A 50233-nucleotide genomic window follows, 5' to 3' on the forward strand; every position below is an offset into this window, starting at 1 on the left:
TTGAAAAATAAGCTTTCGGGATGCCCCGAAGCCTAAAAATCTTGAAAAATAAGCTTTCGGGGAGTCCCGAAGCTTCGAAATCTTGAAAAACAAACTTTCGGGATGCCCCGAAGCCTCAAAATCTTGAAAAACAAGCTTTCGGGGAGTCCCGAAATACGTTTATCACTTATGGAAATCAGAACAATCCCAAAAGATAGGAGGGTGCACCAAAATTTTACCTTCTGACACATACACTCCCCGACTTTTATACGCGGAAAAAGGGTTAACCGAACAGCAATAGTCGCGTAACTGCTCATAGGGTTGAGTAATAAGAGCTGTGTTTCAGCCAATCCGCATCCCAATAATAAGCCATAGCCATACCGAGAATAAGGGATATTACAGCTTGATATAAATCTTCTTTTTCCACAAAGGATAGCCTATTGCAGCATGCATCATCATGAATAGTGCAGCATATTCAAGGGAAGCTAAATAGGGATCAGGTGTCAAAGAAGACAAAAGGTTATAGATTTTGTCCTTTATTTCCCAATAACCAAATAGGATTGCGATCAGCTCACTTGCTACATAAAGAAACAAAGGGTTGGTGCCGAAGACAAGAAAAAATGTCAGACGGGTAGTCTTTATACCTTTAATGTCAATGCAATACATGAGCAATCCTTGGGTAACAGCAGCCAGACCACAAGTCATGCAGACGTAGCTGGGACTCCAAATGCGCTTGTTAAGTGGCAGTCCGAAGCTGACGATATAGCCGATGATGACGAGAAATCCGCCTGTTATCAGGAAGCGTAGAACCTTTTCTTCCGTGCTTTTGGCATCACTCATTCGTTTACCGCAGTAAAAACCTATCAGTGTATGGGCAATTGCCGATAATGAACTACCTGTTCCTTCTGGGTCAACGGGACTGTTATGATAGAGATGTTCTATGCCGAAAAGACGGATATCAATTTGTGCAAGAATGTTTTGCTGGCTGTCATATGCGTAGCCATTGCCCCAGATAAGCAACAGGCTGTAGGCTGCAAGCAATATAACAATGACGGGAATCGTATGGCGATGATTGCAGCAAAGCGCGAAAATGCTGACTGTAAAGTAGCATATAGCGATGCGTTGCATTACGGCCCAGATGCGAAGATGACTGAAATCAAGAGCATTCCCGCTGATAGCCATGTCGAACCAGTTGATAAACAGGCCAATAAAAAACAGTAGAACCGTGCGTTTAACAATCTTGAAAGCCACTTGTCTGCTCCATGTGAAGTTGGTTTTCTTCAGACTGAGATAGGTTGAAATCCCCATAATGAAGAGAAAGAAAGGGAAAACAAGGTCGCAAGGAGTCATGCCATTCCATTTACTGTGCTGTAAAGTGGCGTATATATGCTTGCCTGCTCCATTGTTTACGAGTATCATCAGGCATACTGTCGCACCACGAAGTACATCGAGAGAAAGAAGTCTTTTCTTTTCCATTTCTGCTTATTTCAAAAATTCTACCACTTCTTTTGCCATGCTGATGCAGTCACCCTCGGGCCTGCTGCTATAGATGTTGTGCTGCAAAGTCCAAGGCTCTTCAATGCTGTACCAATCAATCTGCGGGCCTTTGGGTAATGCCAAGTTAAACAGTTCGCTACTGGTTTTGTTGGCATTCTTACCGGCTCCGAGTGCTTCTTCATTCGGATGTGTATAGTCTTCCATCTGTTTGGCAAGCACATCCATGAAGATTTTCCAGCGCTTATAGTAGAAGTCTTTCAGTATTCCCTGCCATTCCTTGTGGGCATAGTCGTGCAGTCCCCCTTTGTCAGCACATATCCAGTTGCCCCAAGTGGTAATTTGTACGCGTGCATTCCATTCATAAAGGTCTTTCTCTTGCTGCGTTGTTCCTAATTTTCGGGCTGCTTCTGTCCAATGACCCAGCCGAAATTCAGTGCGTGTTCCAAGCAGTTTGTCTTGTAAAAGAATCATTTCGAGGAAGCGATGTGCATCTTTTGCAAAGGCCTTCCGACTGAAACCATTGTAATCTGCAATGGTTTTCAGATATTGCAGACGCCCTTGATCGGCAAGTGCCTGACGGCAGATGTCCACCAAATCATATTCGAAATTGTTGTTCCCTTTATACTGATCAGCGATGTCGGTCATAAGTTGTGCGGCCTCAAGTGTAGCCTGTGGGTCATAATAATTGCGCATCTTTGACCAGCTTTTCACTTGAAAATTGTTCAAACTTGGCCTGCCACAGAATATGCTTTCATGAGGTCCTTGTTGGTTATTGCCTGCCGGACAGTTGTAAATGGTTTCAGAAAGCAGCTGCCAGGCACGTTCGATTTCGGGAGAAGTCTTGCCATATCGTGCTTTCACATACCCTTTAATCCAATCTTCTTTCTTACACTCCGTGCGCCAAGGCAGTTCACTCATGAGTTCGAACATCACGGGATTGTTTTCAGAACCCTCCATGGTGAAGCCTATACCTTTCAGATGTTGTGTGTTAGGTGAAGATTGCTTAGTGCTGTAGAAGTTGCGAAGTAACTGGTCCATACGCCCATGTAAGCCCACATTTGCACCGAAGTTCTCGAGCATGCAGAATAACCAGTCATGCTGTTCATAGCCCTTTTCGCGTTTCCAAATAGAGGGAATACCAAACATAGGCCTACATTCAGAAAACAAATCCAACACGAGTAAGTCTCCATTCTTCATGTTCTTGATCATTTGGGGACGCGGGTTCTCTGTCCAACCTTGTATGACCCACGTGGCCTTTGGATTGACACGTTTCATGGCCTCCATTACTTTGCGCCCCGCCCTGCTGTAATCTATAGCCTCATCGTCGTTGGTCTCGTGGAAAGGATCCATGCTGTAGTAGTTTGCCTTGCCGTATAATTTGGTAAGTTCAGCATAGTATAGGTCAGCAATCTTATCAAAATGAGCGTCAGTTGGCGATAGGTTTGCAGGCCGTGTATAGCCGTTCCATATTCCGCCATCCGTGACATTAAGTCCCAATTTCGCTTTGGCATCATGAGGCATCATACCACAAAAGCCCGGCAGTACAGGCTGCATGCCATATTCGTGCATGCGTTTGAGTATCTTCTTCTGCAGTGCCTCCTGCTGATTATACCAGGAGTCGGGGAGTGGACCGCCCCAACCTTCAAGATTATTCATCTCCCACCAGGCCAAAAAAGCAGGGCCTGCGATGAACTTCCCAATTTCTTCTTTCGTGTAACCCAATTTCAACAGCATGTTGCGCCAAGCCACTTCCTCGCCCACAATGGCTAAAGGGAGGTTGACACCATGCAGTGCCATCCAGTCGATTTCCGTCTGCCAGCGTTTCCAATCCCAGAAAGCCATGGAGTAAGAAAATGTACAATAATTGAAATCATAGCGCAGTTTGAGGTCGGTTGCGTGGCGTTCGGGACTTGTAACCCTTGGGAGTGAGGCCGGCAGATGCGTGTTCATGTTATTCCAAGTAAGGTGGATACCGGCGTAATATTTAAGATACCAGTTTAGCCCCACAGCAATATTCACCCACGTATTGCCTTTAATGACAATGCGATTTCCCTCTTGTGACAATTCAAAGAAGTCAGTAGGACTTTGGATAAGTTCGGTTTTGAACTTCTTGTTTGCCCCTTTATCAATCCGTTCTAAAAGGTTATCAATAGGATTGGCTGATGAAATGACAGCGATGAGGCAAAAGAATAAAGTAATAATGGTTCTCATGTTAAATTATCATTAGACTACAAAGGTAATGACTTTTTCTTATATATATCAAAGCGACAGAGATTTTATAGGGTGACAGGACAAAACAAGTGGGGGCTAATCTCAATGAAGAATGGATTTAATAGCATTACATTGCTTTTGTACTGACAACAGCAAGTATAGATGAAAAGAAACTCAAAGTGTGGGAATTCCTGTCGAAAAGACTTTGCAGAAAACTATTCGCTGATAAAGTATATATAGTAGAAGCTATTTGAATTACTCTTTCGGGATGGGGTATATTTGGTGATAAAACTCATAACCAATATGGAAAATAAGCTGAATGATAATAATGAAGTTGCCCAATACTGCTTGAGACAAGATGATGGAAGACAATTGAAATAGGGTATTGTTTTGTATGTTGCAAAGAAAATAAAAGCTTTGTAAATAACATAAGAAATCTCCACTAACGATCTACTGTCCCGATATTCCTTGCTTACCATTCGACTTATTCCAAAAACCGAAAAAGGTTTTAAAAGAAAAAAGCGATGACCTTCACAGGTAACCGCTCCAAATCTTCAATAGGTATTAGTCTTCTTTAAGGTAAAAAGATTGTTTTCAGGATAACGATACAAAGGTAAAGCTTTTTTTTGGATTACCAAATGTTTCGCAATTTTTTTTGATAAAAAATCTTATTATTATCATTTGGCGAGTGAATATTGGTAGAAATATCATCTCACTCCTTTTGTTATTTTATTTCACAACAATCTTTTTATGATTGATGATGTAGATACCTTTGTGCAATTTCTCTGTGTTTGTTCCTAAATATCTGCCGTCAAGAGTGAATATTCGGTGGTCTTCCTGTGCATTGGTTGCTGGAGAGTGAATACCAGTTGGATGCTTGTAATCAGCAATATATCTAAATGTAACTTTCCCGTCTTCACTGATGCTGATGTTTTCAAGCGCTTGTTTTACCTTATAATAATTAGGATTGGACGTGGTTTTCTCATTTATATCGCCTTGCGAATACCACCAAAAGTTTGGTATATTAGCGTCGGAGTTCAGCTTTGTTACATTGGATGTGCCAGGGAATACGTCGCCTTTGAGCTGGTTCATATAGTTTTGTTTCTCTTGTTTGTTAAGTTCACTGTGGTTAGCTTCATCCTTACCATGCCTTTGGATCAAATAGGATGAGAAACAAAGTCCGTCAGCCGGCACGACTGCCATACCCGGTTTACCTGGTGTATTGTTCGGATGATCGTACATATTCACCTTATCATAGTCTAAAACCTTATATACCAATAGCCCTTTATTGCTTGCACCTTTATACCAACCAGTCTGGTTGATGTTCTCTAAAAGGAAGTATTCTTCTGCATGATTTGGATTGGCAATCTTATAAACAACACCTCCGTCATTGGCTGTTTTGTCCATTGTGATGTTGCCTTCAGCGGTTAAAGATTGGATGTCTACAGGCCAGTTCATCTGTTTTTTCTCCCATGCAGTGTAGGGCATTGGTATGAAACCGCCCTTGCCTGCATATTCACCTCCATCCATTAAATCCCAGAATTCCATTTCCTGATTATGCACATAGGCACTATAGGTAGTGGGATAAATGTCGGGTAATCCCATGGCATGAGAGAACTCATGACAAGTAACACCGATGCTGTTGATTTGCATAGTCTTGTCTTGCTTATTAACCCGTTTTCTGATATATGCAGGATAGAGCTCGGCGCCAATACTGAAATTATAGGCCGTTTTATTTCCAATCTTCAGTGAATTGTCTTGAATAGTACTTGTACATGCCCATACTGATGTCGCACCTCCACCGTAGTTCTGTCCTAAGCCGGCATAAACCACATAGACACAATCTATATATCCATCGTTGTTGGCATCTAAACGATCTGCATCCGTGACAAGATGTTTAGCTTGATTAAAGGCATCCCGCACAAGTTCACGGGGGCTTTCGTCGCTGTTGCTGTCAGCGTTGTTGCCTCCATAATAGGTCATGTCATGTGGTAAGTCAACAGGGCCATAGACATCGAAAACAGGCTCGAAAGTACCACTGCTGATAGCTTTGAAGTATTGTGACACGCTTCCATGATTTTCATTATTGCCGTTCCCTCGATCTGAAATAGCGCCTGGTGCATTGAAGAAATCGTTGAAAGCTTCCTTGGGTTCCTTAACTTTAAATTTCACATCCTTAAAGTTGGCAAGAATAACAAGAATATGAGGTTTTCCCGTATGAGGAGTATAGCGTGTATTAGGATCAATAGCTCGTGTCTTGACTCCCTGAAAATTGTCGGGATGTTTGCGTGGAGTTATGAGCTGTGCCTCTGCACTTCCCAATACAGGTACAGGTACCATTTTTCCGTCATATCTTCTAACAAGTGTTGTGTTCTCTTGGTCTGCATGGCTTGAAAGTGATGATGCCATTAAGCAAACTGCAAGTAAAAATGTCTTCATTATTGTAATTTTGTATTGTTGTTAATCTTAAGTGGTAGGGATAAATGAGGGTGTTTACCTGAAAAAATACTGTCCTTTATTTCGCGTTTGTTTGCCGAATTCAATGGCATGATGCGGGCAATAATGGTAGCAGGCAAAGCAGGTAAGACAACCGTTGTTGTGTTTCCACACGGGAATTTGACCATGTCCTCCTTCAATATTGGATGTTGGACAGACATTGGCACAGATACCACATTTTACACAACGCTGCTTCTCGACATGGAAAGGCTTGTCTGTAATGAGCCTGTTTACAAAATAAGAACCTAAAATCTTACTGTTAATCCATGGCCAATGACTCAGATACATGCGGTTTACACAATGCTCACGGTCGTAAATCTGCCCGCAATAAGTTTGCAACAACGCTATTGCCTGCTGTCGTTTCTCTGTTGCAACCTCCCTGGTATCTACGTTCATGAAAGGCAGTCCAACATAGGTGTTAGGCATTTTCAATGAGAAAGTGGCATGCGTATGTAGTCCGATTGTTGCAAGATCTTCGTTAAGATAGTCCATAGCCTGTCCGATATCATCGCCTGCAGTGCATAGTGCATAGCAATAGTGTGCAGAAAGTGAGTCTGAATGTTGACATGCAGTCAGCTTCAGACTTCCGATAAACTTCCTGACGAATAGTGGTGGGCGCCAGCCATGAATAGGAAACATGAAGCCAATACGCTCATCTCTTTCCAAGGTATAAGCATATTGGCTTTTTATAACATCAGGAATAGAATAGAGCTTCTCTCCTGTGATTTGAGCAACTTTCCGAGCTGCCCAACGAGTGTTTCCTGTTGCAGAAAAGTAAAATATCATTTATTTTCTGATTCGGTCATTACTCCTTCAATGTAAAGACGAGTCATTTCAGTTTTGGCATTACTGTGAACGGTAATACTCTTCTTAAAATGTCCGGCAAATAGTGTGGAACCATTATAAGTGACCTTGATTTCTCCTTTTTGTCCTGGCATGATAGGCGTCTTAGTGTAAGTAGGAACCGTACAACCACAACTTGCCATTGCCTGATTAATGACCAAAGGGGCGTCTCCGGTGTTTGTGAACACGAAAACGGTTTGACGAACAGGATTACTTTTTGGGAAAGTCCCAAGGTCAATAGTTACCTTGTCGAATTTAATCTCTGCCTGTTTCTGAGCAGATGCCATTGTAAAGAATGACATAAGCATGAATGCTATAGCTAATAATTTCTTCATATTCCTCTCTATTAATATTGAATTATGTGCAAAAATACGAAACATTTTGAATTCTTACCTCTTATATATAAGAATTTTATAGATTATTAATCAAAATCTTTCACTTTCATTGAGTTTTTTTCTCGTGTGCTAATGTTTAGGAAACAAAAGCTCATAGTCTCTTTTCAAGGCGGGATGAGTCCATGTTTCCGGCACAAAATGCCAGTTGTTATGAGGTTGGGCATCTATTATTTTGTGATGTTCTATATACTCCATGATAATACTTCTTTGATCTTTTGAACTGATGAATTCAATTCTCAGGGAAATCTCTTGCAATGGAATTCCTGCACCACGTGTCAGTAATTCCCCCCCCGCCATTGCCTCGATAACTATTCATGGCAACGCGATATGTTCTGTTTTCTTCAAAGGATTGTCCATTAGACATACGGAGAATATGTACTTTTTGTCCATCGGGTTGTGTGACATCTACTTCATAATCAATGCCGGCAGCAGTGTCGAAGTTGAATGCAAGATTATGCCAATGCCAATGACCATCGGTTTCTTGGTCCATAAGCATAATGTGGTCATTTGGGTTTTGCATGGTTGTAACCCATTGATCATAACTCATTTCTAATAATAATCGTACCTCCTTACCGGTCATTCTGACTACATAGAGCTGATTTTCATACGTATAAAGATTAAAAAGATCACTCACATGAATATCTCCTTCGTGTATACATGCATCGAATTTCAAAGGAGCATTGAGTGAAATGTCGGCTCCTGTAAAGTCTAATTGAATATCGTGTATGAGATCAGAGAATGCAGATGAACCGAAAAAGCTGTCGCGAGTATAGATAGAATGTGTAAAGGTTCCAATCTTTCGACCGACATATTGCTTCACTTTCTCTATGTCAGAAGAGAAGTGTTCCATGAAAGTCTGATCAATCTTTTCATTGTCAATATTCACAAGTTGGGCATCTGTTGATGCCAAATGTATTTGTCCTTGCGGACTTTTCTCAAAGTTTAAGCTGCATTCACTGATGTAATGTGCATTACTTGAAGGATTGATGATATAAATCTTTCTCCCATCCTTTTCAATACATTCTCTTTTTAATCTATGGTCGTGTCCACAGAGAATGAGGTCAACACCTGATACTTCTTGTGCTGTTTTTATACTTTCATTTTCATTGCCATTTGTATCTTGAATTCCCCCTTCAAAGCCCGAATGGAAGAGTCCGATGACTGCATCAGCATGTTCAATCTCACGTACATGTTTTACCCATTTTGCCATACAGCTTGGTATATCCAGGAAAGTCATGCCCTGCCACAGGTTTTCATGCAGCCAATAGGGGATGCTTGGAGTCAGCATACCGATAAAAGCAATCCTTATTCCTGCTATTTCTCGGATTGCATATGGCTTGAAGTAAGGCTTTAATGAATTGTTATAAACAACATTAGCTGCAAGGATATCATAATTTGCTTCAGCTGCATATTTATCGTAAACAGCATGTCCTGTTTCGATATCGTGATTTCCTATGGTCTGCAAGTCATACCCAAGGACACTCATAACACGCGCTGCAACATTTTCCATAGACGGCTGCACATAATTGCAATAATAGCATGAAGGCTGTCCTTGCAGCACATCTCCGCCATCTACAAGCAATAGATGTTGGCCGTATTTATAGCGCATTTGCTTCACGTATAACGCTATGCGTGCCATAGAACCCTTGCAGGGATGCCCCTCAATAAAGTCAAAAGGGAAGAAGCATCCATGTATATCGGTTGTATGGAGTATCTTAATCGTGAATTTGCTCATATATTCCGATATATTTCCGAGCTATATTTACATAGTCATGATGTCGCTCAATATAGGCGATACTCTCACGTTTGAGCGTGTCAATACGCTCTGGGTGAAGCACTAATTGCTTGAGAACGTGATACACACTGTCTTCATTGGGTTGTACATTCATAATGGGCCGAAGCTCCGTTTCGCCTAAAATCTCATCGTTTTCAGGTTCTCCGCCACCAATACAGATAAGTCCTCTATTCATAGCTTCCAATGAATTCATAGACGGAGTATAGCTGTAGAGTTGATCAAGAATGGCATCGCATCCCTTCATCATTTTGACATAATCAGCAAAAGGAATGCTTTCTGCAATTTTCAGAACAACTTTTTCAGGATATTCTTGTGCTATCTTTTGTGCAGCCTTGAGCATGATATCCGTTCCTTTGTAGGTACTTCGCTCCTTGTTTATACCGATAAAGAGGTGGAGTTTGCCCTCAAACGGTCGAGGAAACCGATGAAGTGGAACGATGGGAAATGGGCAGAAGCAGGTTTTCTCAGGAAAAATGGGATGATAACAAGCCCAATATTCATAAAGCCCGGCAACGATATGGTCACAGTCTTTCGCTATATATTGGCACAATTCTGCTTTCGGGGTTCCTATCCAATCCTTTATATATTGCTGTGACTCCTGGTCTTTTCGTATGCTTTTCCCTATATTGAAGTCACTGTATCGCAAAGGGAAGCGTGTTATACACTCATGAACCCAATAGTAATCCATGCCAAAGGCCCCTAAAACAGTATGACGGTTATGTTTTCGCAGATAGTTATAGAAGAAGCGAAGTCGCTCTGCTTTCAGCTCGAAAAACATGGGGTTGATGAGTTGAACTATGTCATAGCCACGCAGTTTTGGAAGTAGAAAGAGCAGACGGGTATAGAGTCTTACACCACCAAGTCGGCCTTTTGGCCGACTGACATCTATGTCGCGCGGATAGTTTTTCCAGAAATCTCCGTTGGAAACAACCGTGACTTCATGCCCCAACTTGCGCAAACCTTGTGCCAAAGTTGCATGTACATTGCTGTATTCTCCTAACAGAAGTATTTTCATAGAAGCGTTGTTGCAATGATAATTCTGCGCCCCCAGCTACTTTTACAGAGCTTTTGAAAGACTCGATACTTGGCTGTATAGTTCTTTTCGGGCAGAGGAAACAGACCATGAGCATGCAACCTTTCGCATGTTTCTTCAAGTCTTGACAGGCTATGTGTCAGTCGGGCCGTGTTATAAAGATGATCCATGGAAAGTTGTGCTATGCGCCGTTGCAGGGCAAACTGCTTCGATTGAGGAAGTGTGTTGAGTTGTTCTTGCAGGTGAAGGATAACTTTTTCTGTGTTCTCGAGCCTTTGAATACAACTGCGTTTATCGTGTTTATGCAGCACAGAAGCCTTGTGTTGTCGATAGAAATAGCTTTTTGCCGACGTTGCGAAAAGACGGTCGGCATGCAACATCAACTGTGCAGTAAACTCTTCATCTTCGGCATAATAGTTCATGTTGGAGCGGAAACGAAGCCCTTGTAACATGTCTTTTTTGAAAATATAAAAGCAGGAAGCTCCTCTTATGTTGTGTGCCTGCATATAGGTTGCACCGGTAAAAGGCCCTTCAATATCTTCAGTAATGGTGACTGAAGGCGAGTATGCTACATCGAAAACTATCATGTCCGGATTATGGTATCTGGCGATATCTAAGCAATGTTCATAGGTCGGTTGCAGCAGATAATCATCTCCGTCAATCAGTTGTATGTATTTTCCTTTGGCCATGTCTATACCTCGGTTTCGCGATCTGCTAATTCCCTGATTGGGTTGACGCACATAGATGATATCGTCGCAGATGTCAAGCAGTGTGCTGATAGCAGGCGTGTCGCTTCCGTCATCAATCACAATAATCTCCCGACTGTCATTGCTGAGCGACAAATTGCGTATGCTGTCTATGCATGAACGTAGCATTGTCGGGTCGGTATTGAATGTCGGTATGATGAAGCTCACCAATGGAGTCTTGTCATATTTTCGTAAGTCTTGCGAGTTGGGCATAGTCATGATTTTGTGGAACAAATATAAGAAAAAATCTCTCTGCGGCCAAGAATAAGCCGATTTTATTTTGAAAGGGGGAGCGTTTGCTGCTTTAATAGCGAGAAGCTTTAAGCTTTAATCATGCCCTCAGAAACTAATGGTTATTATCAAATATAACGCATGAAACTGTTGATTTAATTTACTGTTGATTTGCATTTGCCTCTAAAATTTATTATCTTTGCCAAGGGGAAGAATGCGAAAGTGTTTTTCCTTTTTTCGTTTATAGACAGCGGACTGACAATGAAATCATGCAAATGGCCTGATAATCTAAGTCAGATTACATTCTGAAGTGCGTCAAATCAGTGTGTAAAGTGACTTGTTTTGCAGATAAATATGAGGCATATTGTACCATGAAATGATGCAGATGAGTCAATAATTTGTTGTTTACGGAAAAACAGAACAATGCAAGATAACTTTTATTGTAATGTTTTCTGATTATTTTTTATTATTTTTTGGAGCGAGATAAAGAGTCAATCTAAATGAAATATCAGTGCAGTACGATGTACCTGGAAAAGCTATATAAATCGGGAGAACAAAGAAATGTAGAACTTTAGAACTTCAAAATTTGTTTTCTATAGATAGATGAAGTTATTTCGTATGAAATGTTTCAATCTGTCGACAGCATTCTTTATAGTGGAAGATGAGTTGCAGGCAGGGGGTGCCTTTCGCTATGAAAAGACAAAAACAGAGGTGAAATAAAATAAAACTATGGCTTGCACAACTGATTTTATAGATTTTGTATGTCTGTAACTTGAGGGTGTAGAATTGTTAACTTGCTTTGTTTCGACGAAGTTTCAATAAAAAAAACAATTTCTTTTTGTTTTATTTTCCAAATTCATAAATAATTACTACATTTGCGTTGACAAACATATTAATTAATCTATCATCAGATAAAACAAGTAGAATCAAAATGAGTAAAATCGTTACATTGGGTGAAATCATGCTTCGCCTATCGCCAAAGGGTAATTATCGCTTTGTCCAGAGTGACTCTTTTCAGGTTATTCCGGGTGGCGGTGAAGCTAATGTGGCCGTCAGTCTTGCTAATTATGGACATGCTTCTTACTTCGTATCGAAGCTTCCGGCTCATGAAATTGGTCAGATAGCCGTGAATGGTTTGCGCCGCTATGGTGTCAATACAGATTATATTGTGCGTGGCGGGGATAGAGTAGGGCTTTATTATGCGGAGACCGGTGCAAGCATGCGTCCTTCAAAAGTCATTTATGATAGGGCTAACAGTGCCATTGCAGAGGCTGATCCTTCAGATTTCAACTTTGATGAAATCATGGAGGGTGCAGATTGGTTCCATTGGAGTGGCATCACTCCTGCAATCAGTGATAAGGCTGCAGAGCTGACCCGATTGGCTTGTGAAGCTGCAAAACGTCATCATGTAACAGTTTCGGTAGACCTGAATTTCCGTAAGAAGCTGTGGACATCAGAGAAGGCAATCGCTGTGATGCGTCCTTTAATGAAATATGTAGACGTATGTATCGGCAATGAAGAAGATGCACAATTGTGCCTTGGTTTCAAGCCGGATGCCGATGTTGAGGGTGGAAAGACCGATGCAGAAGGCTACTATGGCATATTCAAGGGCATGATGAAGGAGTTTGGTTTCAAATATGTTGTCTCCACATTACGCGAGAGTTTCTCTGCTACTCACAATGGCTGGAAAGCACTGATCTATGATGGTAAGGAGTTTTATCAAAGTAAGCATTACGACATCAATCCCATCATTGATCGTGTTGGTGGTGGTGATTCTTTCTCTGGTGGTTTAATTCATGGCATGCTTACCTACAAGGAACAAGCTAAGGCTTTGGAATTTGCAGTAGCAGCAAGTGCATTGAAGCATACTATTCCTGGCGATTTCAACGTGGTTTCAACTTCAGAAGTGGAGAGTTTAGCCGGTGGTAACGCCAATGGCCGTGTTCAACGATAATTTTAGATAAAAGAAATGGCAAGATTTAATAAGGTACAAGTACTTACTGCTATGAAGGAAACGGGCATGGTTCCTGTATTCTTTAATAGTGATATTGATATTTGCAAGCAAGTCATTAAGGCCTGCTATATGGGTGGTGTCCGTGTTTTCGAGTTTACAAATCGTGGTGACTTCGCCCACGAATTGTTTGGAGATTTGGTGAAATGGGCAGCAAAGGAGTGTCCGGAACTTATTCTTGGAGCAGGTACTGTGATTGATGCACCAACAGCAGTTCTGTATCTTCAGTTGGGAGCTAACTTCATTGTAGGCCCTAACTTCAATCCAGAGATTGCTCCTGTCTGCAATCGTAGATTGGTTCCTTATTCTCCGGGCTGTGGAAGTGTCAGTGAGATGAGTGATGCACAGGCTGCAGGCTGCGATGTAACCAAGGTTTTTCCGGCAGGCAATGTAGGTGGCCCTTCTTTTGTTAAGAACGTTTTAGGGCCATTGCGTTGGAGCAATATCATGGTGACAGGGGCTGTTTCTCCTGACGAAGAGAACCTTACTGATTGGATAAAGGCAGGTGTGCTTTGTGTTGGTATGGGTTCGAAATTGTTTCCGAAAGACGTCATTGCTGCTAAAAACTGGCAGTATATCACAGACAAATGCATTGAGGCATTAGGGTATATTGCCAAGGCTCGATCATAAGTTACGACATATAAAAGGCTTCCTATTGCTTCTGATAGGAGGTCTTTTCCTTTTTTCTGCTTGTAGACCGGAATACAAATCAGAGGTTGACAAGTTGAATGATATCTCATATTCTTTTCACTATCGTAATCTTGATTCAACCAAGTACTATGCAAACAAGGCTTTGAAATTAAGTAAAGATTACGATAATGGATATGCAGAAGCTTTGAATAATTTAGCCTTTGTAAGTATCGTCAAGATGAATTATGACAATGCTTACAAATTATTGAATGCGGTTTTGAAGGCTACAGATAATCAGTTTGAGCTTCTTGTGGCCGACATTCAATTCATGCGTTTATGCCAACGTCAGTCCAGAAACAAAGACTTTTATATCTATAGAGAGAGCGCTCTTCACAGACTTCATCGCATCAAAGAAGAACAGTCAGGTCTTACTTCAAGGCAATTAAGGCGATTAACTTACGCGAAGTCTGAGTTTGATATTGTCAATTCCACCTATTTTTATTATATAGGTCTGCGTAAGCAGGCTATTGAAGCATTGGATAATATCGATCCATATGGTGCTATCCAGCAAGACACGGCACAGTTGTTATCCTATTACTACAATATTGGTTCGGGTGGAATGATAACTTCAGGAACGAGTAGGGAAATCATCCAGAAAGAGTTCGACTATCTTGTGAAATGCTATCTGTTGGCTTTACAGCACAATTATCCATTTTGGGAAGCCAACTCAATGCAGGCTATCAGCGAACATTTACAAGATAAGAAACAACGCGATATGCTGATAGCTGATAATCTACCTACCATGAAGTTTCTTAATGTTGACCACATGCCAGACTCTTTATTGGCAGGAAATCTTGCCCAACGATCGCTTGATATCTTCATCAGATATGGGGATGTCTATCAGATTGCGGGTGCCTATAGAACGTTGGCACAGTGCTATTGGCATATCAATGACTATCATTCGGCTAATATCTGCCTTAACGATGCATTGCTGCGTGACACAGTTATTCAACGCGCTCCAGACCTTGTGGCTTCTATCCGCGAGCAGATGTCATTGGTTTATTCGGCAATAGATGATAAAACTCAGAGCGATTTCAATCGCAATATCTATCTTGACATGCAGGAAAAGACACGCCAGGATCGTCAACTTGAAGCTCGTGCAGACCAGCTTAACAAGTCAGCATCGACATTGAATTTCATGATTGGGGCTGTTGTTTTCATGATAGTTATCGTGATACTTCTCTTGATTTTCTTTGACAGAATGCGTGTGCGAAGTGACAAGAAGTTTTCTATAGAGCGACTTTTTGCACCTTTGGATGAATGGCAGGAACGTGAAAAGAAAATCAGGTTACAGCAGGAGGATAACTTCGAACAGGTGGATGAACAAATCCAAATGGAGAGTTTACACCTCTCTGACAATTTGAGGAGAAATATTGAGCAGCGTGCTAAGATTGCTCTCGTCAATAGTATTACTCCACTTATCGACCGTATTATCCACGAAATCAACTGTTTGCGTAATCGCCATGAGACAGAGAAAGTAAGATTAGAGCGGTACGCATACATCAGTGAACTTACCAATCAGATTGGTGAATATAATAATGTGCTGACGCAATGGATACAGCTTCGCCAAGGACAGCTTAGTATTAAGGTCGAGAGTTTCGCCCTTCAGGAACTGTTTAATATCGTGATCAAGGGTTATATGAGTTTCAGATTGAAAGGCATCTCCCTAAAAGTTAAAGCTACAGATGCTGTTGTCAAGGCTGATAAAATATTGACTCTGTTCATGATTAACACTCTGGCTGATAACGCACGCAAGTATACTCCGCAAGGAGGTTGTGTGACAATCTATAGTCAGAATGCTGAAGAAGCGGTGGAAATCGTGATAGAAGACAATGGACAAGGTATGACCGAAAAGCAGGTTTTGCATTTGTTTGATCACAAAACCATTGTTGATGAGTCGTTGAAAGAAAACGAATTGATTCCAGAAGAGAAGTCTCATGGCTTCGGTTTGATGAATTGTAAGGGCATCATTGATAAGTATCGAAAAATCAGTTCAATCTTTTCTGTATGCTCTATCAAGGTCGAAAGTGAGATAGGTAAAGGCAGTCGCTTTGCTTTCAGGCTTCCTAAAGGTGTATTACGCTTGCTTTTTGTTTTCTCATTTCTTAGTCTTTCGTCTTCTATATTTGCATCTTCATATCTTTTGAAAAAGGCTGCAGCTTTCGCTGACAGTGCTTATTTTTGTAATTTGAATGGCAGATATGAGACGACTTTAGATTATGCTGACAGTTGTAGAACCTATTTGAATAAATATTATCGGTTGCTTGGTCTCCAGGAAACTGCTGATACTTTGCGATATATAGAAACAGAAGTTACACCTGTAGAGATTACATGGTATCACCGCCATTTACGCTTCGACTACAATGTTATCCTTGACATTCGTAATGAAACTGCTGTTGCTAATCTTGCTTTGCATGATTGGGATGCTTATCATTACAATAATAGGGTCTATACATTACTGTTTCGTGAGACCTCGGCTGATAATAGTTTGGGAGAGTATGTACGTGTAATGCAGCGGTCAGAAAACAATAAAAATGTAGCCATCATACTTCTTGTACTGCTTCTTATATTGATTTTTCCTGCTTATTATTTTCTTTATTACCGGCATCGTCTATATTACAGGCTGGCTGTTGATCGTGTTGATAAAATCAATGCTGTTTTGTTATCAGACCTAACTCCTCAGGAAAAACTCAGCAATATCAATAAAATCTGGGCACAGGCCAACTTGTTGCTCAAGGCTACAAATTCCAAGTTGAACGATGTTGTTGAAAAGATTAGGCTTGCACTTGCTAATAAAATAGAAGACGATAATAAGCAGTCAATAAGTCTGGAATTGGCAAAGGATGAATTGCATAGGATTATTTATGAAAATCAACGACTGCACATCAGCAATAATGTGCTTGACAACTGTCTGTCAACACTAAAGCATGAGACGATGTATTACCCCTCGCGCATACGTCAGTTGGTGGATGAAAAGGATAAAAATCTTAATGCTATTAACGAAGTTGCACTTTATTATAAACAGCTTTACGCCTTGCTGAGTGAACAAGCTATGGTTCAAATAGACAATAATCTAAAAGCGAATTCGCAATTAGTGAACTATCTTCTTGAACTTCTTAAAAAGATAAGTGGAGAGAAGAACTTAGAAAAAACATTGGTAGAAAAAGATAATCAATATGTCATTATACGTTTGATATTACCTTCACTTCATCTTTCTGATGCACAATGTGCAGCATTATTTACGCCATTATCTGTCAATATCAATTATATGGTGTGTCGTCAGATAGTCAGAGAAATAGGAGAAACGACAAATCTTAGAGGTTGTGGTATAGAGGCAAGTCATCTTCCTGATGATGCAGGAACACAGATTGAAATCACTCTTCCACGTCAGTTGAATATAAAATTAAACTCATGAATAACTTTAAAATTATTATCGTTGAAGATGTACCATTGGAGTTAAAAGGTACGGAGGGTATCATTAAGAATGATATTCCAGAGGCAGAAATCATAGGAACAGCAGAAAATGAAACCGCTTATTGGAAGCTGTTGAAAGACCACCAGCCCGATTTGGTCTTGCTTGATCTTGGACTCGGGGGGAGTACAACGGTTGGTGTAGAGATTTGTCGCCATACAAAAGAAACACATCCTGAAATAAAAGTGTTGATTTTCACAGGCGAAATTTTGAATGAGAAGCTTTGGGTTGATGTCTTGGATGCGGGATGTGATGGTATAATTCTCAAGAGTGGGGAACTTCTGACACGTGGAGATGTCTCCAGTGTTATGGATGGAAAGCGTCTTGTTTTCAATCAACCCATCTTAGAAAAGATAGTATCTCGTTTCAAAGCAAGCGTCGATAACCAGTTGATGCGGCAGGAAGCTTTGATTAATTATGAAATTGATGAATACGATGAACGCTTTCTTCGCCACCTTGCTTTGGGGTATACGAAAGAACAGATTACTAATCTTCGAGGTATGCCTTTCGGCGTAAAGAGTTTGGAAAAGCGTCAGAACGAATTGGTTCAGAAGTTATTCCCTGATGGTAATGGTGGCGTTGGCGTCAATGCAACACGTTTAGTCGTGCGGGCACTTGAACTTAGGATCTTGGATATTGATAATCTGCGACCGGATGAAGAATAAACGAAAACAGCGCTATCTTGGGAACATTATGGTGTTCTTGGCTGCAGGTCAGCTTCTTGTTATACTGTTGTCGTGGCTGCTTTCTGCGGCTTTGCCTGATCTGTCGGTACATTCCTTGCTCAGTAGTGAAGGGATAAGATGGTTCTTCGGACGTTTTTCATATAATATTGCCACGCCTATGACCGCTTGGTTGATTGTTGCAACGATTGCCTATGGTTGTCTTTCATCATGTGGAATCTTGGAATTGCGCCGCCCAATCGACTTCCGTCAGCGCATAGCTCTGCGGTTTGTGGTTTACGAAATCATTGCTTTTGCGGCTATTCTTCTGTTACTGACGCTTGTACCTCATGCCGTATTGCTGAGTGTCGATGGCAAGATTCTTTCTCGTAGCTTTGTGAATAGCTTCATCCCTTATGTCTCTTTTGTTGTTTGTGTGATTTCTGTCAGCTATGCTTACATGTCAGGAAAGTATACCTCTAAAGCTGATATTTTCAATATGCTCTGTGAAGGAAGCCGCAAACTTGCACCAATTTTCGTGCTTTATGTGCTGTTCATGCAACTTGTTTTTTCTATACTTTTCGTGTTTTCAAACGGCGGATAGCCGTATTCAACTCTTTATTTGTATCCGTCTATTGACCACAAGGGAAATGGAAAATGCTTTATCACAGCTCATTACAAAACTTATCAAACTCATTTTGATACCCATTAAACACGTTAATGTCTACAAGACCATGGATGCCTTTTACTCTTCCATCAGGTGACAGTTGCCAATAAACCAGCTTTACATCAGGCTTATATTCTCCGTAACGTGCAATCCAAACCCGATATTTGGCTTTGAGATCAGGAGCTTCTGGAAGGTAACGATTAACGAAAATCTGGCTGATATAAAGAATAGGTCTGCGTCCCGTTGCTTTCTCTACAATGTGGAGCCATGTCCTCACTGCTTTGAAAAGTGCTTTTGTTCCTCCCATTCTATGTATTTGTGAGGGTAGGGGCTCGACGTCAAGAACAGGTGGAAAGTCTCCCTTTTTAACGGCTGAATTTTTCAAAAAGTTGTGTGCTTGCTGTGCAGCCGGCGTCTTTGTGGTAAAGAAGTGATAGCTGCCAACCTTGAAACCTACGGCTTTTGCATCGCGATAGTCCTTTTTGTAATAAGGGTTTTGCAGGCTTTTTCCCTCGGTACTCTTCAGATAAATGAAACTGATTGGATAGTCAATGCGCCCTGTTACCTTTTTCTTACTGATTTTCCCCAGGCCAACAATGCGCAGTTGATGCCATTTAATACCATAATGTTTCTTTCCAATGACGTGCTGATACTTAGAGATATCAATGCCATAAATACGGTTATTGGTGTAGTTCAAGCGTTCTCCATGAAAGTGACCATGGTGCCATTCGCCCACTTTCAGTTCGTTATTGGCAGCTATAGCCACTCCAAAACCGTCACGTTTTCCATTTATCCAGTTTCCTTCATAGTATGTTCCATCTTTTGATTGATAGACACCATAGCCCTGCGGTTGTGCATCTTGATTGAAGAAACCAATATAACGATTTCCTATACTGTCAGTACAAGTGCCACTTATAAGCGTGTCATTTCTCCAAGTTCCCTCATAGATATTCCCGATGGAATCGCGCATTTTTCCATTTCCTTGTCGCTTTCCATCTATCACATAGCCTTGATATATGGTGCTTCCTCTTTTTACAATGCCATAATTGAGTTTCTTGTCAATGCTCATTTCACCACAAGAAGCAAAGCAAAGAGCAATAACAGATAAAATTCCTATTTGATATATCCTGTTCAAATCTTATTTTCCTAAATGAAAAAGTTCTCTAATTTGTTCACTATCATGATAGCCATTCTGCAGTTTTATGCCTGCAAAACGCCCTTTATTCATATAAGTTGGAACGAAAATCATACTTCCCGGTCGTGCAAATTCAGCAGGACAAGGGCTTGAAAAGCGTGATGTAATGGCCATGGCATCAAGCATTTTTGTGATTTTCCATGGCACAATGGTAATTGCATTTACGCCATGAGGTGTCTTCCTGTCCTCTGTTTCGAGGAGCAATATGCTGTTATGCTTGTCTTTAGCAAGGGCAGAGCAGTGTTTCTTTTCAGTTTTCCCTTTTGTGTTTTTATAGGTAGCTGTATACTCATCTGCACGATGGATACTTATTTTTCCATTCCTGTTAAATCGTTGGAGCAGGGCTATCGCCTTCTCTAATGTATCCCTTCGCATATGGATCTTTGTTGCATACTTGGCCACTATATCGTATCCTATGTCTTGAACACCATGCACCCGCAGATAGTATCTCAGTTCATGTTGCTGTTGTTTCAGGCTGTTGAGCTCATATTGACAGGCTTTCAACTGATGAACGATAAGTTGTGCAGGTTTGATTACAGATACCAGCAGATTCATAGTGTCTGCAATGGCTGTAACGATACGGCCTCTGCATGATGGATAGAGCCAATTTTGATTTATCCAAAAGCCATCAGTGTGTTTATGAATAGGGTGAATATCTTTGACTTTCCATGCCATTCCATTTAATAAGGTGTCTGTACTAATGGTTGAAAAAAAGAGATTATTCCCCATTTCATCGCTGATTTGGTAATATCGTTTAAGGTCTATCTGCGTGAGTGCTTGCCTTGCATATGCAGTATCATCTGGCCATAGACGATAAGTGCACCATGAAATCAGCACCACTGAAATAGCAGCAAGCACCCCAATAAGCTTTCTCTTTTTCATCAGAAAACAATATTCTGCACCAAAAGTGATATTATCTCAAATCTATAATCTCGGCTTTTGGGAAGTCTTTGGCTTTGAAATTGAAAATCGCATCGCTTTGATCCTTTGCCTTGAAGTTACTTATATTGATTGTAGTCCAGTTCTCCCCCTGTCGCATTTTAACTTGAGAAGGAATATGGTTTTTGCCAATCGTGATGTATAGTTCCTGAATACTACGCTTCTTGTTCTGTGCCGTCATGTGCACATGATAGGCACTTCCTTGAATCTTCATACTCAGATTATAACCGCTTTTATAGATTGTTATGAACTTGTAAGGATTCATCTGAACTTGCTTAGCCTCGTTTGGTGTGGTTACATTTACCTCATTGGTAGCTTTCATGTAAGTCCACTGCGTCTTTCCATTAAACCAAACTGTGGCCTCTGGGGTATGTGCATAGAACTTGTTTCCTTTGATAGCGATAGTGCCATTGGTTGCTCCGAGGGCATTTCCACGGATAGAAAAGTTGGCACTTGCACCTCCGTTACGGCCAATTACGGTAGCCGTCTTATCAAGTATCTTCATTGCTTGCTCCGAATTCTGTGCCATACAACAGAATGAAGTTAATATCATACACGAGAGAAGGATAATCTTTTTCATCATATTTCTTGTTTTTTAATTCCCTGCAAAGATAAATAATTTATCTGAACTTCAATAGAGTTAGCCTGTTATTAAATAAGAAAGATGTTAAAGGTGTTAAAGAGATGATGTCGCAATTACATGAATATGGTGAAAGATAGAGACTCTTTTACTTGTCGCATATCATTTTCATTGATAATCAACTACTTGCAGATGTGTTTGTAACTTGCGTCAAATCATGATGCAACTTGCATCAAGTTACGCTGTAATCTGCGTCAAAATGCGTGATGATTTGACGCAAATTGAAAGCTTGTTTGGCTGTACTTATATTTTATGACAACGTAGTTGACAGAAGCATCTTAAACAAAATACAGCTGCACCGGACTCTAATGAATTCTTATGCAACTGTATTCTTTAATTACTTTTCAATGAATATTCTTAGCTACGGAGCTGAAGCAGAAGGCTGTTCAACTGGTTTTCGTCTTGAATAAGCACTTCGCGTGGCTTGCTTCCTTGTGCAGCCCCCACGATACCTACTTGCTCGAGTTGGTCCATCAAGCGGCCTGCACGGTTGTAACCAATAGAGAAACGGCGCTGTATCATACTGGTGGAGCCTTGCTGTGAAAGTACAATTGCATGGGCGGCCTCCTCAAAATAGGGGTCAAGTGTGGACATGTCAGCACTGCCACTGCCTATACCGCCACCACTGTTGTCATCAATGGGTTCGGGAAGTTCCATTGGTTCAACGGGACCCGGCTCTTCCATGATGTAGTCGTTGATGCGTTCAATCTCCGGCGTATCAACGAAAGCACACTGTACGCGAACGGGTTCGTTGCCGTTAAGAAACAGAAGGTCACCACGTCCTACAAGCTGATTGGCTCCTGAACGGTCGAGAATGGTGCGTGAATCAATCTGTGAACTCACTCGGAATGCCATTCTTCCCGGGAAGTTAGCCTTGATATTACCGGTGATAATCTTTGTAGTTGGTCGCTGTGTAGCAATTACCATGTGAATACCTACGGCTCGGGCAAGCTGTGCAATACGTGCAATTGGGAGCTCAATTTCTTTACCTGCAGTCATGATTAAGTCGCCGAACTCATCAATAATGACAACAATATAAGGCATATAGTCGTGACCTTTCGTCAAATCTAACTTGTGATTGACATATTTTGCATTGTATTCTTTGATGTTCTTTGCACCGGCAACCTTCAACAGATCATAGCGATGATCCATGAGTGCACAGAGACTGTTGAGTGTTCTGACGACTTTGGTTACATCGGTGATAATAGGTTCTTCATCGTTCTCTGGCAGACAGGCCATGAAATGGTCTGAAATCTTGTGGTAAACACTGAATTCTACCTTCTTTGGATCAACAAGAACGAACTTCAGTTCATTTGGATGCTTCTTATATAATAATGAAGTGATGATAGCATTCAAGCCGACAGACTTTCCTTGTCCCGTTGCACCGGCAACAAGCAAGTGTGGGATTTTAGCCAAATCAACCATGAATACCTCGTTGGTAATGGTCTTTCCAAGAGCCAGCGGAAGCTCCATCTTTGTCTCTTTGAATTTCTTTGAGTTCAGAATACTCTCCATTGAAACTATCTGCGGCCTCTTATTTGGCACCTCGATACCAATAGTTCCTTTTCCTGGGATAGGTGCAATAATTCGGATGCCAAGTGCAGAGAGACTCAAAGCTATATCATCTTCAAGGTTTCGGATTTTGGAAATGCGTACGCCTTCAGCAGGGGTTATTTCGTAAAGTGTAATTGTTGGGCCTACAGTAGCCTTGATTTCACGGATAGATACACCGAAACTATTGAGCACTTCTACAATGCGTGCGTTGTTAGCTTTGATTTCATCCATGTCGACATTTGGCTTGTCTCCGTCGTCATATTTCTTGAGAAGATCAAGCGTAGGCTTCTTATATTTCGTGAAAGGTTCAAGCGGATCGATAGGAGTATTGAGGATTTCTTCAATGTTAACTACATCACTTCCGGCTTTTTCTTCATTCTTTGCTACCTCTACAGTCAGTTTGTTGTCGTTGCCCTCTGTAGCGTTTAGAGGAGTCTCTGCCTTGGGAGAAAGATTTACTACAGGAGAAGTTGCTGTAGAAGTGTGTGCTGAATTGTCAACATTATCGTAGTTGGTGAAGTCAAGAACTGGTGCAGGGATATCATTTGGTAAACCCTCTTCAATTGTTGGCTCATCCTCAATAGCTTCATCGGTAATGTCTTCTGATATATCTTCCTGGGGTGTTTCCGTCGTCTGGGACTCATGATTTGTAACGGAGAATTTTACCTTTGAGGTGAGATATTTCACCGGATTCATCGCTTTTCTGATGACGTTAATAGTCTCTGCACTTAGATATGTAAGGAAGGAAAGTGCAGTAAAGAGAAGTATACCAATTAATCCTGGTGCACCAACAATGTTTTCCAAATGCTGAACACAAAACAGTCCATGTTCTCCACCAGGGTTAAAAAAGAGATTACCCATAATGGGGGAAAGGAATTTTGCAAAGGTTATAGAACACCAAATCATTGTCAGCATCATGCCGAAAAACCATTTCCAAAGGTTTATGGTATAGATTTTCATCAGTTTTAAACCAACTAAAATGATGAAAGCTGGCATGATAAAAGCAGGGATTCCAAAGTTGACAGCTATGAAGAAATAGGCCATGATAGCCCCGATGGAACCGCAATAATTTGTAAACGAATGATTAGTGTTTACCCATTCTCCTGGTCTTAACCCTTCAAGCAGGCTTTGGTCACCTTGTCCTGTGGAAAAGAAAGAAACCATTGCAATGATGACAAAGATTGCAATGAGAAGGAGTATTAATCCTAAAAGAAAGTCTGTTTTTTCGTTGCTGAATATATTACGGAAGCCGACTGCCTCGCCCAAGTTCTTAGGTTTGCGGTCAGATTTTTTTCTTGCCATGTTCTTATTGTATTGTATTTCCTGCAAAATTAACGTAAAAATCCGAGAAATGGCGTTCTTTTCATAACTTTTTTCTAATTTTGCAAATTAGAGTTATGTATTTAATGATGAAGAAAACAATATATAGTAAGTTCGATAAGAGACTGATAACTGCCCTTCCTGCGGCTCAATTTCCAGGAAGAATCATAACTGTTATCAGTGAGGCCGATGCAGATAAAGCTGTTGACTATCTGCTGTCATGTGATATTTTGGGCGTTGATACCGAGACAAGACCTACCTTTCATAAAGGTGAACAGCACAAAGTAGCCTTGCTTCAAGTGGCTTCACGTGACACATGTTTTCTCTTCAGACTTAATGATATAGGAATGCCAGCATCGGTAATCAGACTCTTGGAAGACAGAACCGTTCCAAAAATTGGATTGTCATGGCATGATGATATCCTTTCTCTTCATCGTCGTTCAGAGTTTGAACCTGGTTATTTTATTGATTTACAGGATATCGTTGGAAAGATAGGAATAAAAGATTTAAGTCTTCAAAAACTCTATGCCAATATCTTTCATCAGAAGATTAGCAAGCGTCAGCGTCTTACAAACTGGGAAGCTGGAGTGCTTACTGACAAGCAAAAGCAATATGCAGCGACGGATGCCTGGACATGTATAAAACTATATGAAGAAATCAGGCGGCTGTATAAAACCAAGGAGTATAAACTTGTTGTACCTGTAGAACCCAACAGGTCAGAGGGGACTCCAACAGAAAAAGCAATGGCTAAATTAGCATAATGAAATGGTGATAATAGCTCGTTTAGAGGCTTTATTAATCAATTGAAATTCTAAAATACTTATGTATAAGTCAATCTATCTTAAAAAAGGGAAAGAGGAATCATTGAATCGTTTTCATCCTTGGATTTTTTCAGGGGCAATTCATCATATGGATGATAATATAGAGGAGGGGGAACTTGTCAATATATTCACGGCTTCAAATGAGTTTATTGCGGTTGGACATTATCAAATTGGGTCGATTGCTATACGTGTATTGACGTTTTCAAAGGTGGAAATCAGTTATGATTTCTGGTGCGATCGACTGAGTAGTGCTTTGAAAATGCGCCAAAATGTTGGGATTGCAGATAATAATGTGAATAATACTTATCGTTTGGTACATGGCGAAGGAGACTATCTTCCAGGCTTAGTAATTGATTGTTATGGCGAAACTGCAGTCATGCAAGCGCACAGTGTAGGTATGCATGTGTGCCGTGAAGAAATCTGCCGGGCACTGATTAAAGTAATGGGGGAGCGTATTAAGAATGTTTATTATAAAAGCGAGACAACACTTCCCTTCAAAGCAGAACTTGGACAAGAGAATGGTTTCATGTATGGTGGAACGGATAATGATATTGCTATAGAGAATGGCCTGAAGTTCCATGTAGACTGGCTTCGTGGTCAAAAGACCGGTTTCTTTGTTGACCAACGGGAAAATCGAAACCTTTTAGAGCATTATGCAAAAGGGAAAAGCGTGCTGAACATGTTTTGTTATACAGGTGGGTTCTCTGTATATGCCATGCGAGGTCAAGCCAAATTAGTTCATTCTGTGGATAGCAGTGCAAAGGCTGTTGAACTGACAAACCGAAATATAGCCTTGAATTTTCCAGATGATTTGCGTCATGAAGCATTTTGTGAGGATGCTTTCAAATACTTGGATAATAATGATAACAAGTATGATTTGATAATTCTTGATCCACCGGCTTTTGCCAAACATCGTGCAGCTTTACGCAATGCATTGAAAGGTTATACACGTTTGAATGTAAAAGGTCTGCAACGTATTAAGCACGGTGGTATTTTGTTTACTTTCAGTTGTTCACAAGTTGTATCGAAAGAACATTTTCGTAATGCTGTATTTACAGCAGCAGCACAGGCAGGTCGCAAGGTTAGGATACTTCATCAGCTGCATCAACCGGCAGATCATCCTATCAACATCTATCATCCGGAGGGGGAATATCTGAAAGGTTTAGTTTTATATGTTGAGTAGTTTTGCTCGTAGAATTAAGTTGTTCATAGATAGAAACCTTCTGCTGAAGCCTGAAGGTTTCTATCTTGTTGCCTTGAGCGGGGGCTGTGATAGTGTTGCCCTACTTCGGGTAATGATTGAACTTGGCTATCATATTGCAGTCATTCATTGTAATTTTCAATTACGAGGTGAAGAGTCAGAACGTGATGAACACTTCTGTGAAGAACTGTGTAACTCACAAAAAGTCCCATTTCATCGAGTTCATTTTGATACAAGAGAGTATGCAGAACTTCATCATATCAGTATTGAAATGGCTGCACGTGAACTGCGTTATCAATATTTTGAACAGTTAAGAAAGGATATCTGTGCTGACGCTATACTTGTGGCACATCATCAGGATGACACAGTTGAAACTGTATTGTTAAATTTAATACGTGGCACCGGCATTCACGGTTTGCAAGGAATTAAGCCAAAGAACGGTCATGTCATACGTCCTTTATTGTCAATGACACGCAATGATATAGAGAATTATCTTTCTTCTATTCAGCAGACTTTTATCACTGATAGCAGCAATCTTATTGCAGATATCAAACGTAATAAGATAAGATTGAAAGTATTACCATTGTTGCGTGAGATAAATCCTTCGGTATCAGAAAGTATAACTTTAACTGCTAAACATTTGAATGATGCAGCAAAAGTGTTTGATAATGCCTTGCAAGAGAGTGTTGAGAGGGTGACTTTAGTTCGTAAGGCTGACCGATATGTTGTGGATATAGACAAATTAGAACGTGAAATTTCTCCGGAGCAGACACTATATACCATTCTGAAGAATTTTTCGTTTTCATCTGTTCAGATTGAGAATATGGCATACTCACTTGATGCACCGACAGGGAAAAAGTGGTTATCGAATACGCATGAAGCCGTTATTGATAGAGGAACGCTTGTTATAGCCCCGCTTTTGGATGCGTCAAATAAGGTTTTAAAAGTGCCGGAAACAGGGTGCTACGTTTGGGATGATAAAGTTAAATTTAATATCACATCACATGTTATAACCCCTGAATTCAAGCCAAGTCACGACCCTGATAAAATAACTATAGATGCCGAAAAGGTGTTTTTCCCTTTGATAATCCGTTATGCACGGCAAGGAGACAGATTTCATCCTTTTGGTATGGCAGGTAGTAAATTGGTCAGTGATTACTTGACTGACCTGAAGCTGTCATTAGTAGATAAACAACGACAAATCGTTATTGAAGATGCTAAAGGAAAGATACTATGGATTGTCGGACGAAGAATTGACAACCATTTTGGTGTTACAAGGCAAACAAAGGGAGTGCTGACTCTGGCTCTTATGAATGAATGACATTTGCAATAGCACGTGAATGCTCAATTCTATAGAATTATTTCGTTGTAATTTGATATATTGGATTTTTTGTCTAAATTTGTGGCATGGAGAAGCAAAGTCATACAAGAGAAGAGAAAATGCAGGCGTTTGGACGTTTGCTTGATATACAGGACAGACTTAGAAAAGAGTGCCCTTGGGATAGAAAACAGACGTATGAAAGTCTGCGTCCAAATACAATTGAAGAGGTATATGAATTATGTGACGCACTGATAAAAGGCAATCAGGAGGAAATTTGTAAGGAGTTGGGCGATGTTATGGAACATGTAGTCTTTTATGCCATGTTAGGGCAAGAGACAGGAGACTTCGACATTGCTGATGTCTGCAATGCACAGGCAGATAAACTAATGTTCAGACATGATTTCATTGATTGGAACCAAGGTGGAAATTGGACTGTAACGAATCCCGATATGGTAATTAATCCGCAAGGACAGGTCGTCTATAAGGACGAAGAACAAAAGGAAAACGCAACTAAACCGATGACAGCTTCAGAGGTTTCCACTACATGGGAGCAGCGCAAACAACAGGAGCGTGGTGGAAACAAGACGGTTCTTTCAGGGGTTCCTGAGTCGTTACCATCTCTCATCAAGGCATACAGAATACAGGACAAGGCACGAAATGTGGGCTTTGATTGGAAGCAAAAGGAAGATGTGTGGGACAAAGTACGCGAAGAACTTGGCGAACTTGAAGTGGAATTGAAGAAAGAAGACAAAGATAAGTCTATCGGAGAATTGGGAGATTTCCTTTTCAGCATTATCAATGCAGCCCGCCTATATCACCTCAATCCTGATAATGCATTGGAACGAACCAATCAGAAGTTTATCCATCGCTTTGCTTATGTGGAACGAAAAGCAAAGGAAAAGCATAAGCAACTGATAGATATGACTATAGAAGAGATGGATAAACTGTGGAATGAAGCAAAGACTATAGAAAACAATATATAAACTAAAGTATATGAAAAAGTTATTTTATTTCGGCGTAATCTTGCTGAGCATGATGAGTATAGTCGCATGTAGACATAGGCAAAGCGCATCGAATGTAGGGATGAAAGATAGTATGGAAGATGTTGGTTTTGCAGATACTACCGTTTATGGTGTATGTGGAGAAAACACATCAATGCATAATATTGAATTGATTACTGACTTAGGTGACACGCTTGAATATACTGCATTGGATGACGGAAGAGACTCTACCGTTATTTTAGGTGGTCTTTTGTCAGGCGACCGTCTGGCGGTTATCGGTCATGAAGTTGATGGTGAACGCTTTGCACAGCGTGTGATTAACTTGACTACTTTGCTTGGGAAATGGGTTAGCATAGACAGGAATTTCGAGATACTTGAGGGCGGACAGATCAAGAGCAATGTAAAGGCTGAGACAAATCCATGGACAGTTTGGAAGATCTGTAATGGCAAATTATTGCTGAATAAGGATACTTTCATGATAGATAATTTGGGGGCAGACTCGCTTTATATCGAGAACAAAGAGGGCATCTTTGCCTTTAAGAGGGTAAAGTAAGGCCCATATCTACGCAATATGTGCATGGATATTAAGTTTAGGCCCCATTATATAATACTCGAAAAGCTACGCTATGGAACCATTTAAAATCCACATTCTCGGCTGTGGATCGGCTTTGCCGACTCTCAGTCACTATGCTTCCTCACAGGTTGTTGAAATCAGAGAGAAGCTTTTTATGGTTGATTGTGGTGAGGGAACGCAAATGCAACTCAGGCGAAATAAAATACGTTTCACGAAGTTGCAGGCTGTTTTTATATCTCATTTGCATGGAGATCATTGTTTTGGATTGATTGGTATGATCAGCACTTTCGGGATGTTGGGGCGCACTGCCCCCTTTCATGTGTATGCACCGGAAGCATTAGGCCCAATTCTGCAAATCCAATTGGACTTCTTTTGCAAAGGGTTGGGATTTGATGTCAAGTTTCATCCCATTGATACAACCCGGAAAATCGTGATTTATGAAGACCGAAGTCTGACGGTAGAAACAATTCCTCTTGAACACAGAACCCCAACATGTGGTTTCTTGTTCAGGGAGAAACCAAAATTGCGACATATAAATCGCGAGATGATTGATTGTTATGAAGTGCCTTTGAGCCAATTGAATAACATCCGGGCAGGCATGGATTGGACAACACCTGAGGGCGTGATTATTCCCAATGAAAGGCTGACAACTCCTGCTGATCCGTCAAGAGCCTATGCTTATTGTAGTGATACGCGCTATATCCCCACGCTTCATGAGTTGATAACTGGTGTAGATACGCTTTATCACGAAAGCACCTATGCAGAAGATAATGCATCGCGTGCCCAGTTATATTGGCATTCCACAGCACGCCAGGCAGCGACGGTGGCGCGTGATGCTCATGTAGGGAAGTTATTGTTAGGGCATTTCAGTGCCCGCTATGATGATGACAGATGTCTTCTTGATGAAGCCAAAGCTGTTTTCAAAAACAGTTGGTTAACAAATGAAGGACTTGTGTTTAACGTTTGATAGGTGGTGATTTAAAAAGAAAAGAAAACACATCTTAGAGATGAACTATTATTGCCCTATCGGCTATTTCTTTATCTTGAATTTAACATAATCAGCCATATGGCAATGTATAGTTCCAAATTTTACACTACATTTTGAATTTTGCTAAATTTATTTACAAATGACTTTATAATATTCACAGATTTGAAATGAAAGCATCCTAAGCTTTCAATAATGCTTATTTTTTAGCTCTTCACAATTTCTTGACTATCAGATTGTTATAAAACTTAAGGAGAATTACAAGGCAAAATCACAATAAAAAGCGATGTGATTTGTATTGAATTAAGTCGTGATTTGTACCATTTCATCGTATGTTTTGATGCAAATGAGAGTATGTTTTGACTCAAGTTGCAACGCATAATGCCTGAAGTTGTAAATCAAAGGAGAGGAAATGAAGGTATTGAAGCTATAAAGAGACTTTACACATGCGCTGAAAAGCGACTCGTGTTTCTATTTGGTGTCCCTTTGAAATGTTAAAAATGAGCAGTAATATTTACAGAAAGGAAGAAATGTTTAGCTTTATTTGTCCTTTTTTTGTATTGCAAGTATCTTCTTTAGTTTTGTGCCTTGTTAAATCACTTCACCGCAAAGAGAGAGTTTTGTACGATTAAGATAGACAGTCATCCGTAAGGATGTTTTCAGGAAAATGCCTTTAATTATTGTTAAATTTGTTTTAGGATTACAATAAAATCCATAACTTTGTACACAAATAAAGGTTTCAGTAACAATTGAAGAATTGTAATCGTTTATGGCAAAATCTCTACTTAAAATATTTTTCTTTGCGATTTTCTTTTGGGTGTCTCCTGTAGCGTTTGGTGCTACGGAGAATATGAATGCAATGGACATTCCCGGTGCTCATGAGATTGAAATTACGATTAGTCAGACAACATTACGCGTTACAGGGGGCGCCGGTCAGGTGCTTTATATCTATAATGTTGCAGGAGTCTGTGTCATGACGCTTCGGGTGGATAGCAACGACAAGCGTTTCGATTTGAACTTGGCCAAGGGCTGTTATATCGTAAAGGTGGGTAGAACTGTCAGAAAAGTTTCAATACATTGATATTCCCTAAAATCAGTTTTGTTCATAACGGATAACTCAATGTATCGCATATTCTTGTTTTTGCTTTTAGTTGTAGCATTCTTCAGTTCTTGTAGTAATAGGTCAAGAAATCCTAATCTGCATCTTCAACTGTCAGAATTTGAGGCATTAAACACATCCGACTACGCATTAAATTCACACCGCATTCATCATTATTTGGAACAAGTGGCTCTGTCCGATACAGAAACTACAGGCGTTGATGGTCGTGCAAAAAGTTATTATCTCCATGGTGGTGAATTCATTTGGGTGAGTCGTCAAGGGGTTAATCATCAGGCTGACACTTTACTTGCCTATCTGCAAAGGGTAGATGAATTGGGATTTAGTAAGAGTAGATTCAGAGTTTCCCAAATAGAAGCAGACTTGAGAAGGTTCCATTTGTTGGATTTTGATAAGGGAGAGCATGCTATAAACAAGGTTCTGGGCCGTTTGGAATACAATCTGACGAAAGCTTATCTGCGCTATACTATCGTGCAAAGTTTTGGTTTAGTCAATCCTTCGCGCTTGTTGAATAAGCTTGACAGAAATGAAAGAGACACCGTTCGGGTAAGCTATCGTGGCCTTTTCGATATTCCAATGAAGACTGTGGGAAAGCAATTCTGCAAGGAAGCATTGGCTAAAATCGCCCATGACAGCGTGGGGAGTTTTCTTCATGAGATACAACCTAAAAGTGAATTGTATAGCCAACTGAAAAGCTTGTTAGCTGTTACAACTGACAAGATGATGCGAAGTAGGATATTATGCAATATGGAACGTTGTCGCTGGAGATACTATGATGAGCCAAGCAAGCATGAAAAATATGTGCTTGTCAACATTCCTTCTTTCCATTTGCGTGCTGTAAACGGAAGAGAGGTGTTGGAGATGAAAATAGGATATGGAACAACTGAAACGAAAACACCGCTCTTGACAAGCCGTATTATGCGCATGGATATCAACCCGCAATGGGTAATTCCACGTAGCATTACAGAGAAAAACATAGCAAACCACTTTGGTGACAGACAATATTTCGATAGTCATCGTTACTTTGTCAGAGATCGTAAAACAGGACAGAAAGTACCATTTGATCGAATAACGCAAGACATGTTTCACAGCAAAGATTATCTTGTGATACAGAAAGGTGGCATCGGTAATTCATTGGGAAGGATTATCTTTCGGTTCAATAATTCGTTCAGCGTGTTTCTACATGACACCAATCGGCATAACGTTTTCTCTCAAGAGAATCGGGGAGTGAGTCATGGTTGCATACGTGTAGAGCGTCCTTTTGAGCTGGCTGTATTCTTGTTGAAAGACAAAAACGAGAGTTTAATCCGTAAACTTCATTATTCCATGACTGCAGAAATAGGTGGGGAAAGTACTGTGCTGCCTGAAGAAGAAAAGAAAATGATAAAGAAACAAAAGCCAGATACTTTGCAGCGCTCCATGTTGATCAGTTCCCTGAAGGTGGAACCACAGATACCTATCTTCATCACCTATTTCACAATTTACCCTGATGTGAATGGCAAGTTGCAGTATTTCAGTGATGTATATGGCTATGATAAGGTTATATTCGATGTCCTCAAAAGCTTTGGTGTAAAGTGATGGAATACAATGAAAAAGAGATTTTGGAGGCATTGAGGAACGAAAAAACTAAATATCATGCCTTTTCTCAATTGGTGGAGCACTATCGCGAGCCGCTATATTGGCGTATCAGGCGCATTGTCATAGCGCATGAAGATGCAAATGATATCTTGCAGAATACGTTTATAAAGGTGTGGAGTAATATGGACAAGTTCCAAATGCGTGCCCAGTTTTCTACATGGATTAATCGTATTGCTATCAACGAAAGTCTGGATTTTCTCCGCTCCAAGAAAGATAAAATAAGCACAGATGAATATGGTGGCGTGGCAATAAAACTATTGGCTGATGACTATTTTGATGGCGATGCAACACAAGCACTGTTGCAGGAGGCAATCGCAACATTGCCTGAAGTACAGCGAACAGTCTTTAATCTGCGTTACTTTGACGAAATGAAATATAACGAGATGAGTCAAGTTTTAGGAACAAGCGAAGGAGCTTTGAAAGCAAGTTACCACTTGGCAGTGAAAAAAATCTGTGATTTTTTAAAGCTGCGTGATTAAACTTTGGTAAACACTTTACGTCAAAAGGATAAGAAAAGGAATTTAATGATATGGAAAAATACGAGCAGGAACTTTTAGAAAAGTTTGGAAAGAGCAGGCCTTTTACCGTCCCCGATGGTTATTTTGAGGATTTCAGTGCCCGCCTAATGAACAGTCTGTCAGACTCAAATGACACAAAACGAGTATTAACTTTCCGTTCTAAGAAGTTTGTTCGATTGTTCCGCTATACGGCAGTAGCCTGCTTTGTAGCAGTATTTTCTGTGTTGGGCATTAATAGTTTCTTGACAGCTGAGAATTCTATAGAGGCACCTGTGGCAGAACAACACTATAATGGAGATAAATTATTCGACCAAATAGCAGATTATGCAATGATGGATAATGAAGATTACTATGCAACACTTTCTGATAATTAAATGTAGAATGGAAATGAAAAGAATATTATTACCCCTTGTTGTCATGCTTTTTACGGCAATACAACTTGTGGCTCAAGTTCCAGATAGAGGGCGTCCGAAGTTCGATCCAAAAGCCTTTGAAATGAAAATGGAGCAATACGTATCGACAGCTGCAGGTTTTACACCCGCTGAAGCCAGTAAGTTCTTCCCACTTTATCGTGAGATGCACCGCAAGTTAAGAGGATGTTTTGATGAAATGCGTATGTATCGGCACGTTGATACCAATGATGATGAAGCGTCATATAAAGCGATTAAACGATTGGATGAAATTGATTTGGAAATGAAAGAATTGCAACAGCGTTATCATGCAAAGCTTTTGAAGGTTGTTCCTGCAGGTAAGGTGATGAAAGTGATTAAGGCAGAAGAGCGCTTTCATCGTCAAGCTTTCAAGCAGGTTTTAGAAGGTCCGAAAAACTAAATAAATGCAAAGATATTTCATTTATCTCAGCTATGATGGCTCAGCTTATCACGGATGGCAAATTCAACCTAATGGTATTTCTGTGCAGGAGAAGCTTCAGGAAGCTCTTTCCAAACTTCTTCGACAAGAGATAGAGATTGTTGGAGCCGGGCGTACTGACACGGGAGTACATGCCCGAATGATGGTTGCCCATTTTGATTTTCCTAAAAGTATAGAAGAAGAACAGCTGAGGTATAGACTTAATAGGCTGTTACCACGCGATATTACTATCAATAAAGTGATACCTGTGGAAGCGGATATGCACGCACGCTTTTCGGCAAAATGGCGCACGTATCGGTACTACATTCATACACAAAAAGATGCTTTTCTGCGTCATTATTCCTATGAAAGTCCTTATAAACTTGATTATCAGTTGATGAATCAGGGGGCAGAGCTACTGAAAAGTCACACAGATTTTGCAGCATTCTGCAAGACCGGAGCCGACAATAAGTCCACACTGTGTACTATAAGAGAATGCAAATGGGTGCAGACTTCTGCTATTTCGTGGTATTTTGAGATTACAGCTAATCGCTTTTTAAGAAATATGGTGCGTGCAACCGTGGGGACTCTGTTTCTTTTGGGACGTCATCATATTTCGCTTGATGATTTGGATTACATCTTACAAGAAGGTGATCGAAGTAATGCAGGAGAGAGTATGCCTGGTCATGCTTTGTTCTTGGAGAACATAGAATATTGAATTTAAAAATGTGGTTACTATTAGCATTCCTTTCAGCAACACTGTTGGGATTTTATGATTCGTTCAAGAAAAAGGCACTTCATGACAATGCTGTCATCCCGATATTATTTTTGAATACAGTTTTTTCTTCATTAATATTCTTGCCTTTTATCTTTTTGTCTTCGTTTACTCGGATTTTAGAAGGCAGTATATTCTTTGTATCACAAGGAGGTTGGGAAGTGCATCGCTTCATTCTTCTAAAGAGTTTAATTGTCTTGTCCAGTTGGATTTTCGGCTATTTTGCCATGAAACATTTGCCTTTGACAATTGTTGGGCCGATTAATGCCACCCGTCCGGTGATGGTTCTTGTTGGAGCTTTGTTGGTATTTGGTGAGCGATTGAATGGCTGGCAATGGATAGGTGTGGCCCTTGCTGTAGTGTCTTTCTTGCTGTTAAGTAAGAGTGGCAGGAAAGAAGGAATTAATTTCAAGCATAACAAGTGGATATATTTCCTCGTGTTTGCTGCACTATTGGGGGCAATTAGTGGGCTCTATGACAAATATCTGATGGCAAGTCCGCAGAATGGTGGTGTAGGTATAGACAGGATGATGGTTCAAAGCTGGTATAACATCTATCAGATGGGGATGATGGGAAGTGTGATGCTCCTGCTATGGTGGCCTACTCGAAAACGCACAACACCTTTTCATTGGGACTGGACTGTAGTTTTAATCTCCTTATTCTTATGTGTTGCCGACTTTGTTTATTTCTATGCGTTAAGCTTACCTGGTGCAATGATATCCATAATCAGCATGATACGTCGAAGCAGTGTGTTGGTGAGTTTCCTTTTTGGAGTACTATTTTTCCATGAAAAGAATCTCAAAGCTAAAGCATTCGACTTGGCACTTGTCCTGCTTGGTATGATATTCCTGTATATAGGTTCAAAATAGTTAGGGTGGGATAAAGGTGTGTTGTTGAATTAATTTGTCAGATTATCTTTGCTTTTTGATATAAAACTTGTATCTTTGTAGACAAGATTGATCGTAAAACAATATAGCATGGCACATAATATTTTCAAGGGCTTAGGAATTGCCTTGATAACACCTTTCACCTTAGATGGTAAGGTTGACTACAAATCATTGAAGCGTCTTTTGGAATATCAGTTGGCTAACGGCGCTGATTTTCTATGCATTTTAGCTACAACAGGAGAGGCTCCTTGTCTGACAGGTCAGGAGAAAGATGAGCTTACGGCATTTATAAAAGACATTGTAAGAGGTAGAATTCCAATTCTTAAATATTGTGGAGGCAATAATACTGCTGCGGTTGTTGAAGAGATTAAGACTACAAATTGGACTGGAATTGACGGTATCCTTAGCATTTGTCCATATTATAACAAACCTTCTCAGGAAGGTCTTTATCAGCATTTCAAAGCGATAGCAGAAGTTAGTCCGTTACCAATAGTCCTCTATAATGTTCCTGGTCGTACGGGAATTAATATGAAAGCTGAAACAACTGTAAAGTTGGCCAGAGACTTTTCTAATATCATTGCAGTGAAAGAGGCCAGTGGAAGTCTTGAGCAAGTGGATGAGATTATTAAGAATAAACCTGATCATTTTGATGTTATCAGTGGTGATGATGCCTTGACATTCTCTATGATAGCGAGTGGTGCAGCAGGTGTTATCTCTGTGATTGGAAATGCACTTCCTCGGGAATTCAGCCGCATGATACGTCTTGAGTTCAAGGGGGAATATGAGCCGGCACGTAAGATACACCACATGTTTACCGAACTTTATTCCTTACTGTTCGTTGACGGTAATCCTGCAGGTTGTAAGGCATTGCTGAATGATATGGGGATGATTGAGAATGTGCTTCGGCTTCCGCTTGTTCCAACAACCATAACAACAAAGCAGAAGATGGCCGACATTCTGAAAGAGTTAAGAATTTGATAGAAACTTAAATGAAGAGAGTTAACAAATTAAATTCTCTTTAAAAACGCTAAAAGACACATGAATACAAAAGAAAAAGTCTGTATTTCTTTTGTGAAACACAGAATAATAGTTATCTTTGCATTGTGTTTTTCATGGTATTAGATTATTAAGGTTAAAGAAAAGATTGGTTGTCGTGAGGCAATCAATCTTTTTAGTTTGCGATCAATAAAGTTATCTATTTATTTTGTCATACCCTTATTTTCCTTTATCTTTGCAGGCAGAAAGCAGTGTCCCGGCTCTGTTGCTGGCATAATTTCATATGCGAGAGGAAAGTCCGGGCAGCATAGGATGCTCCACTTCCGAAAATAGAAGCTATTGGTGACAGTAGGTGTCGACAGAAGAAAACAACCGCCATAAATTGGGATACTGACTGGCTTTCCGGTCAAGTCTCTTTGTGGTAAGGGTGAGAAGGTGGTGTAAGAGACCACCAGCTGACGGGTGATCGTCAGGCTGTGTCATCTGGAGGCTGCAAGTTCATGTATACCGTAGACTGAGGGTTGTCCGCCTGAAGGATTTCGAATCCGCTACGGAGGGTAGAATGCTTAAGCCGTGGGGTGACTCATGGATTAGATAAATAACAGGGCTTCATCTTCGTGATGAATACAGAACCCGGCTTATCAGGGCGCTGCTTTCTTTTTTTCTTTTCGTTATAACCCCAAATCACTTTCAATATGAATTTTACATTAAACGAGACTGATTACAAGGTAGATGACCTACAACAATCCATTTTGAGAGTTGTTAACACGTGGGGAGACTCACAAAACTTCCCACAGATGAAAGATTACGGAGTAACCAAAGAGTCGCTGTTATCTTATCTCTTTGATAAGCAATCCATTCTTGACAGTATGGGAAGTGAACGCTTTCAGCTGACACTGTTAGGAATTTTTGTCGTCATTCCCATTTTTATAGCTTCATTATTCCCTGAAAAGAAATTACCGTTTGGATCATATACAGCGATTGTATGCGGGGTAGGGGGTGCGCTTCTTTTTGGACTTCTCAAGCTGTTCATGAACTTTCTCATTCGTAAAAGGCTTGCAAAATTGTATGATGAGGACCATGAAGCATATATAACACAAGTGCTTTCATACCGAGATAAGCATTTGAAATAAAAAAACTTGGGATAGATAATCCCAAGTTTCAGGAGGCACCTAGCAGAGTCGAACTGCTCTACACGGTTTTGCAGACCGTTACCTAACCGATCGGCCAAGGTGCCATAATTGCTGATTTGCGGTTGCAAAGGTATAACAAAAAAACTATTTGACCAAATATATCTACTGTTTTTTTCGTTCCTTTTTGCATTTATCATAAAATGCACAGCCTGCACATTTGTAGTCTTTGCACTTAACATTCTGGTTTATAGATTTATAGATGCCTCTTATAGCGAATGTAACTGCCAAAGCTATAACCAGAAAGATGATAATATATTGTATGAGTATTCCCATTCATTAAAAATAAACAGACAGAATTATACATTTTTTACATATATAAAGTCTGCCCGTATAATCAACCAGTTTTCTAATAATCAATTCATCAATTCATTTGTTTGCAAAGATAATTCTTTGCTGTTAGATATGCAATCCTCATTTTTAATGATTTTCATTCAATGGGTCATTTTCCCGTTTTATCAATCGTAATGGTAACTATGTTCCAAGATATTGGAAATCAAAGTGTTATATGATGATTTTTAATTTGCGTCAAGTTATGCAGTCATATGATGCTAATAGCACTGTATTCTGATGCAAATCACACGCTAATCTGATGCAAATTAAAAACCAACCTGAACGATATTGAAATTCAGGATAATTTTGATGATAAGCTATGTTTATTCAGATGTAAATACAATATGTATTGTGTTATCGTCTAATTTGCATTTCGTTATATAATCATTATTATGATAAATTAATGCTATATGAAAGATAAATTCTAAGATGTTCACCCTATTTCACGGTAAGATGAAAACAACCTTGATGAACTTCGTACTTGATGTGGCAGCGGTTTTGTTTTCTCATGTCGTTCAATACCTCGCTGAGAACCCATTTCAATGTGTCATTCTGTACAGAACGATGCTTTTCATTAGGTGCTTCTACAGTTTTATATCTATTGTAACAAATATCTACCGTTGTTCCATAAAGATGACAACTGTTTACTGTTGCATTGCCATTATGGTTTCGAAGTTTATCTACATCCTCTTTAGAACGCATGACACTCGTGATGATAATCTTATGCAAAGGGATGCCTTTAGTTTGCAATGAATCAAAAAAGTTGTGCCCGATATCCTGTAACAGTATGGCGGCTTTGGGCACCAGATAAGGAATACTTGACTTTAAGTTGTCAACATAATAATATGGATTTCCACCAACATATACAAGTTCTTCCTTTCTGTTTTCTGCCTCTTCACGGTTTGCAACCGGATTAACACCTAATGCCTGAGCAGACAGAAGTTGCACATCGTTCTGGTCAGGGAATGCCTTACCGAAGTTTGGTACACTGTAAATCCTGTTTTTTACAACCGAGCCATCAGCATTAAAAAAGATTGAAGCATGTGGTTGAGAAGACTTTGTTTGAGTATATTGCGCCGTTGTTTGATGCGTGTTGAGTGTGTCTGTTTGGGGCAACGTCGATTTCTCCATGATGCCATCTGGGTGTATTTCCTTGTTGGCAATCGACGGAAAAAGACATCGAATGAAACTAAGAAAGACAACACTAAGGCCGAAACCCTGTAAAAATCGATTTTTGGAAATCTTCATGACCCTATAAATAAACTTTTATTCAGCAGTGCAAAGATAGACCAAATATTTTGTAATCTCAAAAAAAAACTCTACTTTTGCAAGTAAATTTTAAGAAGCTTATACATTGATAGAGAAGCATATATTTCTTGAAGATATTGATCCTGTTGTTTTCTATGGCGTCAATAACAGTCATCTGCAGATGATTAAATCTCTCTTTCCCAAACTGAGAATTGCTGCGCGGGACAATGTCATTAGAATTCTTGGCGACGAGGAAGAGATGGCTAAAATAGAGGAAGATTTGGCTTCAATACAAAGACATGTGCTAAAATATAATTCCATTTCCGATGAAGATATCCTTGACATTATAAAAGGCAGAAAGACTAAAGCTGAAGGTGTTAAGGATGTTTTGGTTTACAGTGTGTCGGGAAGACCGATTAAAAGTCGGTCGGGAAATCAGCAGAAACTTGTTGATGCCTTTTCTAAAAATGACATGATATTCGCTGTTGGTCCAGCCGGAACGGGAAAAACTTATTTAAGTATTGCCCTGGCAGTAAAGGCACTCAAGGAGAAAACTGCAAAGAAAATCATCTTGAGCAGGCCTGCTGTCGAAGCTGGTGAAAAGTTGGGGTTCTTGCCTGGCGACATGAAAGATAAAATTGATCCTTATCTTCAACCTTTATATGATGCGCTTGAAGATATGATACCGGCAGTCAAATTGCAGGACATGATGGAAAAACATGTTATTCAGATTGCCCCACTCGCTTTTATGCGCGGACGCACATTAAGTGATGCAGTAGTTATTTTGGATGAAGCTCAGAACACAACTCCGCAGCAAATAAGAATGTTCCTGACCAGAATGGGCTGGAATACGAAGATGATTATCACGGGTGATATGACCCAAATAGATTTGCCTAAAGAACAGAAAAACGGTCTTAAGGAAGCATTGCATATTCTTGGTAAAGTAGAAGGTATAAGCGTGATTAATCTTTCCCAGAAAGATATTGTAAGGCACAAGCTTGTCACTCGGATTGTTAATGCCTATGATGCTTTTGACAAAGTGAAAGACCAGGAGCGTGAGGAAAGAAGACAAAAGCCTCCCAAAGGGCGAAGAAACCAGAACTTAGAAGAAGAATATACAATATTAGAAAATTCAGACAACGACTTTAATTAATATTGAAAATGAAAGCTTTAACAAAGACAGATTTCCATTTCGATGGACAGAAAAGTGTTTACCATGGTAAAGTTCGTGATGTATATAACATCAACGACGATTTGATGGTAATGGTTGCAACCGACAGAATTTCTGCTTTTGACGTGGTCTTGCCAAAGGGAATTCCGTTCAAGGGACAAGTGTTGAACCAGATTGCTGCTAAATTTCTGGATGCGACAAGTGACATTTGTCCAAACTGGAAAATGGCAACTCCTGACCCTATGGTAACAGTTGGGCTTAAATGTGAAGGCTTTCGCGTTGAGATGATTATCCGTTCTATTCTCACAGGCAGTGCTTGGCGTTCTTATAAAGAGGGTTGTCGTGAGCTATGTGGCGTTAAACTTCCTGATGGGATGCGTGAAAACGAGAAATTCCCTGAGCCAATCGTCACTCCGACGACAAAGGCTGATGAGGGGCACGACTTGAATATTTCCAAGGAAGAAATTATAGCACAAGGGATTGTTTCAAAAGAAGATTACGAAATTATAGAGGATTATACCAAGAAACTCTTCAAGCGTGGACAGGAGATAGCTGCTAAGCAAGGACTGATTTTGGTTGACACAAAATATGAATTTGGTAAGCGTGATGGAAAGATTTATTTGATAGATGAAATCCACACACCAGACTCAAGTCGTTATTTTTACGCTGAAGGCTACGAAGAGAAACTTGCAGCAGGAAAGCCTCAGAAGCAGTTGTCAAAGGAATTTGTACGCCAATGGTTGATTGAGCATAACTTTATGAATGAACCAGGACAGCAAATGCCCGAGATTACTGACGAATATGCTGACAGCGTCAGTGATAGATACATTGAACTGTATGAGCATATTACTGGAGAAAAGTTTGATAGAAGCATTGAATGTGGAGATATTGCAGCGAGAATAGAGAATAATGTTGCAACTTATCTGAAGACAGTCAGATAATTTATTTAAAGGCATTGCATGTATAAACAAGAAGAGATAAAGCCTTACGGTAAGGAGGGTGAGAAAGGAAAGTTGGTTGAGGAAATGTTTGATAACATTGCCCCGACATATGATACGCTAAATCACCGTCTCTCTTGGGATATAGATAAAGGCTGGCGAAAGAAAGCAATTCGCCAGCTTTTGCCCTTTCAACCGAAAACAATTTTGGATATTGCAACGGGTACAGGTGATTTCGCTATACTGTCTGCAAAAGAACTTCGCCCTCAAAGAATGATTGGAATAGATATCAGTGAGGGGATGATGAAGATCGGACAGAAGAAAGTTGAAGCTGAAGGGCTACAGCATATTGTTTCTTTCAAAAAGGATGATTGTACACATTTGTCATTCGATGATAATTCTTTCGATGCTGTTACGGCTGCTTTCGGTATCCGTAATTTTCAGAACCTTGACCAAGGTTTGAGCGAGATGTATCGTGTTTTGCGACCTAATGGTCATCTAAGCATTGTGGAATTAACTACACCTGTGAGTTTCCCCATGAAGCAATTGTTTAAGCTATACTCACATACGATACTCCCTGTATATGGGAAATTAATTTCAAAAGATACCAGTGCATACAGCTATCTGACCAAAACTATAGAGGCTTTTCCGCAAGGTGAAGTGATGTTAGATATCCTTAGGAAAGCTGGTTTTAAGAATGCGAGCTTCAAAAGGCTTACCTTTGGTATTTGTACAATGTATTTTGCAACGAAGTAAGAATTAAATCTCACCTATCAACTATGGATAAATATGGTCTTATAGGATACCCACTCGGACATTCCTTTTCTATAGGGTTCTTCAATGAAAAATTTCAAAATGAAGGAATTGATGCACAATACTGCAACTTTGAAATACCCAGTTTGGATTGTCTTCCTGAAATTATTGCGCAGAACCCTGACCTCAAAGGCCTGAATGTGACCATACCTTATAAGGAAAAGATAATAGATTTTCTTGATGAAATCAGTCCCGAAGCAAAAAACATTGGAGCGGTCAATGTTATTAGGGTGAACCATAATGGGAATAAAACATTCATGAAAGGCTACAATAGTGATGTCATTGGCTTTACTAAAAGCATAGAACCTCTTTTAGAGAGATTCCATAAAAAGGCCTTAATCTTAGGTACCGGCGGTGCCTCTAAAGCTATTAAATACGGTTTGGAATCTCTTGGATTGGAAACATTATTGGTCAGTAGGTTTGAGCGTCCAGGCACTATACAGTACCAATCTGTTACGCCTCAATTACTCCAAGAATATAAAGTTATTGTAAATTGTACTCCATGTGGCATGTATCCTAAAGCAGACGAATGTCCCGCCCTACCCTATGAAGCTATGGACAGCCATACTTTACTTTATGATTTGATTTATAATCCGGATGAGACCTTGTTTATGCATAAGGGAGCAGAATATGGGGCTACAGTAAAGAATGGCTTGGAAATGTTGCTGCTTCAGGCCTTTGAAAGTTGGAAATTTTGGAATAGAAAAGAATAAATTTTATATGACAAGAGATATGGATAATAGATATATGATGCGTGGTGTCAGTGCTGCCAAGGAAGATGTTCATAATGCTATTAAGAATATAGATAAAGGTCTTTTCCCGCAGGCTTTCTGCAAAATCATCCCTGATATCTTAGGAAATGATCCAGAATACTGTAATATCATGCATGCTGACGGTGCGGGAACGAAGTCGTCATTAGCCTATATGTATTGGAAAGAAACTGGTGACCTTAGCGTTTGGAAAGGTATTGCACAGGATGCAATTGTCATGAACACAGATGATCTTTTGTGTGTTGGCGCTGTGAATAATATCCTTGTTTCAAGTACAATTGGGCGAAATAAAATGTTGGTTCCCGGCGAGGTTATATCAGCCATAATCAATGGAACAGATGAGTTACTTGCAGAAATGAGGAATATGGGTATCGGCATTTACCCTACCGGTGGAGAGACTGCTGATGTCGGAGATCTTGTCAGAACGATTATTGTTGACTCAACAGTTACTTGTCGCATGAAGCGAAGTGATGTCATAGACAATGCCAATATACGTCCTGGAGATGTAATCGTTGGTCTTAGTTCTACAGGACAGGCTACTTATGAGAAGCAGTATAATGGAGGCATGGGTAGCAATGGATTGACCAGTGCCCGGCATGATGTGTTTGCCAAATATCTGGCAGAACGTTATCCGGAGAGCTATGACCATGCAGTACCGGAAGAATTGGTTTATAGTGGAAAGTACAAGTTTGAAGATGCCGTGGAAGGTAGCCCAATTAATGCAGGAAAGCTTGTGCTCTCTCCTACCCGTACCTATGCGCCTGTTATCAAGAAGCTTTTGGACGAGCTTCGTCCAGAAGTTCACGGAATGGTACATTGCACAGGAGGTGCACAGACAAAGCTTTTACACTTCATTGGTGACAATTGTAAAGCGATAAAAGATAACATGTTCCCTACTCCTCCATTGTTCAAAGCCATTCAGGATTGTTCTGGAACAGATTGGAAAGAAATGTATCAAGTGTTCAATATGGGACATCGAATGGAAATATTCGTGCGTCCGGAGATTGCAGATAAGGTGATAACCATCAGTAAAAGCTTTAATATTGAAGCACAGGTTGTTGGCCATATAGAGGAAGGAAAGCGTAGTCTCACTATTCATTCCGAGTTTGGGACTTTCGAATATTGAATACTCTGCCACAACATTATATACGTGAATTCAGTTTAAGAATCTGTTTGGGTTTTGATGGGGTAAAAAATAAAAAACGGCTTTCCGAGCCCTCGGATGAGCAGAAAACTGGAAAAAACGGCTTTCCGACCCCTCGGATGAACAGAAAACTGGAAAAAACGGCTTTCCGAGGCCTCGGATGAACAGAAAACTGGAAAAAATGGCTTTCCGACCCCTCGGATGAACAAAAAACTGAAAAAAATAGCTTTCCAACCCCTTGGATGAGCAGAAAACTGAAAAAAGCGGCTTTCCAACCCCTTGGAAGCAGAAAGATAGATGTTAAAACCGTATTCACAACATGATATTCATAAGTAAAATTAAAATATATGCCAGAAAATAATAGTATACTTGAAAAGTTAGACGGCCTTGAAAGCCGTTTTGAAGAGGTTAGTACGTTGATTACCGACCCAGATGTAATTGCAGATCAGACACGTTATGTAAAGCTTACCAAGGAATGGAAAGATTTAGGCGATATCATGAACGCCCGAAAACGATACATAGCATGTCTCGATTCTATCCGTGAGGCAAAGGATATACTTGCGAATGAGAGCGATAGCGACATGAAAGATATGGCTCGTGAAGAGTTACAGCAGAATGAAACTCTCCAACCGCAATTGGAAGAAGAGATAAAACTACTCTTAATCCCCAAGGATCCTGAGGATGCAAAGAATGTTCAAATGGAGATACGTGCAGGAACAGGTGGTGATGAAGCAGCTTTATTTGCAGGGGATCTGTTCAACATGTATAAGCGCTTTTGCGATATGAAGGGCTGGACACTCAGTGTCACTGATGTTTCAGAGGGAGCTGTAGGTGGATATAAAGAGATCGATTTTGCTATCAGTGGCACTGATGTATATGGCACCATGAAATATGAAAGTGGCGTCCATCGTGTTCAACGCGTGCCTGTAACAGAGTCAAACGGCCGTATGCAGACCAGTGCAGCTACTGTTGCCGTGTTACCTGAAGCTGATAAATTTGAAGTGAATATCAATGAGGGAGACATCAAGTGGGATACTTTCCGCTCAAGTGGTGCCGGTGGTCAGAACGTTAATAAAGTGGAGTCCGGTGTCCGTTTGCGCTATCCCTGGAAGAATCCTAACACAGGTGAGGTTGAAGAGATATTGATTGAATGTACAGAAACGCGTGATCAACCCAAGAATAAAGAGCGTGCTTTGAGTCGCCTCTATACTTTTATTCATGACCGCGAACATCAGAAGTATGTTGATGATATTGCAAACAGAAGAAAAAGTTTGGTCTCAACAGGTGACCGATCGGCTAAAATCAGAACCTACAACTTCCCACAAGGGCGCGTAACAGACCATAGAATTGGTTATACCACACATGATCTTCAAGGTTTCTTGGGTGGAAATATTCAGGATATGATAGATGCATTGACTGTAGCAGAAAACGCTGAAAAGCTTAAAGAAAATGAACTCTAAACTATCAAACGGAGATGGGCATTAAATATACAAAGAAGAATGAGGATCAAGAGCAGCAGGAACGTACAATTCAGGCTGATGATTTTATGCGGCTCATGATTTCTACTCATCGAAAGGATAAGGTCAAAACAGAGTTGCCAAAAACTGAAAAACAGAAATAACATGAACAGAGAACAACTTATAAAAGAGATTTTCGACAAGAAGTCTTTCCTGTGCGTAGGTTTAGATATCGACCTAAATAAAATACCGAAGCATCTGTTGGATGAAGATGATCCTATTTTCGTTTTCAATAAAGCTATTATTGATGCGACCGCTCCATACTGTGTTTCCTACAAACCTAATCTTGCATTCTATGAATGCTATGGCATAAAAGGAATGATTGCTTTCGAAAAAACAATCAATTACTTGAAGGAACACTATCCTCATCATTTCATAATTGCAGATGCCAAACGTGGTGATATTGGCAATACAAGCCGCATGTATGCCAAGACTTTCTTTGAAGAATATGATCTCGATGCACTGACCGTTGCACCTTACATGGGTGAAGACAGTGTAAAACCTTTCCTTGAATATGAAGGAAAGTGGGTCATTTTATTGGCTTTGACCAGTAATAAAGGCAGTCAGGATTTCCAGCTTTTCACATCCTATAATGGTCAGCGTCTGTTTGAAAGGGTGTTATCAAAGAGTCAGGAATGGGGCAACACGGATAACTTGATGTATGTTGTTGGTGCTACACAAGGTGCAATGTTCCGGGATATTCGAAAGATAGCGCCTGATCACTTCCTTTTAGTTCCTGGTGTTGGAGCACAAGGTGGTAGTCTCCAGGAAGTCTGCAAGTATGGAATGACGGCAGATTGTGGCTTGTTAGTTAATTCTTCTCGTGGCATTATCTATGCCGGCCAACATGAAGATTTCGCAGAGAAAGCCGCAGACAGTGCTAAAGAATTGCAACAGCAAATGGCTATTGAACTCTCGCGCTTGCAGTAGTTATATGACATGATTGCAAAGTTGTCGGCAAGTGTTTATATATTGTTTCAGTCTCTTTCCTTAGCAACCCTGCAATCCTTTTATCATAGATTATTAATCAGCTTACATTGTATTTAAAATTTAAAGTCGACTTCAACATCAATCATGTTATAGTTATGCTTTGACAACGCACGGTCGTTGATGCGGGCATACTCCACATTAATTTGAAGGTTCTTGTGGAAAAGATAATCTGCTCCAACCTCATACTGGGTACGAGCCCTATCCCACTCTGCACTTGGACGGTACAAGTCGTAGCGTGCTTTCACATGTAATTTCTTCTGAATGACAGGTGCTATAACTAATCCATAGAAGCCATCTGCCTTATTCCCCAAGGTAGTATTCACATTGCAATTCGTAAAATTGGGATCCTGTGCGTTCGTATTAGTGATGGATTTAGCAAATGCATATCCCGTTGAATGAACATATTCAGAGCGCAAAGTCCAATCATTAAATTTGTATTCGCCACTGACAGCATAGCGATGTTTAGGCAAAGAACGAACCTTTCCAGTGTGTGTTACACCTGCATCATCCGTCCAATTCCCCTTACGGGCCACTGAACCTTCCCAGCCAAAGACACCTAATCGCAGACCGTCTACGGGCATTACCCAAATGCCACCAATGATATCCTTGCGCTGGTCAACATCTTTTGTATTGATACCTTGGCCGTTAAACACCCCTATTTGGTAGTGTAAAAGGTTGCGCCCCGCTGCATTCTTGAGGAAATCACCTTGGATTTGGAGACCTATATCGCGGCCGTTGCTGGGCTGTTCACCGCTTCTGTCACTGAAACCGGCCAGTTTCGATGTGATTTGTCCCACGCACATAAATCCCTGGTCAATGGGATGAATGGGATTTTCAAACGTGAATGGTCGCTTAAATTGGCCTAACTTCACCTTGAAATAATCATATTTCTGCCACTCCACAAATAGGTCTACAAGACGTGGACTGCTTCCCAATGTCGATGTGTTTCCATTGAATTGGGCCTGAGCCTTCCAATAAAAATCATTTAAGATACGTCCGTCTAAAGACAAACGGAACAATCGCAGATTAAATGAATTGCCTTTGCTTCCCTCTTGATCAGTATATTGATACTGGGTCATTCCATAGCCTGAGAGTTTAATGTTGCTGAACCATTCTTTCTTCTGTGCACTACCTGACAGTGTGACAAGCACGAGCAATGCAACGCATAAGCCTTTTCTCACCATAATTCATGAATTAGAAAATTAATATTTTTGTTATCTTCTTTCCAGCAGAACCACATTTTCAACATGTGGCGTATGAGGGAACATATCAACCGGTTGCACAGCTGTCACCTTGTAATCTGCATCCATCAATTGCAGGTCTCGCGCCTGAGTTGCAGGGTTACAGCTTACATAGACCACACGCTTTGGTGCAGCATTCAGAATAACCTGAACGACATCAGGGTGCATCCCTGCACGTGGAGGATCGGTAATGATGACATCCGGACGCCCATGTTCATGGATAAAGTCGTCTGTAAGGATGTTTTTCATGTCGCCGGCATAAAACAAAGTGTTGTCTATGCCATTGACCTTGCTGTTTTCCTTAGCATCTTCGATAGCCTCCGGCACATATTCTATACCAATTACTTGCTTGGCCTGATGAGCCACAAAGTTAGCAATTGTTCCCGTTCCCGTATATAAATCATAGACTAATTCCTTTCCTGTGAGTGCAGCAAAGGCCCGGGCTACACTGTAAAGATGATAAGCTTGTTCGGTATTTGTCTGATAGAAACTCTTCGGCCCAACCTTGAATTTCAGGTCTTCCATAGTCTCATAGATGAAATCTGTACCCTTGAAAGTCGTCAGTTCCAAGTCACCGAAAGTGTCATTACCCTTTTGATTGTCCACATAAATCAGGCTGGTAATTTGCGGGAAAGCATCTGCAATGTGCTGAAGCAGTGCCATTGCTTTCTCTTCGTCGCCCTCTTCATCATAGTGGAACTGCACCAACAGCATGAATTCCCCTGTGTTTGAATTGCGCATCATTAAGTCGCGCAGCAATCCATGTTGTGCTCTGATATCATAAAATGCAAGGTCTTGTTCCTTTGCATAACGATTTATCTCATTTCTAATCTGGTTATGGAGATCGTCCATCAACCAGCATTTCTCAATAGGATATATCTTATCAAATGCTCCCGTGATATGGAAACCAATGGCACTCTCGTTCAAATTACCCTCTGTTCCCTCCTCACGAGGTGGCATAGCAGCAATTTCGTCCTTGGTATACCAACGTTTATTTGCACAGCCAAACTCTAATTTGTTACGATATTCCTTTGTTTTTACGCTTCCCATAATGGGATTAAACTCTGGAAGTGCTATCTTGCCAATGCGCGTCAGTTGGTCGTAGACTTGCTGTTGCTTGGCTTTCAACTGCTCCTCATAGGGCAGATTTTGCCACTTGCAGCCACCACATATACCGAAATGTGCACACATCGGAGTCTCGCGTACCTTACTGTATTCAATCACTTTTACGACTTTTCCCTCCATAAAACTGTGTTTCTTTCTGGTAATCTGCACATCAACGATGTCACCAGGAACACAGAACGGAACAAAGACTACTTTGTCCTCGTGATGAAAAAGACTTTTCCCTTCAGCTGCAACAGCCTCTATAGTAACGTTTTCTAAAATTGGGTATGGCTTATGTTTCCTTGTCATTATTCTTGTTTGCTTATGTGCAAAATTAATAAATTAATCTCAAAATCCTATAATAAAGGTATATTTTATTTTCCATGATACAGCAAGTTTACATTCAACCCTCCCCTATTTAATGTACACATCAACATTCAAAAAGCAGTTCTTCTCATCTTATCTAAATGGTGATTATCTATATTTTATATTTTACTGATTGTCAGACAGTTATTCCATAAAATAGGAATGACAGAACAAAATGATGCAAATGACGCTGTAACTTGCGTCATATTGCACGCTAAGATAATTCTTAAAATACAACTTGTTGAAAATAAAGAAGTTACCTTGTTAGTAGAACTAAACTGGTAACGATTTAGAAACGAGCGAGTTACTTGGTTTCGCTGTTTTCTGCCTAACAAAGAACGCTTGTTAT

General features: G+C 40.3%; 42 protein-coding genes, 1 tRNA gene, 1 other RNA gene and 1 pseudogene. 28 read left to right on the plus strand and 17 right to left on the minus strand.

The features are described 5' to 3' along the window. Positions 1 to 375 precede the first annotated feature (375 nt). The 8 genes and pseudogenes from HMPREF2983_RS10555 to HMPREF2983_RS10590 all read right to left on the minus strand — a co-directional run bounded on the left by HMPREF2983_RS10555 (position 376) and on the right by HMPREF2983_RS10590 (position 11214). On the minus strand, positions 376 to 1455 hold the full coding sequence (locus tag HMPREF2983_RS10555) for an acyltransferase family protein (protein WP_070668176.1): 1080 nt from the start codon (positions 1453 to 1455) through the stop codon (positions 376 to 378). A gap of 6 nt (positions 1456 to 1461) precedes the next feature. After that, complete coding sequence (locus tag HMPREF2983_RS10560; RefSeq protein WP_070668179.1) at positions 1462 to 3687, minus strand: alpha-N-acetylglucosaminidase; 2226 nt, start codon at positions 3685 to 3687, stop codon at positions 1462 to 1464. A 729-nt stretch (positions 3688 to 4416) separates the two neighbouring features. Beyond that, the gene (locus tag HMPREF2983_RS10565) at positions 4417 to 6126 is read right to left on the minus strand and encodes a M6 family metalloprotease domain-containing protein (protein WP_070668182.1); all 1710 of its coding nucleotides are present in this window, start codon (positions 6124 to 6126) and stop codon (positions 4417 to 4419) included. A 54-nt stretch (positions 6127 to 6180) separates the two neighbouring features. Beyond that, the gene (locus tag HMPREF2983_RS10570; protein WP_070668185.1) at positions 6181 to 6969 is read right to left on the minus strand and encodes an EFR1 family ferrodoxin; all 789 of its coding nucleotides are present in this window, start codon (positions 6967 to 6969) and stop codon (positions 6181 to 6183) included. Next, a complete protein-coding gene (locus tag HMPREF2983_RS10575; RefSeq protein ID WP_018920087.1) occupies positions 6966 to 7361 on the minus strand; it encodes a DUF1573 domain-containing protein in 396 nt (131 codons plus the stop codon). Before HMPREF2983_RS10575 ends, HMPREF2983_RS10570 begins: the two co-directional genes overlap by 4 nt. A 129-nt stretch (positions 7362 to 7490) precedes the next feature. Then, positions 7491 to 9156, minus strand: a pseudogene (locus HMPREF2983_RS10580) (bifunctional UDP-sugar hydrolase/5'-nucleotidase). After that, positions 9137 to 10231 (minus strand): glycosyltransferase family protein, encoded by a 1095-nt coding sequence (locus HMPREF2983_RS10585; protein ID WP_070668188.1) that lies wholly within the window; start codon positions 10229 to 10231, stop codon positions 9137 to 9139. Before HMPREF2983_RS10585 ends, HMPREF2983_RS10580 begins: the two are co-directional and overlap by 20 nt. Further along, positions 10228 to 11214: a glycosyltransferase family 2 protein gene (locus HMPREF2983_RS10590; RefSeq protein ID WP_070668191.1), complete on the minus strand. Its 987-nt coding sequence runs from the start codon at positions 11212 to 11214 to the stop codon at positions 10228 to 10230. The genes HMPREF2983_RS10585 and HMPREF2983_RS10590 overlap by 4 nt, the downstream gene beginning before the upstream one ends. A 943-nt stretch (positions 11215 to 12157) precedes the next feature. On the opposite strand from HMPREF2983_RS10590, the gene HMPREF2983_RS10595 reads away from it, so the two are divergent. Genes HMPREF2983_RS10595 through HMPREF2983_RS10615 form a run of 5 tightly spaced genes read left to right on the plus strand, consistent with a single transcriptional unit; the run spans position 12158 to position 18665 of the window. Next, the gene (locus tag HMPREF2983_RS10595; RefSeq protein ID WP_018920092.1) at positions 12158 to 13180 is read left to right on the plus strand and encodes a sugar kinase; all 1023 of its coding nucleotides are present in this window, start codon (positions 12158 to 12160) and stop codon (positions 13178 to 13180) included. 15 nt (positions 13181 to 13195) lie between these two features. Next, complete coding sequence (locus HMPREF2983_RS10600; RefSeq protein ID WP_004375190.1) at positions 13196 to 13867, plus strand: bifunctional 4-hydroxy-2-oxoglutarate aldolase/2-dehydro-3-deoxy-phosphogluconate aldolase; 672 nt, start codon at positions 13196 to 13198, stop codon at positions 13865 to 13867. Continuing rightward, positions 13848 to 17342: an ATP-binding protein gene (locus HMPREF2983_RS10605; protein WP_070668193.1), complete on the plus strand. Its 3495-nt coding sequence runs from the start codon at positions 13848 to 13850 to the stop codon at positions 17340 to 17342. Before HMPREF2983_RS10600 ends, HMPREF2983_RS10605 begins: the two co-directional genes overlap by 20 nt. Next, positions 17339 to 18064: a DUF5932 domain-containing protein gene (locus HMPREF2983_RS10610; protein ID WP_004375182.1), complete on the plus strand. Its 726-nt coding sequence runs from the start codon at positions 17339 to 17341 to the stop codon at positions 18062 to 18064. Before HMPREF2983_RS10605 ends, HMPREF2983_RS10610 begins: the two co-directional genes overlap by 4 nt. Beyond that, positions 18054 to 18665, plus strand: a complete 612-nt coding sequence (locus HMPREF2983_RS10615; protein ID WP_070668195.1) for an AbgT family transporter — start codon at positions 18054 to 18056, stop codon at positions 18663 to 18665. Before HMPREF2983_RS10610 ends, HMPREF2983_RS10615 begins: the two co-directional genes overlap by 11 nt. 61 nt (positions 18666 to 18726) lie before the next feature. On the opposite strand, the gene HMPREF2983_RS10620 is transcribed toward HMPREF2983_RS10615, so the two are convergent. The 4 genes from HMPREF2983_RS10620 to HMPREF2983_RS10635 form a co-directional block, all read right to left on the minus strand. Further along, positions 18727 to 19797 (minus strand): GH25 family lysozyme, encoded by a 1071-nt coding sequence (locus tag HMPREF2983_RS10620; protein WP_070668198.1) that lies wholly within the window; start codon positions 19795 to 19797, stop codon positions 18727 to 18729. A gap of 69 nt (positions 19798 to 19866) precedes the next feature. After that, entirely contained in the window at positions 19867 to 20805 is a 939-nt protein-coding gene (locus HMPREF2983_RS10625) for a hypothetical protein (protein ID WP_070668201.1), read from the minus strand. Positions 20806 to 20836: 31 nt separating this feature from the next. Continuing rightward, positions 20837 to 21445 (minus strand): outer membrane lipoprotein periplasmic chaperone LolA1, encoded by a 609-nt coding sequence (locus tag HMPREF2983_RS10630; protein ID WP_070668204.1) that lies wholly within the window; start codon positions 21443 to 21445, stop codon positions 20837 to 20839. Between the two features lie 414 nt (positions 21446 to 21859). Continuing rightward, on the minus strand, positions 21860 to 24358 hold the full coding sequence (locus HMPREF2983_RS10635; RefSeq protein WP_070668207.1) for an FtsK/SpoIIIE family DNA translocase: 2499 nt from the start codon (positions 24356 to 24358) through the stop codon (positions 21860 to 21862). Between the two features lie 107 nt (positions 24359 to 24465). On the opposite strand from HMPREF2983_RS10635, the gene HMPREF2983_RS10640 reads away from it, so the two are divergent. The 16 genes from HMPREF2983_RS10640 (at position 24466) to HMPREF2983_RS10715 (ending at position 38192) form a co-directional block, all read left to right on the plus strand. After that, positions 24466 to 25137, plus strand: a complete 672-nt coding sequence (locus HMPREF2983_RS10640; protein ID WP_070668281.1) for a 3'-5' exonuclease — start codon at positions 24466 to 24468, stop codon at positions 25135 to 25137. Between the two features lie 61 nt (positions 25138 to 25198). After that, positions 25199 to 26380: a class I SAM-dependent rRNA methyltransferase gene (locus tag HMPREF2983_RS10645; protein ID WP_070668210.1), complete on the plus strand. Its 1182-nt coding sequence runs from the start codon at positions 25199 to 25201 to the stop codon at positions 26378 to 26380. Then, positions 26370 to 27719: a tRNA lysidine(34) synthetase TilS gene (gene tilS, locus HMPREF2983_RS10650; protein ID WP_070668213.1), complete on the plus strand. Its 1350-nt coding sequence runs from the start codon at positions 26370 to 26372 to the stop codon at positions 27717 to 27719. Before HMPREF2983_RS10645 ends, tilS begins: the two co-directional genes overlap by 11 nt. 86 nt (positions 27720 to 27805) lie before the next feature. After that, on the plus strand, positions 27806 to 28702 hold the full coding sequence (gene mazG / locus HMPREF2983_RS10655) for a nucleoside triphosphate pyrophosphohydrolase (protein WP_070668217.1): 897 nt from the start codon (positions 27806 to 27808) through the stop codon (positions 28700 to 28702). Positions 28703 to 28712: 10 nt separating this feature from the next. Further along, on the plus strand, positions 28713 to 29273 hold the full coding sequence (locus HMPREF2983_RS10660) for a lipocalin-like domain-containing protein (RefSeq protein WP_070668220.1): 561 nt from the start codon (positions 28713 to 28715) through the stop codon (positions 29271 to 29273). A 73-nt stretch (positions 29274 to 29346) separates the two neighbouring features. Next, entirely contained in the window at positions 29347 to 30261 is a 915-nt protein-coding gene (locus HMPREF2983_RS10665; RefSeq protein ID WP_070668223.1) for a ribonuclease Z, read from the plus strand. A gap of 787 nt (positions 30262 to 31048) precedes the next feature. Next, positions 31049 to 31360 (plus strand): T9SS type A sorting domain-containing protein, encoded by a 312-nt coding sequence (locus HMPREF2983_RS10670; RefSeq protein WP_004375161.1) that lies wholly within the window; start codon positions 31049 to 31051, stop codon positions 31358 to 31360. A 195-nt stretch (positions 31361 to 31555) separates the two neighbouring features. Further along, a complete protein-coding gene (locus HMPREF2983_RS10675; RefSeq protein ID WP_083316810.1) occupies positions 31556 to 32974 on the plus strand; it encodes a L,D-transpeptidase family protein in 1419 nt (472 codons plus the stop codon). Further along, positions 32974 to 33513, plus strand: coding sequence for an RNA polymerase sigma factor (locus HMPREF2983_RS10680; protein WP_070668230.1), 540 nt, complete (start codon positions 32974 to 32976; stop codon positions 33511 to 33513). Before HMPREF2983_RS10675 ends, HMPREF2983_RS10680 begins: the two co-directional genes overlap by 1 nt. A 50-nt stretch (positions 33514 to 33563) precedes the next feature. Continuing rightward, complete coding sequence (locus HMPREF2983_RS10685; RefSeq protein ID WP_004376295.1) at positions 33564 to 33926, plus strand: hypothetical protein; 363 nt, start codon at positions 33564 to 33566, stop codon at positions 33924 to 33926. A 7-nt stretch (positions 33927 to 33933) separates the two neighbouring features. Then, the gene (locus HMPREF2983_RS10690) at positions 33934 to 34383 is read left to right on the plus strand and encodes a hypothetical protein (protein ID WP_141757657.1); all 450 of its coding nucleotides are present in this window, start codon (positions 33934 to 33936) and stop codon (positions 34381 to 34383) included. A gap of 4 nt (positions 34384 to 34387) precedes the next feature. Further along, positions 34388 to 35119, plus strand: coding sequence for a tRNA pseudouridine(38-40) synthase TruA (truA, locus tag HMPREF2983_RS10695; RefSeq protein ID WP_070668237.1), 732 nt, complete (start codon positions 34388 to 34390; stop codon positions 35117 to 35119). A gap of 8 nt (positions 35120 to 35127) precedes the next feature. Next, a complete protein-coding gene (locus tag HMPREF2983_RS10700) occupies positions 35128 to 36045 on the plus strand; it encodes a DMT family transporter (protein WP_070668240.1) in 918 nt (305 codons plus the stop codon). 108 nt (positions 36046 to 36153) lie between these two features. Further along, positions 36154 to 37041, plus strand: coding sequence for a 4-hydroxy-tetrahydrodipicolinate synthase (dapA, locus tag HMPREF2983_RS10705; protein ID WP_004375154.1), 888 nt, complete (start codon positions 36154 to 36156; stop codon positions 37039 to 37041). A 266-nt stretch (positions 37042 to 37307) separates the two neighbouring features. Then, positions 37308 to 37716: RNase P RNA component class A (gene rnpB / locus HMPREF2983_RS10710), an RNA gene on the plus strand. A gap of 38 nt (positions 37717 to 37754) precedes the next feature. Further along, entirely contained in the window at positions 37755 to 38192 is a 438-nt protein-coding gene (locus HMPREF2983_RS10715) for a hypothetical protein (protein WP_070668243.1), read from the plus strand. A gap of 33 nt (positions 38193 to 38225) precedes the next feature. On the opposite strand, the gene HMPREF2983_RS14070 is transcribed toward HMPREF2983_RS10715, so the two are convergent. The 3 genes from HMPREF2983_RS14070 to HMPREF2983_RS10720 all read right to left on the minus strand — a co-directional run bounded on the left by HMPREF2983_RS14070 (position 38226) and on the right by HMPREF2983_RS10720 (position 39830). After that, positions 38226 to 38296: transfer RNA gene (locus HMPREF2983_RS14070), tRNA-Cys, on the minus strand. Positions 38297 to 38354: 58 nt separating this feature from the next. After that, positions 38355 to 38525 carry a FeoB-associated Cys-rich membrane protein gene (locus HMPREF2983_RS13875; RefSeq protein ID WP_141757658.1) on the minus strand — a complete coding sequence of 57 codons (171 nt, stop codon included), beginning with the start codon at positions 38523 to 38525 and terminating at the stop codon, positions 38355 to 38357. Between the two features lie 495 nt (positions 38526 to 39020). Beyond that, a complete protein-coding gene (locus HMPREF2983_RS10720; RefSeq protein ID WP_070668246.1) occupies positions 39021 to 39830 on the minus strand; it encodes a DUF5715 family protein in 810 nt (269 codons plus the stop codon). 106 nt (positions 39831 to 39936) lie between these two features. Here HMPREF2983_RS10720 and HMPREF2983_RS10725 point away from each other — a divergent pair, with 106 nt between their 5' ends. From HMPREF2983_RS10725 to pyrF, 7 genes are all read left to right on the plus strand, one after another. Then, positions 39937 to 40983, plus strand: a complete 1047-nt coding sequence (locus HMPREF2983_RS10725) for a PhoH family protein (RefSeq protein ID WP_070668249.1) — start codon at positions 39937 to 39939, stop codon at positions 40981 to 40983. An 8-nt stretch (positions 40984 to 40991) separates the two neighbouring features. Beyond that, the gene (locus HMPREF2983_RS10730) at positions 40992 to 41942 is read left to right on the plus strand and encodes a phosphoribosylaminoimidazolesuccinocarboxamide synthase (RefSeq protein ID WP_018920117.1); all 951 of its coding nucleotides are present in this window, start codon (positions 40992 to 40994) and stop codon (positions 41940 to 41942) included. Between the two features lie 18 nt (positions 41943 to 41960). Further along, complete coding sequence (gene ubiE / locus HMPREF2983_RS10735) at positions 41961 to 42695, plus strand: bifunctional demethylmenaquinone methyltransferase/2-methoxy-6-polyprenyl-1,4-benzoquinol methylase UbiE (RefSeq protein WP_070668251.1); 735 nt, start codon at positions 41961 to 41963, stop codon at positions 42693 to 42695. Between the two features lie 23 nt (positions 42696 to 42718). Continuing rightward, positions 42719 to 43465, plus strand: coding sequence for a shikimate dehydrogenase family protein (locus tag HMPREF2983_RS10740; RefSeq protein ID WP_070668254.1), 747 nt, complete (start codon positions 42719 to 42721; stop codon positions 43463 to 43465). Positions 43466 to 43484: 19 nt separating this feature from the next. Then, complete coding sequence (locus HMPREF2983_RS10745; protein WP_025879515.1) at positions 43485 to 44648, plus strand: AIR synthase-related protein; 1164 nt, start codon at positions 43485 to 43487, stop codon at positions 44646 to 44648. 365 nt (positions 44649 to 45013) lie between these two features. Next, positions 45014 to 46126: a peptide chain release factor 1 gene (gene prfA / locus HMPREF2983_RS10750; protein ID WP_004376279.1), complete on the plus strand. Its 1113-nt coding sequence runs from the start codon at positions 45014 to 45016 to the stop codon at positions 46124 to 46126. 162 nt (positions 46127 to 46288) lie between these two features. After that, complete coding sequence (gene pyrF / locus HMPREF2983_RS10755) at positions 46289 to 47113, plus strand: orotidine-5'-phosphate decarboxylase (protein ID WP_070668257.1); 825 nt, start codon at positions 46289 to 46291, stop codon at positions 47111 to 47113. 113 nt (positions 47114 to 47226) lie between these two features. Here pyrF and HMPREF2983_RS10760 read toward each other — a convergent pair whose 3' ends face one another. Then, positions 47227 to 48357, minus strand: coding sequence for a porin (locus tag HMPREF2983_RS10760; protein WP_070668260.1), 1131 nt, complete (start codon positions 48355 to 48357; stop codon positions 47227 to 47229). A 30-nt stretch (positions 48358 to 48387) separates the two neighbouring features. Beyond that, positions 48388 to 49827 (minus strand): 23S rRNA (uracil(1939)-C(5))-methyltransferase RlmD, encoded by a 1440-nt coding sequence (gene rlmD, locus HMPREF2983_RS10765; RefSeq protein WP_070668263.1) that lies wholly within the window; start codon positions 49825 to 49827, stop codon positions 48388 to 48390. Positions 49828 to 50233 lie beyond the last annotated feature (406 nt).

Source organism: Prevotella sp. HMSC077E09 (assembly GCF_001814685.1).
GTDB lineage: Bacteria > Bacteroidota > Bacteroidia > Bacteroidales > Bacteroidaceae > Prevotella > Prevotella oris.

Coding starts and splice junctions, on each gene's coding strand:
- HMPREF2983_RS10555 (WP_070668176.1), bottom strand. CDS start 1,455: ATGGAAAAGAAAAGACTTCTTTCTCTCGATGTACTTCGTGGTGCGACA.
- HMPREF2983_RS10560 (WP_070668179.1), bottom strand. CDS start 3,687: ATGAGAACCATTATTACTTTATTCTTTTGCCTCATCGCTGTCATTTCA.
- HMPREF2983_RS10565 (WP_070668182.1), bottom strand. CDS start 6,126: ATGAAGACATTTTTACTTGCAGTTTGCTTAATGGCATCATCACTTTCA.
- HMPREF2983_RS10570 (WP_070668185.1), bottom strand. CDS start 6,969: ATGATATTTTACTTTTCTGCAACAGGAAACACTCGTTGGGCAGCTCGG.
- HMPREF2983_RS10575 (WP_018920087.1), bottom strand. CDS start 7,361: ATGAAGAAATTATTAGCTATAGCATTCATGCTTATGTCATTCTTTACA.
- HMPREF2983_RS10585 (WP_070668188.1), bottom strand. CDS start 10,231: ATGAAAATACTTCTGTTAGGAGAATACAGCAATGTACATGCAACTTTG.
- HMPREF2983_RS10590 (WP_070668191.1), bottom strand. CDS start 11,214: ATGACTATGCCCAACTCGCAAGACTTACGAAAATATGACAAGACTCCA.
- HMPREF2983_RS10595 (WP_018920092.1), top strand. CDS start 12,158: ATGAGTAAAATCGTTACATTGGGTGAAATCATGCTTCGCCTATCGCCA.
- HMPREF2983_RS10600 (WP_004375190.1), top strand. CDS start 13,196: ATGGCAAGATTTAATAAGGTACAAGTACTTACTGCTATGAAGGAAACG.
- HMPREF2983_RS10610 (WP_004375182.1), top strand. CDS start 17,339: ATGAATAACTTTAAAATTATTATCGTTGAAGATGTACCATTGGAGTTA.
- HMPREF2983_RS10615 (WP_070668195.1), top strand. CDS start 18,054: ATGAAGAATAAACGAAAACAGCGCTATCTTGGGAACATTATGGTGTTC.
- HMPREF2983_RS10620 (WP_070668198.1), bottom strand. CDS start 19,797: ATGAGCATTGACAAGAAACTCAATTATGGCATTGTAAAAAGAGGAAGC.
- HMPREF2983_RS10625 (WP_070668201.1), bottom strand. CDS start 20,805: ATGAAAAAGAGAAAGCTTATTGGGGTGCTTGCTGCTATTTCAGTGGTG.
- HMPREF2983_RS10630 (WP_070668204.1), bottom strand. CDS start 21,445: ATGATGAAAAAGATTATCCTTCTCTCGTGTATGATATTAACTTCATTC.
- HMPREF2983_RS10635 (WP_070668207.1), bottom strand. CDS start 24,358: ATGGCAAGAAAAAAATCTGACCGCAAACCTAAGAACTTGGGCGAGGCA.
- HMPREF2983_RS10640 (WP_070668281.1), top strand. CDS start 24,466: ATGAAGAAAACAATATATAGTAAGTTCGATAAGAGACTGATAACTGCC.
- HMPREF2983_RS10645 (WP_070668210.1), top strand. CDS start 25,199: ATGTATAAGTCAATCTATCTTAAAAAAGGGAAAGAGGAATCATTGAAT.
- tilS (WP_070668213.1), top strand. CDS start 26,370: ATGTTGAGTAGTTTTGCTCGTAGAATTAAGTTGTTCATAGATAGAAAC.
- mazG (WP_070668217.1), top strand. CDS start 27,806: ATGGAGAAGCAAAGTCATACAAGAGAAGAGAAAATGCAGGCGTTTGGA.
- HMPREF2983_RS10660 (WP_070668220.1), top strand. CDS start 28,713: ATGAAAAAGTTATTTTATTTCGGCGTAATCTTGCTGAGCATGATGAGT.
- HMPREF2983_RS10665 (WP_070668223.1), top strand. CDS start 29,347: ATGGAACCATTTAAAATCCACATTCTCGGCTGTGGATCGGCTTTGCCG.
- HMPREF2983_RS10670 (WP_004375161.1), top strand. CDS start 31,049: ATGGCAAAATCTCTACTTAAAATATTTTTCTTTGCGATTTTCTTTTGG.
- HMPREF2983_RS10680 (WP_070668230.1), top strand. CDS start 32,974: ATGGAATACAATGAAAAAGAGATTTTGGAGGCATTGAGGAACGAAAAA.
- HMPREF2983_RS10685 (WP_004376295.1), top strand. CDS start 33,564: ATGGAAAAATACGAGCAGGAACTTTTAGAAAAGTTTGGAAAGAGCAGG.
- HMPREF2983_RS10690 (WP_141757657.1), top strand. CDS start 33,934: ATGGAAATGAAAAGAATATTATTACCCCTTGTTGTCATGCTTTTTACG.
- truA (WP_070668237.1), top strand. CDS start 34,388: ATGCAAAGATATTTCATTTATCTCAGCTATGATGGCTCAGCTTATCAC.
- HMPREF2983_RS10700 (WP_070668240.1), top strand. CDS start 35,128: ATGTGGTTACTATTAGCATTCCTTTCAGCAACACTGTTGGGATTTTAT.
- dapA (WP_004375154.1), top strand. CDS start 36,154: ATGGCACATAATATTTTCAAGGGCTTAGGAATTGCCTTGATAACACCT.
- HMPREF2983_RS10715 (WP_070668243.1), top strand. CDS start 37,755: ATGAATTTTACATTAAACGAGACTGATTACAAGGTAGATGACCTACAA.
- HMPREF2983_RS13875 (WP_141757658.1), bottom strand. CDS start 38,525: ATGGGAATACTCATACAATATATTATCATCTTTCTGGTTATAGCTTTG.
- HMPREF2983_RS10720 (WP_070668246.1), bottom strand. CDS start 39,830: ATGAAGATTTCCAAAAATCGATTTTTACAGGGTTTCGGCCTTAGTGTT.
- HMPREF2983_RS10730 (WP_018920117.1), top strand. CDS start 40,992: ATGAAAGCTTTAACAAAGACAGATTTCCATTTCGATGGACAGAAAAGT.
- ubiE (WP_070668251.1), top strand. CDS start 41,961: ATGTATAAACAAGAAGAGATAAAGCCTTACGGTAAGGAGGGTGAGAAA.
- HMPREF2983_RS10740 (WP_070668254.1), top strand. CDS start 42,719: ATGGATAAATATGGTCTTATAGGATACCCACTCGGACATTCCTTTTCT.
- HMPREF2983_RS10745 (WP_025879515.1), top strand. CDS start 43,485: ATGGATAATAGATATATGATGCGTGGTGTCAGTGCTGCCAAGGAAGAT.
- prfA (WP_004376279.1), top strand. CDS start 45,014: ATGCCAGAAAATAATAGTATACTTGAAAAGTTAGACGGCCTTGAAAGC.
- pyrF (WP_070668257.1), top strand. CDS start 46,289: ATGAACAGAGAACAACTTATAAAAGAGATTTTCGACAAGAAGTCTTTC.
- HMPREF2983_RS10760 (WP_070668260.1), bottom strand. CDS start 48,357: ATGGTGAGAAAAGGCTTATGCGTTGCATTGCTCGTGCTTGTCACACTG.
- rlmD (WP_070668263.1), bottom strand. CDS start 49,827: ATGACAAGGAAACATAAGCCATACCCAATTTTAGAAAACGTTACTATA.